Annotated in this window: 50 protein-coding genes; 18 read left to right on the top strand and 32 right to left on the bottom strand. The window is 71.7% G+C overall.

Translation table 11 applies throughout. The features are described from left to right. Positions 1 to 58 precede the first annotated feature (58 nt). A complete protein-coding gene (locus Q0283_RS08325) occupies positions 59 to 562 on the top strand; it encodes a MarR family winged helix-turn-helix transcriptional regulator (protein WP_183529063.1) in 504 nt (167 codons plus the stop codon). 91 nt (positions 563 to 653) lie between these two features. Here Q0283_RS08325 and Q0283_RS08320 read toward each other — a convergent pair whose 3' ends face one another. The 17 genes from Q0283_RS08320 to Q0283_RS08240 form a co-directional block, all read right to left on the bottom strand. Then, the gene (locus Q0283_RS08320) at positions 654 to 1,904 is read right to left on the bottom strand and encodes a glycerophosphodiester phosphodiesterase family protein (RefSeq protein WP_183529065.1); all 1,251 of its coding nucleotides are present in this window, start codon (positions 1,902 to 1,904) and stop codon (positions 654 to 656) included. A gap of 388 nt (positions 1,905 to 2,292) precedes the next feature. Beyond that, on the bottom strand, positions 2,293 to 3,417 hold the full coding sequence (locus tag Q0283_RS08315) for a hypothetical protein (RefSeq protein WP_298044182.1): 1,125 nt from the start codon (positions 3,415 to 3,417) through the stop codon (positions 2,293 to 2,295). 303 nt (positions 3,418 to 3,720) lie between these two features. Continuing rightward, positions 3,721 to 4,419 (bottom strand): 3-oxoacid CoA-transferase subunit B, encoded by a 699-nt coding sequence (locus Q0283_RS08310; protein WP_183529069.1) that lies wholly within the window; start codon positions 4,417 to 4,419, stop codon positions 3,721 to 3,723. Between the two features lie 14 nt (positions 4,420 to 4,433). After that, positions 4,434 to 5,195: a 3-oxoacid CoA-transferase subunit A gene (locus Q0283_RS08305; protein WP_183529070.1), complete on the bottom strand. Its 762-nt coding sequence runs from the start codon at positions 5,193 to 5,195 to the stop codon at positions 4,434 to 4,436. Between the two features lie 106 nt (positions 5,196 to 5,301). Then, positions 5,302 to 6,552: a thiolase family protein gene (locus Q0283_RS08300; protein WP_298044179.1), complete on the bottom strand. Its 1,251-nt coding sequence runs from the start codon at positions 6,550 to 6,552 to the stop codon at positions 5,302 to 5,304. Positions 6,553 to 6,693: 141 nt separating this feature from the next. Further along, positions 6,694 to 7,149, bottom strand: coding sequence for a 4-carboxymuconolactone decarboxylase (gene pcaC, locus Q0283_RS08295; protein WP_298044178.1), 456 nt, complete (start codon positions 7,147 to 7,149; stop codon positions 6,694 to 6,696). 118 nt (positions 7,150 to 7,267) lie between these two features. Continuing rightward, a complete protein-coding gene (locus tag Q0283_RS08290; RefSeq protein WP_298044177.1) occupies positions 7,268 to 8,089 on the bottom strand; it encodes an alpha/beta fold hydrolase in 822 nt (273 codons plus the stop codon). Positions 8,090 to 8,242: 153 nt separating this feature from the next. Next, entirely contained in the window at positions 8,243 to 9,805 is a 1,563-nt protein-coding gene (locus Q0283_RS08285) for a lyase family protein (RefSeq protein WP_298044175.1), read from the bottom strand. Positions 9,806 to 10,103: 298 nt separating this feature from the next. Continuing rightward, positions 10,104 to 10,745 carry a protocatechuate 3,4-dioxygenase subunit alpha gene (pcaG, locus tag Q0283_RS08280; protein WP_298044174.1) on the bottom strand — a complete coding sequence of 214 codons (642 nt, stop codon included), beginning with the start codon at positions 10,743 to 10,745 and terminating at the stop codon, positions 10,104 to 10,106. Further along, complete coding sequence (gene pcaH, locus Q0283_RS08275) at positions 10,735 to 11,448, bottom strand: protocatechuate 3,4-dioxygenase subunit beta (RefSeq protein ID WP_221243794.1); 714 nt, start codon at positions 11,446 to 11,448, stop codon at positions 10,735 to 10,737. The genes pcaG and pcaH overlap by 11 nt, the downstream gene beginning before the upstream one ends. Positions 11,449 to 11,617: 169 nt before the next feature. Further along, positions 11,618 to 12,832, bottom strand: a complete 1,215-nt coding sequence (locus Q0283_RS08270) for a 4-hydroxybenzoate 3-monooxygenase (RefSeq protein WP_298044173.1) — start codon at positions 12,830 to 12,832, stop codon at positions 11,618 to 11,620. A gap of 147 nt (positions 12,833 to 12,979) precedes the next feature. Further along, positions 12,980 to 13,888, bottom strand: a complete 909-nt coding sequence (locus Q0283_RS08265) for an IclR family transcriptional regulator (protein WP_298044171.1) — start codon at positions 13,886 to 13,888, stop codon at positions 12,980 to 12,982. Continuing rightward, the gene (locus tag Q0283_RS08260) at positions 13,875 to 14,105 is read right to left on the bottom strand and encodes a hypothetical protein (RefSeq protein ID WP_298044170.1); all 231 of its coding nucleotides are present in this window, start codon (positions 14,103 to 14,105) and stop codon (positions 13,875 to 13,877) included. Before Q0283_RS08260 ends, Q0283_RS08265 begins: the two co-directional genes overlap by 14 nt. Positions 14,106 to 14,208: 103 nt before the next feature. Then, entirely contained in the window at positions 14,209 to 15,336 is a 1,128-nt protein-coding gene (dapA, locus tag Q0283_RS08255; RefSeq protein ID WP_298044168.1) for a 4-hydroxy-tetrahydrodipicolinate synthase, read from the bottom strand. 584 nt (positions 15,337 to 15,920) lie between these two features. Next, positions 15,921 to 16,715 (bottom strand): ABC transporter ATP-binding protein, encoded by a 795-nt coding sequence (locus Q0283_RS08250; protein ID WP_040385852.1) that lies wholly within the window; start codon positions 16,713 to 16,715, stop codon positions 15,921 to 15,923. Between the two features lie 196 nt (positions 16,716 to 16,911). Further along, positions 16,912 to 17,688: an ABC transporter permease gene (locus Q0283_RS08245; RefSeq protein WP_010143773.1), complete on the bottom strand. Its 777-nt coding sequence runs from the start codon at positions 17,686 to 17,688 to the stop codon at positions 16,912 to 16,914. After that, positions 17,685 to 18,743, bottom strand: a complete 1,059-nt coding sequence (locus Q0283_RS08240; protein WP_183529087.1) for an ABC transporter permease — start codon at positions 18,741 to 18,743, stop codon at positions 17,685 to 17,687. The genes Q0283_RS08245 and Q0283_RS08240 overlap by 4 nt, the downstream gene beginning before the upstream one ends. 294 nt (positions 18,744 to 19,037) lie before the next feature. Between Q0283_RS08240 and Q0283_RS08235 the strand changes: the two genes are divergently transcribed. The 3 genes from Q0283_RS08235 (at position 19,038) to Q0283_RS08225 (ending at position 22,898) form a co-directional block, all read left to right on the top strand. Continuing rightward, complete coding sequence (locus tag Q0283_RS08235; RefSeq protein ID WP_183529089.1) at positions 19,038 to 19,943, top strand: LysR family transcriptional regulator; 906 nt, start codon at positions 19,038 to 19,040, stop codon at positions 19,941 to 19,943. 95 nt (positions 19,944 to 20,038) lie between these two features. Continuing rightward, entirely contained in the window at positions 20,039 to 21,097 is a 1,059-nt protein-coding gene (locus Q0283_RS08230; protein ID WP_255459702.1) for an ABC transporter substrate-binding protein, read from the top strand. Positions 21,098 to 21,167: 70 nt separating this feature from the next. Continuing rightward, positions 21,168 to 22,898, top strand: a complete 1,731-nt coding sequence (locus Q0283_RS08225) for a thiamine pyrophosphate-binding protein (protein ID WP_183529093.1) — start codon at positions 21,168 to 21,170, stop codon at positions 22,896 to 22,898. Between the two features lie 4 nt (positions 22,899 to 22,902). On the opposite strand, the gene Q0283_RS08220 is transcribed toward Q0283_RS08225, so the two are convergent. From Q0283_RS08220 to Q0283_RS08205, 4 genes are all read right to left on the bottom strand, one after another. Then, positions 22,903 to 24,552: a dihydrolipoamide acetyltransferase family protein gene (locus tag Q0283_RS08220; protein ID WP_298044166.1), complete on the bottom strand. Its 1,650-nt coding sequence runs from the start codon at positions 24,550 to 24,552 to the stop codon at positions 22,903 to 22,905. Between the two features lie 99 nt (positions 24,553 to 24,651). After that, positions 24,652 to 25,719: an alpha-ketoacid dehydrogenase subunit beta gene (locus tag Q0283_RS08215; protein WP_255459703.1), complete on the bottom strand. Its 1,068-nt coding sequence runs from the start codon at positions 25,717 to 25,719 to the stop codon at positions 24,652 to 24,654. After that, on the bottom strand, positions 25,716 to 26,897 hold the full coding sequence (locus Q0283_RS08210; protein WP_183529098.1) for a thiamine pyrophosphate-dependent enzyme: 1,182 nt from the start codon (positions 26,895 to 26,897) through the stop codon (positions 25,716 to 25,718). Before Q0283_RS08210 ends, Q0283_RS08215 begins: the two co-directional genes overlap by 4 nt. A 90-nt stretch (positions 26,898 to 26,987) precedes the next feature. Beyond that, complete coding sequence (locus Q0283_RS08205) at positions 26,988 to 28,094, bottom strand: histidinol-phosphate transaminase (protein WP_183529100.1); 1,107 nt, start codon at positions 28,092 to 28,094, stop codon at positions 26,988 to 26,990. 177 nt (positions 28,095 to 28,271) lie between these two features. On the opposite strand from Q0283_RS08205, the gene Q0283_RS08200 reads away from it, so the two are divergent. Beyond that, on the top strand, positions 28,272 to 28,694 hold the full coding sequence (locus Q0283_RS08200) for a phage holin family protein (protein WP_183529102.1): 423 nt from the start codon (positions 28,272 to 28,274) through the stop codon (positions 28,692 to 28,694). Positions 28,695 to 28,698: 4 nt separating this feature from the next. On the opposite strand, the gene Q0283_RS08195 is transcribed toward Q0283_RS08200, so the two are convergent. Together Q0283_RS08195 and Q0283_RS08190 are read right to left on the bottom strand one after the other, a co-directional pair. Next, positions 28,699 to 30,345 (bottom strand): hypothetical protein, encoded by a 1,647-nt coding sequence (locus tag Q0283_RS08195; protein WP_298044164.1) that lies wholly within the window; start codon positions 30,343 to 30,345, stop codon positions 28,699 to 28,701. Continuing rightward, complete coding sequence (locus Q0283_RS08190) at positions 30,345 to 30,836, bottom strand: hypothetical protein (protein ID WP_298044163.1); 492 nt, start codon at positions 30,834 to 30,836, stop codon at positions 30,345 to 30,347. The genes Q0283_RS08195 and Q0283_RS08190 overlap by 1 nt, the downstream gene beginning before the upstream one ends. 211 nt (positions 30,837 to 31,047) lie before the next feature. Here Q0283_RS08190 and Q0283_RS08185 point away from each other — a divergent pair, with 211 nt between their 5' ends. Next, positions 31,048 to 31,746: a flavin reductase family protein gene (locus Q0283_RS08185; RefSeq protein ID WP_298044162.1), complete on the top strand. Its 699-nt coding sequence runs from the start codon at positions 31,048 to 31,050 to the stop codon at positions 31,744 to 31,746. Between the two features lie 160 nt (positions 31,747 to 31,906). Further along, positions 31,907 to 33,388, top strand: a complete 1,482-nt coding sequence (locus Q0283_RS08180; RefSeq protein WP_298044197.1) for a DUF1846 domain-containing protein — start codon at positions 31,907 to 31,909, stop codon at positions 33,386 to 33,388. A gap of 122 nt (positions 33,389 to 33,510) precedes the next feature. Here the strand turns inward: Q0283_RS08180 and Q0283_RS08175 are convergent, their stop codons facing one another. The 4 genes from Q0283_RS08175 to Q0283_RS08160 all read right to left on the bottom strand — a co-directional run bounded on the left by Q0283_RS08175 (position 33,511) and on the right by Q0283_RS08160 (position 38,594). Next, positions 33,511 to 34,920 (bottom strand): aldehyde dehydrogenase family protein, encoded by a 1,410-nt coding sequence (locus tag Q0283_RS08175; RefSeq protein WP_183529485.1) that lies wholly within the window; start codon positions 34,918 to 34,920, stop codon positions 33,511 to 33,513. 99 nt (positions 34,921 to 35,019) lie between these two features. After that, positions 35,020 to 36,531: an APC family permease gene (locus tag Q0283_RS08170; RefSeq protein WP_183529108.1), complete on the bottom strand. Its 1,512-nt coding sequence runs from the start codon at positions 36,529 to 36,531 to the stop codon at positions 35,020 to 35,022. Positions 36,532 to 36,802: 271 nt separating this feature from the next. Next, positions 36,803 to 37,735: a helix-turn-helix domain-containing protein gene (locus Q0283_RS08165; protein WP_183529110.1), complete on the bottom strand. Its 933-nt coding sequence runs from the start codon at positions 37,733 to 37,735 to the stop codon at positions 36,803 to 36,805. Positions 37,736 to 37,997: 262 nt separating this feature from the next. After that, positions 37,998 to 38,594, bottom strand: coding sequence for a TetR/AcrR family transcriptional regulator (locus Q0283_RS08160; RefSeq protein WP_183529112.1), 597 nt, complete (start codon positions 38,592 to 38,594; stop codon positions 37,998 to 38,000). 223 nt (positions 38,595 to 38,817) lie between these two features. Here Q0283_RS08160 and Q0283_RS08155 point away from each other — a divergent pair, with 223 nt between their 5' ends. The 3 genes from Q0283_RS08155 to Q0283_RS08145 all read left to right on the top strand — a co-directional run bounded on the left by Q0283_RS08155 (position 38,818) and on the right by Q0283_RS08145 (position 43,369). Further along, positions 38,818 to 40,821 carry a primary-amine oxidase gene (locus Q0283_RS08155; RefSeq protein ID WP_298044161.1) on the top strand — a complete coding sequence of 668 codons (2,004 nt, stop codon included), beginning with the start codon at positions 38,818 to 38,820 and terminating at the stop codon, positions 40,819 to 40,821. Between the two features lie 55 nt (positions 40,822 to 40,876). Further along, positions 40,877 to 41,479 carry a hypothetical protein gene (locus tag Q0283_RS08150; RefSeq protein WP_183529116.1) on the top strand — a complete coding sequence of 201 codons (603 nt, stop codon included), beginning with the start codon at positions 40,877 to 40,879 and terminating at the stop codon, positions 41,477 to 41,479. A gap of 105 nt (positions 41,480 to 41,584) precedes the next feature. Beyond that, the gene (locus Q0283_RS08145) at positions 41,585 to 43,369 is read left to right on the top strand and encodes an amidohydrolase (RefSeq protein WP_298044160.1); all 1,785 of its coding nucleotides are present in this window, start codon (positions 41,585 to 41,587) and stop codon (positions 43,367 to 43,369) included. 153 nt (positions 43,370 to 43,522) lie between these two features. Here Q0283_RS08145 and Q0283_RS08140 read toward each other — a convergent pair whose 3' ends face one another. The 3 genes from Q0283_RS08140 to Q0283_RS08130 all read right to left on the bottom strand — a co-directional run bounded on the left by Q0283_RS08140 (position 43,523) and on the right by Q0283_RS08130 (position 47,828). Then, a complete protein-coding gene (locus Q0283_RS08140; protein ID WP_298044159.1) occupies positions 43,523 to 45,073 on the bottom strand; it encodes a GMC family oxidoreductase in 1,551 nt (516 codons plus the stop codon). 343 nt (positions 45,074 to 45,416) lie between these two features. Beyond that, positions 45,417 to 46,892: an aldehyde dehydrogenase family protein gene (locus Q0283_RS08135; protein ID WP_183529122.1), complete on the bottom strand. Its 1,476-nt coding sequence runs from the start codon at positions 46,890 to 46,892 to the stop codon at positions 45,417 to 45,419. Positions 46,893 to 46,994: 102 nt separating this feature from the next. Further along, positions 46,995 to 47,828, bottom strand: coding sequence for an alpha/beta fold hydrolase (locus Q0283_RS08130; RefSeq protein WP_298044158.1), 834 nt, complete (start codon positions 47,826 to 47,828; stop codon positions 46,995 to 46,997). Positions 47,829 to 47,974: 146 nt separating this feature from the next. Here Q0283_RS08130 and purB point away from each other — a divergent pair, with 146 nt between their 5' ends. The 4 genes from purB to Q0283_RS08110 all read left to right on the top strand — a co-directional run bounded on the left by purB (position 47,975) and on the right by Q0283_RS08110 (position 51,896). Continuing rightward, positions 47,975 to 49,468: an adenylosuccinate lyase gene (purB, locus tag Q0283_RS08125; protein WP_298044157.1), complete on the top strand. Its 1,494-nt coding sequence runs from the start codon at positions 47,975 to 47,977 to the stop codon at positions 49,466 to 49,468. A 19-nt stretch (positions 49,469 to 49,487) separates the two neighbouring features. Continuing rightward, positions 49,488 to 50,213: a trimeric intracellular cation channel family protein gene (locus Q0283_RS08120; RefSeq protein ID WP_255459705.1), complete on the top strand. Its 726-nt coding sequence runs from the start codon at positions 49,488 to 49,490 to the stop codon at positions 50,211 to 50,213. 119 nt (positions 50,214 to 50,332) lie between these two features. Next, entirely contained in the window at positions 50,333 to 51,193 is an 861-nt protein-coding gene (locus tag Q0283_RS08115; RefSeq protein ID WP_183529126.1) for a methylenetetrahydrofolate reductase, read from the top strand. Between the two features lie 193 nt (positions 51,194 to 51,386). Further along, a complete protein-coding gene (locus tag Q0283_RS08110; protein ID WP_183529128.1) occupies positions 51,387 to 51,896 on the top strand; it encodes a septum formation family protein in 510 nt (169 codons plus the stop codon). Between the two features lie 169 nt (positions 51,897 to 52,065). Here the strand turns inward: Q0283_RS08110 and Q0283_RS08105 are convergent, their stop codons facing one another. Next, a complete protein-coding gene (locus Q0283_RS08105; RefSeq protein ID WP_298044156.1) occupies positions 52,066 to 53,163 on the bottom strand; it encodes a hypothetical protein in 1,098 nt (365 codons plus the stop codon). 368 nt (positions 53,164 to 53,531) lie between these two features. Beyond that, positions 53,532 to 54,959, bottom strand: a complete 1,428-nt coding sequence (locus tag Q0283_RS08100) for an aminomethyl transferase family protein (protein WP_298044155.1) — start codon at positions 54,957 to 54,959, stop codon at positions 53,532 to 53,534. A gap of 157 nt (positions 54,960 to 55,116) precedes the next feature. Between Q0283_RS08100 and Q0283_RS08095 the strand changes: the two genes are divergently transcribed. The 4 genes from Q0283_RS08095 to Q0283_RS08080 form a co-directional block, all read left to right on the top strand. Beyond that, complete coding sequence (locus tag Q0283_RS08095) at positions 55,117 to 55,611, top strand: acyl-CoA thioesterase (RefSeq protein WP_298044154.1); 495 nt, start codon at positions 55,117 to 55,119, stop codon at positions 55,609 to 55,611. Between the two features lie 91 nt (positions 55,612 to 55,702). Continuing rightward, positions 55,703 to 55,909 (top strand): hypothetical protein, encoded by a 207-nt coding sequence (locus Q0283_RS08090; RefSeq protein ID WP_298044153.1) that lies wholly within the window; start codon positions 55,703 to 55,705, stop codon positions 55,907 to 55,909. A 222-nt stretch (positions 55,910 to 56,131) separates the two neighbouring features. Next, a complete protein-coding gene (locus Q0283_RS08085; protein ID WP_183529134.1) occupies positions 56,132 to 56,365 on the top strand; it encodes a heavy-metal-associated domain-containing protein in 234 nt (77 codons plus the stop codon). 133 nt (positions 56,366 to 56,498) lie between these two features. After that, a partial coding sequence (locus tag Q0283_RS08080; RefSeq protein ID WP_298044152.1) for an HAD-IC family P-type ATPase occupies positions 56,499 to 57,308 on the top strand: 810 nt, incomplete at its 3' end.

The following is a 57,308-nucleotide window of genomic DNA, read 5'->3' as shown; positions in this document are numbered from 1 at the left end:
GGGCGCACCGTACCGGCCATCGGCGGCACTGACCGCCCCGACCACGACGGATACCACCATGACCACCACGACACCCACCGGCCTGGACCACACCGGTACCGGCGCTGACACGACCACCGAGGCTGCCGGCGTCGACCGGCTCCGGTCCACCCGCCTGGCGCACCAGATCCAGTTCCTCACCGCGCGCGCACGATCCCGGGGCACCGGTCACGCCAACACCCTGCTCAAGGCGGAGCTCGGGCTGAAGGTGAGCCACTTCTCGGTGCTGTCCGTGGCGGCGCACGGGACCAACCCGACCCAGCGGGAGCTCAGCGAGTTCCTCGACCTCGACCCGAGCCAGGTGGTGGCACTCGTGGACGTGCTCGAGCAGCGCGGCCTCGTGGAGCGGCTGACCGACCCGAAGGACCGCCGCTCGCGCATGATCGCCGTCACCGACGAGGGCCACCGGGTCGAACAGCTCGGCTATGAACTGACCGAGGCCTCCGACCAGGAGGTCCTGGCCAATCTCTCCGCGGCCGAACGCGAGCAGCTGCGCGAGCTGCTGACCCGGATCGCGTTCTGACCGCCCGGCCCGCGGACCACCACGTGGGGGTGGCCCTCCCCGGTCCCGGGTACCAGGACCCGGGAGGATCGCCCCCGACGCGGTGTGCGGATCAGTTCGCGTAGGTGTCCTGCAGCGTGCCCTCGTCCGTCCACAGCGCCACGGAATCGCCGCCGTTGTTCAGGACGTTGGCGGCGCCGCCGTTGTAGTAGTCGTCCGGGGCGTTCGTCCCGGGACCGGTGTAGACGCGCAGCTGTTCGCCGGCCTCCAGCTCGTAGCCCTCACCGACCTCGAGCACGTTGTTGGCGGCGTCGCGGAGGAGCCAGCCGGAGACGTCCACGGTGTGGTTGCCGGTGTTCTCCAGCACCACGTGCTCGCCGGTCTCGGCCTGCAGGTCCTCACCGGGGACGTCGTTGACGGAGTCGGCGATCCGCACGCCGGTGTTCTGGGGGAACGCCTTCAGGCCACGCTCGTAGCGGGAGAACTGGATGGGGAAGTCACCGGTGATCCGGTCCACGCCCAGGGCCGCGGCCTCGTCGTAGGCCTCGGTGGAGTTCACGGTGTAGACGCCCAGGCCCAGCCCGGCGTCCTTGACCCGCTGGGCCCCGTCCTCGTCCAGGGTGCGGTAGTTCGTGCCGAAGGAGTCGGCGAAGGTGGCGTAGCGCTCCAGGGTGGCCGCGTCCGGCACGGTGCCCACCAGCTGCTGCAGCGGCACGTCCGGGGCGATCTCGGCGAAGCGCTGGTTGGAGGCCTCGTCGAAGCCGAGCACCTCGATCTTGTCCGCCTCCAGCAGCTCGTTCCACTCCTCGTCCTCGGCGAGGGCCTCGGCCACGACCTTCTCGATGCCCGGGGAGTTCACCGGGGACTTGATCTCGATGAACACGCCGGTGTTGCGGGTGGCGATCTCGGCGGCGGCGTCGAAGTGCGGGATCCTCTCCCCCGTGTACTCCTCCGAGAAGTAGGAGCCGGCGTCCAGCTGCTGCAGCTCGGCCCAGGTGAAGGACGTGATGGGGTCGTCCTCGCGACCGGGGAAGACCTCCTCCACGTTCGTGGTGCGGGCCGGGGTGTTGTCGTGGAAGAGGAACGGCACACCGTCCGCGGAGAGCTGCACGTCGATCTCGAAGAAGTCCGCTCCGGACGCGCGGCCGTCCTCGAAGGCCGCCACCGTGTTCTCCGGTGCGGTCCCGGCGGCTCCACGATGCCCGATGAGCACGGGGGCGTCCTGAGGGGCCGGGGCCGCCGCGGCGGGACCGGACAGCGCGCCGCCGGTGAGGACCGCGGCGGACAGGGTCACGGCCAGGGTGGCCGCGGACGAACGGCGCCGGGTGCCCGGGCGGCGGTTCTGGGTCGGGTTGGGGGTCACGAGGATGCCTTCCTGTCGTGGCCCGTGCCGGTCCCCGCGTCATCCCGTCGCGGCCGGCCGGGCCCATGCCCGTCCACCCTTCTCGTCCCGGTTGACGATCCGGGGCCCTCGAGGTGACGTCCGGGTGAAGCCCCTCCGACGTCGACGGCCATTCCAGGTCGCCTCGACTCCGCGGGGCGGGTCGGGGCGAGGCGGGGTGGGGCGAGGCAGGGGCAGTGCTGGGTGGGGCGGCCCATCATGGTCGAGAGGACATGTCACCCCGGGGGACCCCACGGACATGTCCTCCGAGTCCGGATGAACGGCCGCCAAGGGCACCGGGGGATCAGGATGAACGGCCGCCAAGGACGCCGGGGGATCAGGATGAACGGCTGCCGGGGGTGCCGGTGGATCACCCTCGCCGCCGAGGGACGCCGTGCTGTTCCAGAATGGCCTCGAACCGGCACCGGGTGAACAGGTCGGGCCAGATCCACCGTGCCATGCCATACCCCTGCCGGCGGATCGCGTCCTCGCGGTGCTTCTCCCGGATCAGGGCGTCCTGCCCCACGGGGCCACCGGCCCCGGGACGCGCCAGCCGCCCCGTGTACTTCACCAGTCCGTCGAACTCGGCGGTCAGGCGGATGTCCTCCCAGTAGAAGTCGGTCCGGGCGATCAACGTCCCCGCCGTGTCCAGCACCGCGTACTGGAGCTCAGGCACTACGAAACCCGCCTCGTGGATGACGGCCCGGCTCAAGGACTCCCCCACCGACTCGGACCGGGCGTCGGCGAACGCCCACTGGGCATCGAACCGGGTGCGCTGGGCGGCGGAGGGCAGGAGCTCCCGCGCACGACCGGCCATCAGGTCGGCAGCGGCGTGGTCGCGCATAATCGCATCGGCCGCGGCGGTCCCCGTGCTCAGCGGTTCGCTGCCGAAGACCAGGGCCATCGCCGCCGGCAGTGGATCCACCCGCACCCGGCCCAGCACCGTACCGTCCTCCAGGCACACGCTGACCCGGGTGTGGGCCGGCGGTGGCGATCCGTCCGTCGCCGCGCCGGCACCGGCCCCTGCTGCCTCCCCGCCCGGTGCGTTCCAGTGCCGGTGCACGCGAGGAAGCACGGGGACCCGGCCGTCCCCGTTCATCAGGCCCTGCGTACTGAGCTCGGCGACGGTCTTCAGGACCTCGTGCTCGTTGACGTAGGGCGACACCTGCCGCCGCGTCCCGGAGTCACCGCGGTGCACCGCCCGAACGTGGAGAGTGGGGACCTGCTCGACCACCGGGTACCCCAGGAGCCCGAGCGCCGTGGCCCCGCAGAAGGTGACCGGCCGGCGTCGGGAGTCCGCGAAGGCCACGGCACCCACCCGGTGACGGTCCTGCCGGGACAGCAGCAGCCACCGCCGCGTGGACGCGTACGTGCCGGGAGCCAGACGGACCAGCTCTCCCCGCTGGGCCCGGCGGGCCAGCATCCGGGCGGAGCGGCCCCCGTCGCTCTCGGTAGGGCGGATCAGCAGGGGCTCGGCGTTCGCAGGGGACGTCACCCGCCCATGCTGACTGGTCCGAGGTGCCCGCGGGGACGCTGTCCACAGCGTGTGGACAGTGATGATCCGGGTTCAGGAGACGCGTCACGCGCCGTGCCCCGCCGGATGAGTCCTCTCGATGATGACGGACGCCGGGAACCGGCCCCCGGGAACCCGGCGCCGGCCCGCGCACGGACATCGGCCTGCGCACGGGTGCCGGACGCCGGGGGCTGGAGGACGGACGACGACGGCCGGCCACCTCGGGAGGTGACCGGCCGTCGTCGGGAGGGCACGCGGCCAGGGCCGCGAGGCGGGCTCAGCGGCTCAGGCGCCGGCCTTCTCGAAGCGCACGTCCGGGTGCCTCTCCTGCAGCTCCTCGAAGGTGAGGCCGTGCAGCTCGCGCACGGTCACCACGCCGGAGGGGTCCAGCAGCAGCACGGCCCGGTCCGAGTAGATCCGGGACACGCAGCCCACGCCGGTGAGCGGGAAGGTGCACTCGGCCATCAGCTTGCGGTCGCCCTTCTTCGTGAACAGGTCCATCATCACGTAGGTGTCCTTGGCGCCGATCGCCAGGTCCATGGCACCGCCCACGGCGGGGATGGCCCCGGGCTTGCCGGTGGACCAGTTGGCCAGGTCACCGGTGGCGGAGACCTGGTAGGCGCCCAGCACGCAGACGTCCAGGTGGCCGCCGCGCATCATGGCGAAGGAGTCGGCGTGGTGGAAGTAGGAGGCACCCGGCAGCTCGGTCACCGGGATCTTGCCGGCGTTGATCAGGTCCTCGTCGACCTGGTCACCGGTGGCCTCCGGGCCGAAGCCCAGCATGCCGTTCTCGGTGTGCAGCGTGACCTTCTTCTCCGGGGAGAGGTAGTTGGACACGGTGGTCGGCTGGCCGATGCCCAGGTTCACGAAGGAGCCCGGCGCGATGTCCTCGGCGATGACCCGGGCCAGTTCGTCCTGGGTCAGCGGGGTGTCGGTGCTGCGGAACGCCTGGACGTCCGCGGCCTCGGTGGTCTGCTCGCTCATCTCGCTCGTCCCCTTCACTTCTGGGCGGCCAGCTCGGCCGCGGTCTTGGTGGCCATGCAGGGCTTGGACCGCCCGGCGGCCAGGGCCTCGCGCTCCTCGCGCTCCTTCACGCCGGAACCGGTCGGGATCCCCACGACGGTGTCCACGTAGATCCCCGGGGTCACCACGTGCTCCGGGTTCAGCGGCTCGTCCAGGACCTCGTCCACCTGCACGATGGTGTGCGCGGCGGCGGTGGCCATGACGGGCCCGAAGTTGCGGGCGGTCTTGCGGTAGACCAGGTTGCCGTACGGGTCGGCGGCGTAGGCCTTGATCAGGGCGAAGTCGCCGCGGATCGGGGACTCCAGCACGTAGTGCTTGCCGTCGATCTCGCGGACCTCCTTGCCCTCAGCCAGCTGGGTGCCGTACCCGGTGGGGCTGAAGAAGCCGCCGATGCCGGCACCGGCGGCGCGCATGCGCTCGGCCAGGTTGCCCTGCGGCACGAGCTCCAGCTCGATCTCGCCGGCGCGGTACGCCTCGTCGAAGTGCCAGGAGTCGGACTGGCGCGGGAACGAGCAGATGATCTTGGCCACCCGCCGCTCCTTGATCAGCAGGGCCAGGCCGGCGTCGGCCTGCCCGGCGTTGTTGTTCACCACGGTCAGGCCGGTGGCACCGGAATCCATCAGCGCGTCGATCAGCTCCATCGGCTGGCCGGCGTTGCCGAATCCACCGATCAGCACCGTGGCGCCGTCGGTGATCCGGGAGACGGCCTCGGCAGCCGTGTCCACGAACTCAAGCATCGTTCCTCCTTGGGAAGGGTTGGTCTGTCAGGTCGGGTCTGGCCCACGACGCCGGCCGGCGCCCCGCGCTGCGAACGCGCCGGCCGGCGTCGGGGACCGGACGGGGTCAGCGGGCGTTGACGTTCTCCAGCACCACGGCGATGCCCTGGCCGACGCCGATGCACAGCGCGGCCACGCCCCAGCGGTCGCCGGACTCCTCGAGGCGGCGCGCCAGGGTGCCGAGCACGCGGGTGCCCGAGGCGCCGAGCGGGTGGCCGATGGCGATGGCCCCGCCCCAGGCGTTGACGATGGACAGGTCCACGCCCCAGGCGTCGGTGCAGGCCAGGGACTGGGCGGCGAAGGCCTCGTTGAGCTCCACCGCGGAGACGTCGTCCCAGGTGATGCCGGCCCGCTCCAGGGCCTTGTTGGCCGCGTCCACCGGCGCGTAGCCGAAGTACTGCGGCTCGTTGGCGGCGGTCGCGCGGCCGGCGATCCGGGCCAGCGGCTGCAGGCCCAGGATGTCGGCGGCCTTGTCCGAGCCGAGCCAGGCGGCGGAGGCGCCGTCGTTCATGGGCGAGGAGTTGCCGGCGGTGATCATGCCGTTCTCCTTGCGGAACACGGTGCGCAGCCCGGCCAGGGACTCGGCGGTGGAGTCCGGGCGGATGGTCTCGTCCCGGGCCAGGTCCACGTCCGGCACGGCGACGGTCAGGTTGTCGTACTTGCCCTCGTCCCAGGCCTTGGCGGAGAGCTGGTGCGAGTTCGCGGCGAACGCGTCCATCCGCTCACGGTCGATGCCGTACTTCTCCCGCAGCTGCTCGGTGGCCTCGCCCAGGGAGACGGTCCACTCCTTGGGCATGTTGCGGTTGACCAGGCGCCAGCCGAGGGTGGTGTTGGCCAGCTCCAGGTTGTGCATCGGGAAGGGACGCTCGGTCTTGGGCAGGACCCACGGGGCACGGGACATCGACTCGACGCCGCCGATGAGCATGAGGTCGGCCTCGCCGGTGTTGATCTGGCGGGAGGCGATGATGGCGGCGTCCAGCGAGGAGCCGCACAGCCGGTTCACGGTGGTGCCGGGGATGGAGGTGGGCAGCCCGGCCAACAGGGTGGCCATGCGGGCCACGTTGCGGTTCTCCTCGCCGGCGCCGTTGGCGTTGCCGAAGACGACCTCGTCGATCCGCGCCAGGTCGCTGCCGGCTCCCGTGCCCTGGGTGTCCGGGGCGTCGGGCAGCAGGCCGGCCAGCTTGGGGGCGCGCTTGACGGACTCGCGCACGACGACGGTGGCCAGGTCGTCCGGGCGGGTCTTGGCCAGCGCGCCGCCGACCTTGCCGAAGGGGGTGCGGACGGCGTCGTAGATGTAGGCGTCAGTCTGGGCAGTCATGGGATGACCTTCTCTCTGTTCGAACGACAGGCTACTGCGGTGGGCCGGGGACGGTCTGGGAGCCCGGGGAGGGCGACCGGCCCGGCGACGGTGGTGGGCTGCGGTGGGAGGTCGGGGTGCGGGTGGGGGCCCGGCCCGCCCCTAGAGCTCCTTGCCGGCGGCGAGGTCCTCGTCCACCTGGGTGAAGACCTCCTGGGCCAGCTTGAAGGCGATGTTGGCGGCGGGCACGGAGGAGTAGATGGCGGTCTGCAGCAGGATCTCCTTGATCTCCTCGCGGCTCAGGCCGTTGCGCAGCGCCGCCCGGATGTGCATGGCGGCCTCCTCCCAGTACCCGCCCGAGACCATCGCGGAGATGGTGACGGCCGAGCGCATCCGCCGGTCCAGGCCCGGGCGGGTCCAGATGGTCCCCCACGCGTACCGGGTGATGAGGTTCTGGAAGTCCTCGGTGGTCTCGTCCTTGTTCGACTCCGCGCGGTCCACGTGGGCGTTGCCCAGGACCTCGCGGCGCACGGCCATGCCGGCGTCGAGGACGTCCTGGCTCGTGGCGGACATGTCGTGCCCGATGGGCTGGGCGGTCTGCTGGATGTTCTCGCTCATGGAAGCTCCTGCTCTGTGAGGTCTCGTGCCGCGGGGGAATCGGGGTCGGGCGACGCGCGGGCCCGCACCTGCGGGGGCGGCGTCCCGCGGTGCGCGGGGGTGGCGTCCCGGGTGGGGCTCAGCCGGCGCGGACGGCCCCGAAGTGCTCCCGGAGGATGCGGGCGGTGTTCTCCGGGTCCTCGGTGGGCCCCTGGTGCGCCACGCCGTCCAGCACCACGGCGGTGCCGTGCTGGACCCCGGCGGCGATCTGCTCGGCGTCCGCCGGCGGGCAGACCCCGTCCACCGCGCCGTTGACGGCCAGGATCGGCGTGGTGATCTCGCCCAGGCGCTCGCGCACGTCGAACTGCGCCAGCGCCTCGCAGATCCGGGCGTAGGAGAACCGGTCGGCCTCCTGCAGGGTGTGCAGCAGGCGGGTCGAGCGGGCGGGGTGCTTCTCGATGAAGCCCGGGGCGAACCACTTCTCCGCCGAACCGGCGACCATGGACGGGGTGCCGGCCTTCTCGACGAACGCCGCGCGCTCGCGCCAGGCCTCCGGCACGCCGATCTTCGCGGCCGAGCAGATCACGGCGATGCCGTCGAACAGGTCACCGTGGTCCAGGCCCAGCTGCAGGGCCACCTCGCCGTTGACCGAGACGCCGGCGTAGTAGACCTTGGCGCCGGCCGGGATCGTGCCGCTGGCGTGCTGGGCCCGGACCAGGTCCGCCACGGCGTTGGCCAGGTCGGCGATGGAGGTCGGCTCGTTGTGCGCCGGGGACTCACCGTGACCGGGCAGGTCCCAGCCGATGACCTGGAAGCGCTCCTCCAGCAGGTTCGCGGTGTCCTGCCACAGGGCATGCACCCCGGTGCCCAGGCCGGCGCCCACGAACAGGACGTCCTGGGGCTCTCCGAACGAGTCGACCTCGTTGGTCAGACGGCTCGCGGTGATCTCTGGTGTCGTCACTGGTGCTCCATTCCTTGTTCCTTGGGCTGCTGACGTCGTCGTCAGTCGTCGGGGTTCGTCGGTTCTCGTCGGCCGCCACCGGGCCTGCACACGCGGATCCGGCTGGGCGGGGGTGGTCGGTGGTCGGTCGCTGCTCGTGGTCCTCGGAGAGGCTCAGTCCTGGCCGGCCGCCAGGAACCCGCCGGCCGCGGCCACGAACCGGTCCACCAGGACCCCTGCCTCCCCGGTGTACTCCGCCGGGTCGAGCAGGCCGTCGAGCTGCGCGTCGGAGACGGACGGCGGCAGCTCGGCGCGCAGCAGGGTGCGGAAGTCGGGTTCGTCCGGGCCGCCGCCCAGGCTGCGGTCCACGATCGCCTGGAGCCGGGCCTTGCCGGATCCGGGCTCCCCACCGGCCTGCTCCTGCAGCACCGGGGCGAGCTCGGCCATGAGTCGTTCGGAGACCAGCAGCGGGCCCACGCGGTTCAGGTTCTCCGCCATCCGCGCGGTGTTCACCCGCAGTCCCGAGACCAGCTCCGCGGTCCGCTCGGCCGCGCCCCCGGCCTGGCGCATCAGGTGGCGCAGGGCCGGCCACTCGGCGTGCCAGCCCCCGTCCGGGCGTTCCTCGTTCGCGGCGCCGGCGGCGGTGAGCACCTGGGCCAGTGAGCCCGGTGCGGACAGGGCGCCGGAGTGGATCATCACGGAGAGCACGGGGTTCTGCTTGTGCGGCATCGCCGAGGACCCGCCGCGACCGGCGGCCAGCGGTTCACCGAGCTCCCCGTTCTCGATCCGGGCGGAGACCAGCACGTCATTGGCGAGCTTCCCGCAGGCGGCCACCACCTCGGCCAGGGCCGCGGCGATCCCGGTGACCGCCATCCGGTTGGTGTGCCAGGGCCCGGCCGGTGCGGCCAGCCCGAGCCGGTCCGCGAGGCGCTCGACGAGTTCGAAGGGGCCGAGGCCGGCGTCGAGGGTCCCCTGGCGGTGCGCCGAGGCCACGCGGCCGGACAGGGCCGCCATGGTGCCGGCGGCGCCGCCCCACTGGATCGGCAGCGCGGTGGTGGCGGCCTCCAGTCGCCGGCCGGCCTGGGTGAGCGCGGTCAGCCAGCCGGCGGCGCGCAGCCCGAAGGTCGAGGGCAACGAGTGCTGGGCCAGGGATCGGGCCACCATCGGGGTGTCCCGGTGCGTCCGCGCCAGGTCCACGAGGGCGGCGACGGCGGCGCGCAGGTCCGCCAGGATCGTCGCCGCGACGCGGGCGGACATCCGCATCATGGCGGTGTCCATGATGTCCTGGCTGGTGGCGCCGACGTGCAGGGCCCCGGTGACGCCCGCGTCCTGCGGGGCGGCCTCGGCGGCGCGGGCCCGCATGGCCTTGAGCACGGGGATCAGCGGGTTGCCGCCGTCCTGGCCGGCGTGGGCCAGCGCGGCGAGGTCGTACTGGGCGGGGTCCGCGCAGGCCTGGGCGGCGCGGGCGTGGGCGGCGGAGGTCATCCCCGCCTCGGCGAGCACCGCGGTCCAGGCGGCCTCGACCTCGAGCAGGTGACGCAGGTAGGCGGTGTCCGAGGACTGCGCGGCCACCATGGTCCCGGCGGAGAGCGGATCCAGCAGGCCGACGTCGGACTCCGGGTCCCGGACCGGGCGCGCCTCCGCGGCGTCCCGGACGGACTGCGACGCCGGCACGGCCCGGTCACTCGGACCCGGCTCGGCGGTGGAGGTCTCCGTCAACGCTGCTGGATCGGTCATCGGGTGGCGGGCTCCTGGGTCTGGCGGGTGTCTGGCGACGGGTCTGGCGGAGGGTGCGGACGGGCGTCCGGCGCGAGTCCGGACGGCGTCCTGGGGGTCGGCCGGAACGGGCCGGCCCCTCCTAGGCTATCGGCAACGATGGCCCGGTGGCCCGGATGCGTCCGCAGAATACCTGGAGCGCATCCGGGCCACCGGGCCCGTCGTCAGCGGGGCTGTGCGGTACGTCTCAGCGTCCGGCACCCCGGTGCGGGGGGATGCCGGACGCCGCCGCCCAGCCGGGCGCCGAGCACGGGGGTGCTCAGGCGTGGTCCGGGTACTCGATGCCCGGGAACTGCAGGAACACGGTCTCCTTCTCGCCCTGCAGGTGCACGTCGAACAGCAGGCTGCCGTCGGCCCGGCGCTCGGCGATCAGGGTGCTGCGGCGGTCCGCGTCCAGGGAGGACAGCAGGGCGTCCTTCTCCAGGGCGGCGGTGTCCTCCGGCAGGTAGATCCGGGTGTGCAGCTTGTTCAGCAGGCCGCGGGCGAAGACCACGAGGTGGATGAAGGGGGCCTTGCCCTCCTCGGTGGGTCCCGGGTTCACGGTGGAGAAGGTGTAGGTGCCCACGTTGTCCACGGTGGCCCGGCCCCAGCCGGTGAAGGTCCAGCCGTCACGGACCAGCGAACCGGTCTCCTGCGGGATCTGCCCCTCGGCGTCGGCCTGCCAGATCTCCAGCATGGCGTCCGGGATCGGGTCGCCGTTGCCGTCGTACACGGTGCCGGTCAGGCGCACGGCGTCCGGGCGGGCGGGGTTGACCAGGTGGTTGCCGTCGCGGAAGGGCAGGTGGACCTGCTCGAAGCCGTCGGCGTAGCCGAAGAACGGGCCGATGGTCTGGCCCGGGGTCGGCACGAGCCTCTCGTCGCCCGAGCGTGCCGCGTCCAGCTGGTTCTGATCAATGCGCATCGGTGTCGCCCTCCATCCAGGTTCGGTTGCTGCCGCTGAGCACGATGTCCCAGTAGTAGCCGGTGTTCCACTCGTGGGTGGAGACGTTGTGGTCGTAGGTGGCGACCAGCCGGTCGCGGGCCTTCTGGTCGGTGATCGACTGGTAGATCGGGTCCAGGCTGAACAGCGGGTCGCCCGGGAAGTACATCTGGGTGATCATCCGCTGGGTGAAGTCCGTGCCGAACAGCGAGAAGTGGATGTGGGCCGGGCGCCAGGCGTTGTGGTGGTTCTTCCACGGGTACGGGGCCGGCTTGATGGTGGTGAACTCATAGGAGCCGTCGTCACCGGTGATGGTGCGGCCCACGCCGGTGAAGTTCGGGTCCAGCGGAGCCGGGTGCTGGTCGCGCTTGTGCACGTAGCGGCCGGAGGCGTTGGCCTGCCAGATCTCCACGAGCTGGTTGCGCACCGGGCGGCCGTCGCCGTCCAGGATCTTGCCGCGCACGACGATCCGCTCGCCCAGCGGTTCACCCTGGCCCTGGACGGTCAGGTCCGACTCCAGGGTGTGCACGTCGCGGTTGCCGAACGCCGGGGACCACAGCTCGATGGTCTCCGGGTCCGCGTGGTGCATGGACTTGGTGGGGTGGCGGTACAGCGAGCTGCGGTACGGCGGGAAGTTCACGCGCGGCTGGGTCTCCCCCGAGGCCGCGTCGTGGATCTCCTGCATCTCCGCGTTGATGGTCTCCTGGGAGTCCTGGGTCGCAGCGGGGTCGAGCACGTGGCTGTTGCTGAAGCTCTCCTCAGCAGGATCATGCTGGTCCTGGCTCACGGGCTGCTCCTTTCGGGTGGGGTTGGTGGAGGTGGGGTGGTTCAGGGGGCCGGTCCGGGGGCGCCGGTCAGGCGTGGGGCCAGCCGGTGTAGGACTCGGCGAGGTACTGCTGACCGTAACGGGACGAGGTGATCGTCTCCAGCTCCCCGAGCGCGCGCTTGGCCTCGAACGGGTTGGCGTCGGCGCGGGTGTGCAGCATGGAGGTCATCCAGTAGGAGAAGTTCTGCGCCTTCCAGACCCGCTTCAGGGCGGTGCCCGCGTAGGCGTCCAGCAGCTCGCGGGAACCGGAGGAGTAGAAGGACTCCAGCGCGTTGAACAGCACCTGCACGTCCGCGAACGCCAGGTTCAGGCCCTTGGCGCCGGTCGGCGGGACGGTGTGCGCGGCGTCGCCGGCCAGGAACATGTTGCCGTGGCGCATGGGCTCGCGGACGAAGGAGCGGAAGTTCAGCACGGTCTTGTCGAAGATCGGGCCGGTCTTCAGCTGCAGGCCGTCCGGGCCGTCCACGCGCTTCTGCAGTTCGGACCAGATGCGGTCGTCCGACCAGTCGTCCACGTTCTCGTCCGGGGCGCACTGGAAGTACATCCGCTGCACGGTCTCGGAACGCTGGGAGATGAGGGCGAAGCCGTCCGGGGAGTTCGCGTAGATCAGCTCCGGGGAGGACTTCGGGGCCTCGGTGAGGATGCCGAACCAGGCGAAGGGGTACTCGATCTTGAAGTCCTTGTGTCCCTGGGCCTCCCCCACCGCGCGGCGGCAGAAGGAGCGGGAGCCGTCCGCGCCCACGAGGACGTCGCACTGGACCTCGAACACCTCGTCCGGGTTCGCGCCCTCGGAGATGTCCTTGTAGCGGAACTTCGGGGTGTCCGTCTCCAGGTCGAGGACCTCGATGACCTCGGCCTCGAACCGGACTTCGCCGCCGTCGCGCTTCCGCGCCGCGGCCAGGTCCACGAAGACCTCGTTCTGGGCGTACAGGGTGACGGTGGCGTCCACCAGGTCCGGGAAGTTCAGCAGGTGGGACTCGCCGTTGAACCGCAGGTCGATGCCCTCGTGCTCGTCGCCGACGGTGAGGACGCGGCCGTCCACGCCGGTGTCCGTCAGCATCCGCACCGCCTGCTGCTCGAGGATGCCGGCGCGGTGGGTGTTCTTGATGGTCTCGTGGTCCCGCTTCTCCACGACGACGTTGTCGATGCCCTGCTGGGACAGCAGGTGGGAGAGCAGCAGGCCGGCCGGGCCGCCGCCGACGATACCGACCTGGGTGCGGGTGACTGTGGGGGTTTCTGCCATGCCAACTCCTTCGTTGTGCGGACGTTCGGGTCTGGCTCCAGTGTGATGGAGCGAACACCACCGCGCCGCGTCGATTCTCACTCGGTGAGAATGACGTCGGCGGCCGGTCCCCTCGCGTCCGTCCGCGAGCGCCCCGGACAGGCCCCGCTACTCGCGGGGCACCTCGACGGGGGGATGGTTCGGGTGGATCCGCTCCGCCCGGGGCAGGTCGTCCTGTGGACCCAGCGCCCTGCTGATGCCGCGGGCGGCCGCCAGCAGCATGGGGGCCAGCCCGGGCCGGAACTCCGAGCTCCGGGGCACCACCACGCCCAGGGCGGCGATCGTCTGGCCCTCCGGGGAGAGCACCGGCACGGCCACGCCGGTGGCCTCCGAGTCGATCTGCCCGTCCACCGACGCCCAGCCCTGGCGGCGGACCTCGGCCAGCAGGGCCCGCAACTCCTGCTCCGTGGGGTTGACGACGCCCCGGGCGGACCCGCGCAGCGTCCCGCCGGCGGGGCCGGGCCGGCCCGCGGAGGAGGCGCCGCCGTCGTGCCACGTCTCCGCCAGGGGCAGGCCGAGCTCCGCGGCGTGCTCGGCCAGGAACGACTCGGCGACGTGCCGGCGGGCGAAGGCCAGCAGCACCAACCCCAGCGCCGTGGTGAAGGTGGGCAGCCGGCCGGCGATGGTGGCCTGGTTCGGCACCGCACCGCGGGCGGAGAGCCGTTCCAGGACGAGCACCCCGGCGGGGTCCAGGACGGCGATCTGGGTGTGCTGGCGCAGCACCGCCTGGACGTCGTCCATGTAGGGCATCGCGGCCCGGCGCAGCGAGGTGCCCGGGGAGGACCGGGAGGCCAGCTCCCACAGCCTCATCCCGGGTCCGACGGCGCCGCCCTCCCCGCGCTCCAGCAGTCCCGCCGCGATGAGCCGGTCCACCCACCGGTAGGCGGTGGGCAGCGGGATGTCCGACCGGCGGGCCAGGGCGGCGACGGAGAGGGTGGGACGGTCGGCGTCGAAGGCACCGAGGATCCGGATCAGCCGGTCCAGGGTGCTGTCCCGCGGCGTCTCAGCGCTGGACACGGCGGGAGGCCCGGGCCTGGCCCCGGTCGCGGGGACCTCCGGAGGCGTCCGGGAGCGGGACGGACTCCCCGGCCAGGCGGCGCCGGCGTTCGCGGACGGGTTCCTCGAGGCCGGTCCCGGGCGGCGCCGGGGGGTGTCCGAGGCCGGGCAGGAGCCTCGAGCGCTCGGTGTAGAGCGCTCGGCCAGCCTCGTCGCGGGTCACCGGGTCGTGCGTCACAGCTCAATTATGGACCCGGGCGGCGCGGGGCCGGGCGGCGCGGGGCCGGGCGGGGCGGCCGGGGTGGGTCACGACGTCCCCCCTCGGGGGTCCGCCGTGGGCGTCAGCGCGCTGCCAGGCGGGCCGGGGAGGCCTTCCGGGCGCCGGCGGCCCTCGCCGCACGGGCGGGCCGGGGCGTGTCCTTCGGAGCGCGTGGCGCCGGGACGCCGAGCTCCGTGACCGTGGCCACCAGGTCCAGCCGGATGTCCCGGTACTGCTCCTCCGTCAGGTCCACCAGGGGCAACCGGACCGAGCCGCCCGGCAGGCCCAGCGCGCGCAGGGCCGCCTTGGCCGAGGCCGCGGCCGGGGCGCGGAACATCCCGGCGCAGATCGGCACCAGCTGGCGGTGCAGGGCGAGAGCCTCGGCGTTCCGGCCCTCGTCGTGCAGGCGCAGCAGCGTCTGCAACCGGTCGCCCACCACGTGCCCGGCCACGGACACGAAGCCGGTGGCGCCCACGGACAGCCAGGGCAGGTTGAGCATGTCGTCCCCGGAGTAGAAGGCCAGCCCGGAGGTGCGCATGATCGAGGACGCCGCGCCGAGGTCCCCCGTGGCGTCCATGACGGCGATGATCTGCGGGTGCTGGGCGGCGTCCCGGAGGGTCTCCGGTTCGAGGTCCACCCCCACGCGTCCCGGGTTGTCGTAGAGCATCACCGGCAGCGGGGTGGCATCGGCGATCGCCCGGAAGTGCTCGAGCAGCCCGGACTGGCTGGGGCGCGAGTAGTAGGGCGCCGCGACGAGCAGTCCGTCGGCCCCCGCCTCGTACGCCGCGACCGCCAGCCGGACGCTGTGGGCGGTGTTGCCGGAGCCGACCCCGGCGATGACCTTCCGGCCGGTCCCGGACACGGCCCGGCGGGCCGCCACGATCATGCGCCGCTTCTCAGCGTCATCCGTGGCACTGGACTCGCCGGTCGCGCCGTTGACCAGCACGCCGTCGTTCCAGCCGTCGCGGGTCAACCGGCCCACCAGTTGCTCGGCGGCCGTCGCGTCCATCTTCCCGGCCGCGTCGAAGGGGGTGACCATCGTGGTGATGACGCGGCCGAAGGCGGCGACGGCGGCGCTGCCGGCCGGCGTGCAACCGGGGTGCGGCCCGGGGTGGGACGTGCCCCCGTGCCGGCCGGCGGGCTGGGCCGCGGCCGGGAGGATGGCCGGGATGCCGGGGACGGCGTGGTCTGGACGGTCGGTTGCGCTCACGGATGGTCTTCCTGCTCTGCCCCCCGTGGCCCCCCGGAGGCCCGGAGGATGTTTCCGGCACCGGGGGGCTGAGACAGGACGGCTGCACTCGGATGGCAGATCACGTCGGCGCGACCGGGACCTTCGGATAGGTCGCGCTGCTGAGATCCTTGAGATCACGCTAAGGTCTCCGTCCGGCCTCCGGTACACCCGGTTACCACCAGTCCCCGGGGGCCCCAGGGTGCGCCGACTCTCAGGCCCTACTCGGTCCCGGTGGAGCGAGGGCCCGGACCGCCTCCCGGGACGGCCCTCCTGCCCTGTCAGTAGGGACCGTACCGATCGAGTATTGACTTGTGGGGATGCTCTGCTAGGTGCGCACGCCGTCGTGATCTGCCGTACCAGTTCACCCAGTGTTCACCTGAAATATCCTGCGGCGGCGGTTATGGTGCCCCCGTCACCGTGGACGGCATGAACCTCCCCCCGGCCGGCCGCCGCCCCGTCCGCGCCGCCTGCCCCGGAGACGACCGTGCGGGCAGCCTCCCCCAGGCCGCGACCGGCGGCACGAGGGGGGCTGCCCGCACGGCGACGGGAGCGGCGGGGTCCGGCTACTTGGCGAGGGCGTCCTCGGGGCGGAAGCCCTTCTTCGCCAGCTGGATCTGCTCGTAGACGTGGTGGCGCAGTTCGGAGAAGCGCTGCGAGGACCGGGTCTCGAGCTGGTCACGCTCCTCCGGCAGGTCGATCAGCACGTCCTGCTGGATCACGGTCGGCGAGGAGGACAGGATGATGACGCGCTCGCCCAGGTAGACGGACTCGTCGATGTCGTGGGTGACGAACAGGACCGAGACGCCCAGCTGCTTCCACACGCTGCGGACCAGGTCCTCGAGGTCGGCACGCGTCTGGGCGTCGACGGCGGCGAACGGCTCGTCCATCAGCAGCACCTCGGGCTGGTAGGCCACGGCGCGGGCGATGGCCACGCGCTGCTGCATGCCGCCGGAGAGCTGCCACGGGTAGGACTTCGGCACGTGGGCCAGGCCCACCGCCTCCAGTGCGTTGTCCACGAGCTCGTCCCGCTTGGCCTTGTCCACGCCCTGGTTCTTCAGCGGCAGCTCCACGTTGTCCCGCACCCGCATCCACGGGAACAGGGACCGGCCGTACTCCTGGAACACCACGGCCATGGACTTCGGCGGGCCGGTGACCTTCTTGCCGTGCAGGGTGACCTCCCCGGCGGTGGGGGCCAGCAGGCCGGAGATGCACTTGAGCAGCGTGGTCTTGCCGGATCCGGAGGGGCCGACCAGGCAGGCCAGCTGGCCCTGGGGCAGGTCGAAGGTGAGGTTCCGGACGGCCTCGATGTCACCACCGTCGGTGTGGTAGACCTTCTTCAGGTTGCGTACGGCCAGCATGGCCTCGCCGTCCGGCAGGGTCTTGCCCACGGTGAGCAGGCCGTCGGGGGTCTCGGCCACGCCACCCTGCGAGGAGACGGTGCCTTCGGTGGAGATCTGGTCCGGGGTCATGTCCTCGGTCCCTTCCTGGGTGGGGATGGTCGGTTCGGAAGCGGGGATGCCGGCAGCGCGGTGATCACCGGCGGCGGAGTGCGGATCAGGCTGCATTCTCGATCTCCCTCAGGCCGTGGTACCAGCGCAGCACGACGCGCTCGACGAGCTGGAAGACGAAGGACAGCAGCACGCCGATGATGCCCAGCAGCACGATGCCGGACCACATCTCCGGGATCGCGAAGGACCGCTGGAACTGCACGATGGTGAAGCCCAGGCCGGAGGACGCGGCGAACATCTCGGAGATGACCATCAGGATCAGCGCGATGGACAGCGACTGGCGGATGCCGGCCATGATCTGCGGCATCGCCGAGGGCAGGATCAGGTAGCGGACCCGGTTGAAGCCCTTGATGCCGTAGGTGTGCGTGGTGTCCGAGAGGACCTCGTCCATGGCGCGCACGCCCTCGATCGTGTTCAGCAGGATCGGCCAGACGGCGCCGGCGATGATCACCGCGACCTTCATGTCGTCACCGATGCCGATCAGCAGCATCAGGACGGGGATCAGGACCGTGGGCGGGATGGCCCGGAAGAACTCCATGGTCGGCTCGAGCAGCGCCCGCAGCCAGCGGACCGAGCCGATGAGCAGTCCGCCGACCATGCCGATGACGATCGAGCCGAGGATGCCCCAGAACAGCCGGACCAGGGACGGGAAGACGTCGGTGGTCATCCGGTCCCAGGTCCAGGTCTCCACGAAGGTCTCGGCCAGCAGGGCCGGGGTGGGGACGAAGAAGTTCTTCTCGCCGAACGCGGTGGCGAGATACCAGAGGACCAGCAGGATGACCGGCAGGCCGACGATGTACAGGAGGGACTTGAGGGTTTTCACTTGACGACCTCCGTACGCACCGAGGAGTGCCAGGACAGCACGCGCCGCTCGATCACGCGCATGACGATGTTGATGAGGACGCCGAGCATTCCGGTCGCCAGGATGAGGGCGTACATGGCCACGTAGGAGCCGCCGGACTGGGCCTTGGCGATCTCCGCGCCCAGGCCCGGGGTGCCGATGATCAGCTGGGCGGTGATCGCCAGGATCAGCGCGACGGCGGCGGCCAGGCGGACGCCCGTCATCAGGTACGGCAGGGTGGTCGGGAAGATGACGTACCGCAGGCGGGCCAGCGGGCCCAGGCCGTAGGACCGGGCGGTGTTCATGGCCACGTTGTCCACGTCGGCCACGCCGTAGAGGACCTGGATGAGGACCTGCCAGAAGGAGGCATAGACGATCAGCAGCAGCGCGGACTGGATGCTCACGCCGTAGAGCAGCACCGCCAGCGGGATCAGGGCGACCGACGGCACCGGGCGCAGGAACTCGATGGTCGAGTTCGTGAACCGGCGCAGGAACGTCGAGGAGCCGATGATGAACCCGAGCACCGTGGCGGCCGTGACGGCGATGACCATGCCGAGGAACCACTGCAGCATCGTGTCCCCGACGGCCTCCCAGAAGGCGGCCAGCCCGAAGTTGCGGAACAGGTCCGCGATCGCGGCCGAGGCCGGGGGCAGGTAGGTCGGGTTGACCACGCCGGTCCGGGACAGCAGTTCCCACGTCAGCAGGAAGCCGAGCAGGCCCGCCACGCCGAGCAACCGGGTGCCCCAGCCCCGCCGGGCGCGGCGCCGGGCCCGGCCGGGACCGGAACTCGTCCTGGACCCGGTGGCGCCGGACTGCGCCACGGAGGTGGGCGGTGCGGCCGGATCCGGGCGGGTGGGGATGTCGAGGGCGGCGACGGTGGCCGCGTCGATGTGCCGGCGGGTGTCCCCCCGCCGCTGGTCTGGGCGGGCGGCGGCCTCGAGGCGGTGCAACCGCTCGATCTCCGTCTCCCGCCGGGGGTCCCCGGACGCGTGCGGGCCGCGCGGGCCCGGTGCGCCGGTTGGCGTCTGGTCAGTCATCGCTCGAGGTGCTCCGCTCGTGACAGGGGGTTGTCATGCCGTGGGTCTCCGGGAGGTCGGTGGCCTCCGATGTGATGCGTCCCACAGCCTGTGTCCAGACTAGACACTCGACCTCGGTAGTTCAAGGTGTCAATGGTTTTGACTTCCAACGGATTGGCGCAGTCTGCCGAGGGCTCGCACCGGCCCGGGGCGGGCCCTACGGACGTGACGCGGACCGTGCACGGGCAGTCGGCAGAATGGTCCCATGAACAGGCCCTCCACCACGAGCCGCCGCGGGGCGCGCCCGGACCCGTCATGCTCGACCTGAACCTGGTCCGGGTGCTCGCCGCCGTGATCGAGGAGGGGACCCTCACGGCCGCGGCGGACCGGCTGAACCTCACCCAGCCCTCGATCACCCACGCCGTGAACAGGCTCCGGCGCCTCACGGGCGATGACCTGTTCCGCCGGTCGGGACGCGGTGTCCGGCCCACCCGGGTGGCGCTGCAGCTCTACGCCGAACTGGGGCACCTGCCCCGGGACGCCGACGCCGCCCTCGCCCGGCTCACCGTCTTCGACCCCTCCACCGCCGCGCCCACGTTCCGGGCGGCCATGACCGACCTGGGACAGGCCGCCTTCCTGCCCGCCCTGTCCTCCATGCTGGAGCGGGCGGCCCCGCACGCCCGGCTGGAGGTCCTGCCCCTGGACACGGACACCGCCGCCCGCGACCTGGAGGCCGGGGACATCGACCTGGCGATCGCCTCGATCCCCCTGGAGGGCCGGATCCGCTCGACGCCGATCACCCGGGACCGCTACGTGGGGGTCTCGCGCACCGGGCGGTTCGACGCCGCCCCCACCCTGGACGCACTGGCCCGCCTGCCGCGCATCGTGGTCCGGGGGACGACCGGGCACACGATCGTGGAGTCGCGCCTGCCGCCCCCGCCGCCCGGGTCGCTCACCGTGGACGGGTTCTCCGGCATCCCGGCGGTCGTCTCCGGGACGGGCCTGCTCGCCGTCGTCCCGGGCATCGTGGTCCCCGGGTGGACCTCGCGCTGGCCGCTGCACGCATGGGAGCTGCCCCTGCCGGACGTGGAGACCAGCGTGTTCATCCACGCCACGGCGGGTGGCGCCACGGCCGCCGTGGACTGGTTCGTGGAGCGCGCGGCGGCGGCACTGCAGGGCAGCCGGCCCGACGCCCTCCGCGCGCGGGAGGCGCTCCCATAGACCTGGTCTATGGGACGGGCAGGAAGATATCAGTGGTCCCGCGGGACGCGGTGCGGTTCGATGGGGGCACGTCCACCCGACCGAAGGAGTTCGTCATGGGCACCCCCTCGCACCCCACCCGCACCCCGGACCGGCCCGGGTCGTGGCTGTCCCGCCGCAACCTGCTCCTCACCGGGGCTGCCGCCCTCGTGACCGGCACCGCCGCGGCCTGCGGCCAGGGCGAGCCCGCCGGCGGCGGCGCCACGTCCGGGGCCGCCGCCTCCGGGACGGGGTCCGGGGACGGCGGGCTGCGGGCCGTCTCGGTCGCGGCGATCCCCATCGTGGACGTGGCGCCGCTCCACCTGGCCAAGGAGCAGGGGTTCTTCGAGAAGGCCGGCCTCGACGTCGCCATCGAGGCCACCTCCGGCGGCGCGATCTCGTTCCCCGGCGTCTCCTCCGGACAGTTCGACTTCGCCTTCGGCAACGTGGTCTCGATGATGGTGGCCCGGTCACAGGGCATCGGGCTCAAGTTCTTCTGCTCGGGGTCCACCACCACGGGTGAGCCCGGCAACGACAACGTGGCCCTCATCGCCGCCCCGGACTCCGGGTACACGTCGATGACCGACCTGGCGGGCAAGACGCTCTCCTCCAACCAGCTCGCGAACATCGGTGACACCGCCTGCCGCCAGGTCATGGACAAGGCCGGGGGCGACGGCGGTTCGCTGGAGTTCATCGAGATGGCGTTCCCGGACGTCCAGGCGGCGCTGGAGAACGGGCAGCTCGATGCCGGCATCGTCGTCGAGCCCTTCGTCACCCCGGCGCTGAAGGCGGGGATGGTGGCGGTCAGCTGGCCGTACGCCGAGGCCAACCCCGAGCTGGACACCGGCGGGTACTTCGCCAGCGAGGAGACCCTCGAGAACGACCCGGACCTCGTGCGCTCCTTCCGGGAGGCGCTCGTGAGGGGCCTGGAGTACGCCCAGGACAATCCGGACGAGGTCCGCCGGATCACCGGCACCTACGCGACGATCGAGCCGGAGGTGCTGGCGGAGATCAAGCTGCCGCGATTCCGCGCCGAGTTCGACATGGCCGCCCAGGAGGAGCTGGCCGAGACGGCGCGCCGGTACGGGACCGTCACGGGCGAGCTGTCCGTCCCGGACATGTTCGTCGAGCTCTAGGACCGCCCCGGACCACCCGGACCGGCGCCGGCACCCCGGCGCGGTGACACCTGCAGGAAGGACAGTGGCAATGCGAGTAGACGAGGCAGTGGGGACGGTCATCGGCCGGATGGGGGCCCGCAGGATGTTCGGCGTGGTGGGCAGCGGCAACTTCCGCGTGACCAACGCGATGGTCCGGGCCGGCGTGCGGTTCACCGCCTCCCGGCACGAGATGGGGGCGGCGTGCATGGCCGACGCCTACTCCCGCGCCACCGGCGAACTGGCGGTGCTGACCGTCCACCAGGGCTGCGGCTTCTCCAACGCCCTGACCGGCATCGGCGAGGCGGCCAAGGCCCACACCCCGCTGCTCGTCGTCACCGGTGACATCCCCGGGGACCAGCGGCAGAGCAATTTCTGGATCGACCAGGACAAGGTCGCCGAGGGCATGGGTGCCGTCCCGGAGCGCGTGCACTCAGCGGACTCCGCCGTCCGGGACGTCGTCCGGGCGGTGACGACGGCGGTCGACCAGCGCCGGACGGTCGTGCTCTCCCTGCCCCTGGACCTGCAGAACGCCGAGATCCCGGAGAGGGACGTCGCGCGCGTGGGGCAGGCGGTCCCCGCCTCGGGACCGCTGCGTGCGGCACCGGCCCCGGAGGCCGTCGAGCAGCTCGCCGGGCTGCTGGCCGGGGCCCGGCGCCCGGTCATCGTCGGCGGCCGCGGCGCGCGCGCCGCCGTCGGGCCCATCCGCCGGCTCGCCGAGGCAACCGGTGCCCTGCTGACCACCAGCGCGGTGGGCCGGGGCCTGTTCCACGAGGACGAGTGGCACCTGGACGTGATGGGCGGGTTCGCCACGGAGGGGGCGGCCGAGCTGATCGCCGGCGCCGACGTCCTGGTCGCGTTCGGCGCGGCGCTGAACCGCTGGACCACCCGGGGCGGGGAGCTGCTGAGACAGGCCACGGTCGTCCAGGTCGACGACCGCGTCGAGGCCTTCGGGTTCCACCACCCGGTGGACGTCGCCGTCCTCGGTGACGCCGCGCTGACGGCCGAGGCCACGACGGCGGCCCTGCAGGCACTCCGCAGGGGCGCGGACGGCGCCGGAGCGGGCGGTGACGCGGCCGGGGCGGGACCGGGTGGCGCGGTCGGGTACCGCACGCCCGAGGTGGCCCGGACGGTGGCCGAGTCGCTGAACTGGTCGGACCAGCCCTTCGAGGACACCTCCGAGCCCGTGGTCCCGGGTGAGCCCGGCAGCGGCCGGATCGACCCGCGCGCGCTGACCAACGCCCTGGACCGGATGCTGCCGATGGAACGGGTGGTCGTCCCGGACGGCGGCAACTTCAACGCCTATCCCGCCATGCACTTGCGGGTCCCGGACAACGACGGGTACTGCGTGCCGCTGGCGTTCCAGTCCATCGGCCTGGCCCTGTCCAGTGCCGTCGGAGCCGCCGTCGCCCTGCCGGGCCGGGTGGCGATCGCCGGCGTCGGCGACGGGGGGTTCATGATGTCCCTCGTGGAGCTGGACACGGCCGTGCGCCTGGGCCTGCCGCTGGTGGTGGTGGTCTACAACGACAACGCCTACGGCGCCGAGGTCCACCACTTCGCCCACGAGACCGACGAACTGGACACCGTGGTCTTCCCCGAGACGGACATCGCCGCGATCGCCGCCGGCTACGGCTGCCAGGCCCTGACGGTGCGGCAGGAGTCGGACCTGGATCCGGTGCGGGCCTGGGCCGAGGGACCGCGGGACCGGCCGCTGGTGATCGACGCGAAGATCACGTCCTTCCCGTCCTGGGTGCTCGCGCACTCCTTCGAGGCCGGGGAGTAGGGGCTCACTCCAGCAGCAGCGCCGGCTCCTCCATGATGGCGGCGACGTCCGCCATGAAGCGGGCGGAGAGGTCCCCGTCCACCACGCGGTGGTCGAAGGAACCGCCCAGGGTGGTGATCCAGCGCGGGATGACCTCGCCGGACACCACCCACGGTTTCTGCCGGATGGTCCCGAAGGCCACGATGGCGACCTCGCCGCGGTTGATGATCGGGGTGCCGGTGTCGATGCCCAGGGCTCCGATGTTGGTGATCGAGATGGTCCCGTCGGCCATCTCGGCCGGCTGCGTCTTGCCGTCGCGGGCACGCTTGGCCAGCTCCGTGAGCGCCATCGCCAGTTCCCGCAGGGACAGCTCGTTGGCGTTCTTGATGTTCGGCACCAGCAGCCCGCGCGGGGTGGCGGCGGCGATGCCGAGGTTCATGTAGTGCTTGACGAGGATCTCCTCGTCCGTCCAGGACGCGTTGACGTGCGGGTTGCGCGCCGCGGCCCAGATGACGGCCTTGGCCAGGATCAGCAGCGGCGTGACCTTGATGCCCTCGAACTCACGGCTGGCCTTGAGCCGCTTGACGAACTCCATGGTCCGGCTGGCGTCCACGTCCACGTAGATGGACACGTGCGGGGCGTCCCGGTAGGACTCGGTCACGGCGGCCGCGGTGGCCTTGCGGACGCCCTTGACCCGGATCCGCTCGGTGCGGCGCTCGTTGTCCCCGGAGTCCGGCATCCAGAACGAACCCGAGGTCTCGATGTTCGTCTCGCGTTCGGCCAGGTAGTTCTCCACGTCGGTGCGGGTCACCTCCCCGAACTGGCCGGTCGCGCGCACCTGGGTGAGGTCCACGCCGAGCTCCTTGGCGATCCGGCGCACCGGCGGCTTGGCCAGCACCCGCTCGAACAGCCCGGCGGCCTCGGCCTGGCGCTCCCGGCCGGCGGCCACCCAGTTCCCGACGGCGGCCGGCAGCTTCAGGCCCCGACCCGCCTGGGCGGCGGGCCGCGGGGCCGGGGCGGGCTGCGGGGAGGGTGCGGCCGAGGACGCCGGCAGGGGGGACGGCGCCGGGCGCAGCGGGTGCCCGAGGGCGGCCGGGGTGGTCGGCGCGGTGGCCTGGCCTGCCGCGGCCGGCGTGGCGGTCTGGCCGGACGGGGCCGGCGTCGCGCCCGTCCGGGGGCGGCGCCGCGTGGAGTCGGCCTTGGGGCCGGAACCGGTCAGCGCGGCCCCCGATCCCCCGGCCGGGCCGGCGCCGACCGCGGAACGCGGGACGCCGCCGTCGGCCGGGACCGGGGCCTCCTCGCCGACCCCCGGGCGGGGCGCCGGACCGTCCTCGTCCTCCTCCTGGGTATCCGCCCCGTCACCGGGCGCGGGCATCCGGGCGTCCGGGATCTCCTGCTCCACCACGGCGGAGCCGTCCCCGCCGGACGGGGGCGCCTCGCCGCCGGTGGTGATGCCGATGATCGGGGTGCCGACGGCGACGGTCTCCCCCACGGGGACCATCAGCTCGGCCACCGTGCCGGCGTAGGGGCTGGGCAGCTCCACCAGCGACTTGGCCGTCTCGATCTCGCAGAGGACGTCGTTGACCGCCACGGTGTCCCCGACCGCCACCTTCCACTCGGTGATCTCGGCCTCGGTCAGTCCCTCGCCGACGTCCGGCAGGTTGAAGGTCTCCATGGTGGTCTCCGGCAGTCTCTCGGTTCGGCAGGCGGGGCGGTGCGCGGTGCTGCGCGCGGCCCGGTGGTCGGGTGCGGCGGGCAGGCTCGGTGCGCGGGGTCAGTAGGCGAAGGTGCGGTCCACGGCGTCGAGGATCCGGTCCAGGTCCGGCAGGTACTGCTCCTCGACGCGTGAGGGCGGATAGGGCAGGTGGAACCCGCCCACGCGCAGGATCGGGGCCTCGAGGTGCAGGAAGGACCGTTCCATCAGCCGGGCGGCGATCTCCCCGCCGAGGCCGCCGAAGGTCGGGGCCTCGTGCGTGACGACCATCCGGCCGGTCTTCTCCACCGAGGCCTGCAGGGCGTCGAAGTCCACGGGCGAGAGGGAGCGCAGGTCGATGACCTCGATCGACCGGCCGTCCTCGGCGGCCGCGTTCGCGGCGGCCAGCGCCACGGGCACCAGCGGCCCCCAGGCGGCGATCGTGGCGTCGGTGCCCTCGCGGACCACCTGCGCCTGGAAGGCGGACACCCCGCGGTGGCCGTCCGCGGAGACGTCGACCTCGCCCTTGAGCCAGTACCGGCGCTTGGGCTCGAAGATGATGACCGGGTCCTGGGAGCGGATCCCCTGGCGGGTCATCCAGTAGGCGTCGTGGGCGTTGGACGGGGTGATGACCCGAAGCCCCGCGGTGTGCGCGAACAGCGCCTCGGGCGACTCGGAGTGGTGCTCGATCGAGCCGATGCCGCCGCCGTAGGGGATGCGGATCGTCACCGGGACCGTGGCGGCGCCGCGGGTGCGGGCGTGCATCTTGGCCAGCTGGGTGGTGATCTGGTTGAAGCCCGGGAAGACGAAGCCGTCGAACTGGATCTCCGCCACCGGTCGGTAGCCGCGCAGGGCCAGGCCGATCGAGGTGCCGATGATGCCGGACTCGGCCAGCGGGGAGTCCACCACCCGGTCCGCGCCGAAGCGGGCCTTCAGCCCCTCGGTGACGCGGTAGACCCCGCCGAGCGAGCCGATGTCCTCGCCCATCAGCAGGACCTTCTCGTCCGCGGCCAGTTCATCGGCCAGGGCCCGGTTGATGGCCTTGGCGATGGTCAGGGTCTCGAGGGCGGTCCCGGCCCCGGTGACCGGCGCGGGTCCGGTGGCCGTACCGGGAACCGCCCCGGCCGGCGTCGTGGTGTCCGTGGTCATGAGCGGTCTCCTTCCGCCTCGGTGTCCGCGAAGCCGGCCTGCCACTGCCGGTGCCAGGCCAGCTCCTCCGCCACGAGCGGGTGGGCCTCGGCGTAGACGGTCTCGAAGACGGTGTCCAGGGGGGCGACGGCGTCCCCGGTCATCGCCAGCACGGCCTCGCGGGTGCGCCGCGCCAGCTCCTCGCCCTCCGCGGCCACGTCGGCGAAGAAGCGGTCCGGGTCGGGCCCCGCGGCGCCGGTGGCGCGCAGGTGCGCCTCGAGCCGGGCCAGCGGGTCGACGGCGGCCCAGGCCTCTTCCTCGGCCCGGGTGCGGTACTTCGTGGGGTCGTCCGCGGTGGTGTGGGCGCCGCCGCGGAAGGTGTGCGCCTCGATGAGCACGGGACCGGCCCCGGTGCGGGCCTGCTCGGCGGCCCAGGCGGTCACGGCGTGCATGGCGAGCGGGTCGTTGCCGTCCACCGTGACGCCCTCGAAGCCGTAGCCGGCGGCGCGCTTGGCCAGCGGCACCCGGGTCTGGGTGGCGGCGGGCACTGAGATGGCCCACTGGTTGTTCTGGCAGAAGAACACCACCGGCAGGTCGTAGCTGGCGGCGAAGACCATGGACTCGTGGATGTCGCCCTCGGAGGAGGCGCCGTCCCCGTAGCAGGCGAGCACGACCTGCCCCTCGGCCCGGCGGCGCTCGGCGTCCCAGCCGGCCTGGTCCCGGGAGATGCCCCAGGCGTAGCCGGTGGCGTGCAGGGCCTGGGCCGCCAGCACGAGCGTGTAGGGCTGCATCCGGTGGTCCTCGGCGGCCCAGCCGGCGTGGGCGACGCCGCGGAAGAGGGCGAGGAGCTGGCCCGGGGTGACGCCGCGGCCCAGGGCGAAGAGGTGCTCGCGGTAGGTGGGGAAGATCCAGTCGTCCTCGCGCAGTGCGGTCAGCGCCCCGGCCTGGGCACCCTCCTGGCCGACGGCGGGGACCCACAGGGCCAGCTGCCCCTGGCGCTGCAGGGAGGTGCCCTCCTGGTCCACGCGGCGCTCGGTGGCCATCAACCGGTACATGCGCTGCAGCGTGTCCCCGGTCAGGTCCGCCAGGTAGGGCGTGAACCGGGCGTCCTCGTGCAGGGTCCCGTCAGCGTCCAGCAGGCGGACGGCTCCTTCCGGCAGCTCGGTCGCCGGAGCCGGTGACGTCGGCGTATGGTGCACGGAGAACTCCTTCCATGCCGACGCACCCGGCGTCGGTCCCGGTCCAGCCTAGACCCGGACCGACATATGCGCGCGTTCTGCGAAGGTCCGCTACTGCCCGTTCGTGGGCGCCCCGAACTCCCGGCACAGCTGCAGGAACCGTGCGTTGGCCTCCCGCTCGCCGACGGAGACACGCACGCCCTCGGTGCCGAAGCCCCGCACGGACAGCGCCTGGCGGGCGGCCGCCTCCACGAACCCGGGGGTCCGGTCCCCCAGGTCCAGCCAGACGAAGTTGGCCTGGGTCTCCGGCACGCTCCAGCCGGCCTCGACCAGCCCGGCCACCATCCTCTGCCGCTCGGCGACCACGATGTCCACGCGTTCCATGACGTCCTCGAGGTGGTCCAGCGAGGCGATCGCGGCCTGCTCGGCCAGCGACGAGACCGCGAACGGGGTGGCCAGCACCCGCAGGTACTGGGTGACGTGGGGGTGGGTCACGGAGTAGCCCACGCGCAGGTTCGCCAGGCCGTGGGCCTTGGAGAAGGTCCGCAGCACGGCCACGTTCGAGTGCCGGGAGAACACGTCGAGGCCATCGACGGCGTCCGGCTCGCGGACGAACTCCTGGTACGCCTCGTCGATGACCACGAGCACGTGCCTGGGCACCTTCGCCAGGAAGTCCTCGACCTCACGGGTGGTCAGCACCGGGCCGGTCGGGTTGTTGGGCGTGCACAGCAGGACCACGCGGGTGTGCTCGGTGATGGCCGCGGCCATGGCCTCGAGGTCGTGGCGGAAGTCCGCGGTCAGCGGCACCTGGACGTCCCGCGCCCCGGAGGAGCGGACCACGATCGGGTAGGCCTCGAAGGAGCGCCAGGCGAAGATCACCTCGTCCGGGGTGCCGTCCTCACCGGTCCCCGCGAAGGTGGTGATGATCTGGGTCAGCGCGCCGAGGGAACCGGCGCCCGTGACGATGTCCTGGGCGGCCACGCCGAGGTGGCCGGACAACCGCTCCCGCAACGCGGTGGACAGCGGGTCCGGATAGCGGGCGATCGCGTCGAACCGCTCGACGGCCCGGCGCACCGCGGGAACGGGCCCGTAGGGGTTCTCGTTGGAGGCGAGCTTGTAGGAGACCAGCCCCTCCACCGGTGCGGGAGGCTTCCCGGCGGCGTAGGCGGGGAGCCTGCCCAGGACCGGACGCGGGCGGATCGGATGCGGTTCGTTCATGGATCACCAGACTAGTCCCGGCGCGGACGAATGGACCTCGGATGATCCCGAAGTCCCGACAGATCGCCTGATCGTTCCGTTGCGCCCGGACAGATTGCCCTCGGGTGAGGGCATCACGGCCCGATCGGCCCCCAGGACGCGGGCGCATATCCGGGCCATGGGGTGGCATGGGACGATGTGGGCATGAGGTTCTTGCTCCGCGTCATCGTCAACGCGCTGGCCCTGTGGGTGGCCACCTGGCTCCTGCCCGGCATGGAGGTCATCCCCGGTGGGACCCTCGCCGACACCGGTGACCCCACCCTGAACCTGGTGATCGCCTACCTGGTGATCGGCCTGGTCTTCGGGGCCGTGAACGCGGTGGTCAAGCCGGTCATCTCGTTCCTGTCGATCCCGATCACCTGCCTGACGCTGGGGCTGTTCACGATCATCATCAACGCCGGCATGCTGATGCTGACGGTCTGGCTCACCTCCTACATGCCGATGCAGGTCACCGTGGACTCCTTCTGGTGGACCGCGGTCTTCGCCGCGATCATCATCTCGGTGGTCTCGATGCTGGCCAACGGCGTCCTGGGGATGCTCACGCCGGGCAGCCGGGACTGAGGCCCTAACCGTTCCGTCCCACGGCGCCGCGGGCTGGATCCGTGGCACGGAACTGATGGCCCAGCCCGGCTCCCAGCGGGTTGCGGGGCTGGCCGGGTCTCGTCCGCTCCAGGGTCACCGTCCGCGAGACGGCCGTGCCGGTCGTGAGCCTGGCCAGGTGCTCCTGCGCGGGGGCCAGTCGGGCTGCCCCGGTGACCGGTGGGCTTCCATCCGTCTCGGCAGTCCCGCCCTGGTGAGCAATCCCGTCCTGGCCGGTCAGCAGGCCGTCCGGATGCCCCTCGAGGCGAGTGACGTGGGCGCGGTAGTTCTCGAAGCCGTGGGCCCTGACCAGGGTGACGCCCTCCGGTTCGGCCCCCTCCACGTCACCGGCGAAGGTCACCGTGGTGCGGTTGACCCCCTGCGGGTTGCCGCGACCGTCGACGGCGGGCACCGGGTCCTCGAGGTGTTCCAGGTGCAGGGCCTCCACGTGCGGGTCCAGCGCGATCTCCCCCGTCGGCGAGCCGACGGTGAACACCCCCTGCACGTCGAAGTCTGCGGCGATCCGGGGATCGGCGGCAGTCCGTGCGGCGTGGATCCCGCCCTGGCTGTAACCGGCCAGCACCACCGGGTCTCCCGGGTCCGCGCCCGCGGCCTCCAGCGCCTCGTGGACCGCCGCGGCCACGTGCTGGGAATCCAGGGCGACGGCCTCGCCGTTCCCGCTGACGTCGAAGGGGTTGGTCGACCAGCCGTCGTCCTCCGGGTGGTGCGCTGCCTGGGTTCCGGGGAGGGCGACCACCCAGACCCGGTCAGGAGCGTCCTCGGCATCCGGGGAGACGCGGGTGACCCGGATGGCACCGGGCCCGGCCACGCCCTCCCGGGTCCCGTCCAGTTGCTCCATGAGACCGCCAAGGGACCCGTCCATCCTGTACTCGGCCGTCTCCGGGCCCAGGGAGCGGACCGTCACTGGGCCGATCTGTACCAGCCCGGTGATGATCCCCGCGCTCGTGATCAGCGGATAGAGGCGCTCGGGCGCGGTGAGGGGCCCCGCCCCGCCGTCGTCGCGCGCCACCGAACCGGTGACGTCCGAGACGATCCGGAGTCCCACGGCCGCCCCGGGGCTCATCACCCCGAGCACGGCCATGCTGAGCTCCGTGAGCCCGTGCAGCGCCAGTTCCGTCACGGGGACCGGGACCGGCCTGCCGTGGGAGACCAGGACCACGGCCGCGAGCAGGGCCGGCACGCCCACGACACCCTGGAGCGTCCGCAGCGCCCGCTCCTCCGCCTCCCGGTAGGACCGCACCGAGAATCCGACCGCGTGTTCCAGCACCTCCGCCTCCGCGCCGACGGCCAGCAGCCCGGACGACAGTTCGGCCGTGCGTGCCCCCAGGGCACCGGCCAGGGGGCTCTGCTGGGCGGCGACCGTCAGCAGCGATCCCCACCCGGCGGCCCGGATGGCCAGTGCCGTGGATTCTGCAGCCACCGCGGCCAGCAGCATGCTGCCCCGCTCCAGTTCGTCCAGGTTCGCGTGGATGCTCGTGGGGCCGCCCCGGACGGAGAACGAGGGTCCTGCAGGGGTTCGCGCGGGGACTTGGCCCGTGCGCTCCTCCACGGCCCCGTCCCGCACGCCCTCCAGGAGCCCGGGCCGGCCCACTCCGGAGGAGTGCCGCTCCATCAGCACACCCCCAGCGCCGTGGCGGTGGCGAGCACGGCGCGTGCCGCGGCGAGCTCGGACCGGAGCCTGCCGATCCGCTGGTGCAGGTCATCGATCGCCGTGCGCCCCAGGACGACCTGTTCCTCGGCGGTGGCGGCGAGGTGCTCGGCGCGGACACGCAGCCGTCGGCTGCGCGCGGCGAAGGCGGCGCCGGCCGGGGACTCCCAGTCGATGGCCTCCAGCGCCTGGACCCGGTCGGCGACCTGACGGGTGCCGGCCCCGACCCGGCCCAGCTCCTCCACCACCTGGTGCAACTGGGCCACCGCCGTCTCCAGCAACCAGATCAGGGACTCGTCCGGGACGATGGACCCGGCCGCCCGCACCGCATGGTGGCAGAGCGCCTCCTGGTTCGGCACGGGCACCGGCAGCGTGACCGCGCCGCCGGGCAGCACCGGCACCGGCGTCTGGACGATCTCGATGAGCGGCGGCGGGGCACCGTGACCGGTCTTCATGCCTGTCCTCCTGGACGAACGGGATGGTGACGTCTCCGACGCTAGGGAACCGGGCGGCGTCGGCGGTGGGCGGAACCGGGGCGTGGGGACGGGCCCGGCACACCGGCCCGCTGTGGAGTGCGGGCCGGTGCACCGGCCGACCGCCACCAGCCGTCCACAGCCCCTCCCCGCCGGGTCCCGTGGCCCCCCGGGAGTGCGGCAGACTGGGCCCATGAGCACCGAGCCGAACCCCGGACCGAACGCCGGACCGAACAACGCCCCGGGCACTGAACCGAGCGGCGACTCGAGCCCCGTCCCCGCCCCGCGGCGCACCGAGTTCGACCCCGCGGCCCTGGGTGACCGGGAGACGACCCTGCTGGTGAAGTCGATCCTCATCCCGCGGCCGATCGCCTGGGTCGGGTCGCTGTCCGCCGACGGCATCCCCAACCTGGCCCCGCACTCGTTCTTCACGATGGCCTCGGAGCAGCCGCCCATCGTGCTGTTCTCCTCGACCACGCGCAAAGACTCGCTGAACAACATCGAGGCCACCGGCCAGTTCACGATCTCCCTGGTCTCCCGGGCCCAGTTCGAGCAGGCGAACCAGACCTCGGCTCCCTACGGCCCCGAGGTCAGCGAGTTCGAGGCGGCGGGCATCGGGCGGGAGGACTCCGTGGTGGTGGACCCGCCGCGGGTGGCCGGTTCCCCGGCGGTCATGGAGTGCACCCTGGACAGGGTGATCCCCGTGGGCGGGAACTTCCTGGTGCTGGGCAACGTCGTCCACGTCTCGGTGGACACGGACACGCTCAGCACGGATGCCCGGGGCCGCAGCCTGCCGCTGGCCGGCAGGCTGGACCCGCTGACCCGGTTGGGGCGCAACGAGTGGGGCACCCTGGGCGAGGTGCTCGCGATCGACCGGCCCAGGGCCGGCTGAGCCCGCCGCCCCTCCACGCGCACCCGCCCGGTGCTAGCGTGTCCGCGTGACCGCCTCGTCCTCCAGCCCCGCCCCGCACCCCTCCGATCCGGCTGCCAGGGCCGGGAACGACGCCGCCCCGTCCCGGCCCGCGGTACCCGGCACCGGCCCGGCCCGCCCCGTGGGCTTCGACCGCGAGAAGTACATCGAACTGCAGTCCCACCACATCCACGAGCGACGCCAGCAGATCGGCGGCAAGCTCTACCTGGAGATGGGCGGCAAGCTCTTCGACGACCTGCACGCCTCCCGCGTGCTGCCCGGTTTCACCCCGGACAACAAGATCGCGATGCTGGAGCGGCTGCGGGACGAGGTCGAGATCCTCATCTGCATCAACGCCAAAGACCTGCAGCGGCAGAAGGTCCGGGCCGACCTCGGCATCCCCTACGAGGACGACGTGCTGCGGCTGATCGACGTGTTCCGCGAGCGCGGATTCCTGGTGGAGCACGTGGTGATGACCCAGTTGGAGGAGTCGAACCACATCGCCCACGCGTTCCGGGAACGGCTCGAGCGCCTCGGCCTGAAGGTCGCCCGGCACGGCATCATCCCCGGGTATCCGCAGGACACCCGCCGGATCGTCTCCGAGCAGGGCTTCGGTGCCAACGAGTACTCCGAGACCTCGCGGGACCTGATCGTGGTCACCGCGCCGGGCCCGGGCTCCGGCAAGCTCGCCACGTGCCTGTCGCAGGTGTACCACGACCACGCCCGGGGCATCTCCTCGGGCTACGCCAAGTTCGAGACCTTCCCCATCTGGAACCTGCCGCTGGAACACCCCGTGAACCTGGCGTACGAGGCCGCCACGGCCGACCTGGACGACGTCAACCTGATCGACCCCTACCACCTGGCCGCCTACGGCGAGCAGGTCACCAGCTACAACCGGGACGTCGAGGTCTTCCCGCTGATGAAGACCCTGCTGGAGGAGCTCACCGGGGCCTCCCCCTATGCCTCCCCCACGGACATGGGCGTGAACCTGGCCGGGGAGTGCATCGTGGACGATGCCGTGTGCCGCGAGGCCTCCCGCCAGGAGGTCATCCGCCGCTACTACAAGGCCCTCGTGGACGAGCGGATCAACGACCTGGACGACACCGTCTCCCAGCGCGTGGCCATGGTGATGTCCAAGGCGGGGTGCAAGACCGAGGACCGGGCCGTCGTCGGGCCCGCCCTGGCCGTGGAGGAACGCACCGGCGAGCCCGCCTCGGCGATCGAGCTGGCCGACGGCACCATCATCACCGGCAAGACCTCCGACCTGCTGGGCTGCTCGGCGGCCATGCTGCTCAACGCGCTGAAGCACCTGGCCGGGATCGACGACGCGGTGCACCTGCTCTCCCCCCAGGCGATCGAGCCGATCCAGACGCTCAAGACCCAGCACCTGGGCTCGCGCAACCCGCGCCTGCACACGGACGAGGTGCTGATCGCGCTGTCCGTCTCCGCGGCCGATGACGACAACGCCCGGCGCGCGGTGGCCGAGCTGCGCAACCTCGCCAGCTGCAACGTGCACACCACCACGATCCTGGGCACCGTGGACGAGGACATCTTCCGCTCCCTCGGCGCGCTCGTCACCTCGGAACCGAGGTTCCAGCGCAAGGCGCTGTACCGCAAGCGGTAGGGCGGTCGCGGCCTGCGGACACGCATCAGGAGTGGGAATCGTCGGCACAAAGCACTCCTGTTCACCGACGAATCCCACTCCTGGTGTCGCCCGGCCGGGTTGCCCAGCCGGCGGGACTCAGCTCACCAGCTGGTGACCTTGGGAAGGGCCACGGACTTCAGGCCCTCGAGGCCGAACTCCAGGCCGTACCCGGACCTCTTCACCCCGCCGAAGGGCACCCGCGGGTCGATCGCGCCGTGCTTGTTGATCCACGTGGTGCCGGCCTGCAGCCGGGCGGCCACCGCACGGGCCGCCTCCAGGTCGGTGCCCCAGACCGAGGAGCCCAGCCCGACCTCCAGGGCGTTGGCCCAGTCGATGACCTCGTCCAGGTCCGAGTACTTCACGATCGGCAGCGCCGGGCCGAACTGCTCCTGGGCCACCAGGGGGTTGTCGTTGTCGATGTCCGCCACCAGCGTCGTGGGGTAGAAGTACCCGGCCTGGTCCGCCTCCGGGTCCCCGCCGGTCAGGATCCGCGCCCCGGACGCCCGGGCCTGGTCGACCAGCGAGGTGACGATGTCGAACTGGGCCTTGTTCTGCAGCGGGCCGAGCACGTTCTGCTCGTCCATGCCCACGCCCATCGGCATCTTCTGGGCCACGTCCACCAGCGCCTCGCACACCGCCTCGTACTGCGACTCGTGCACGTACAGGCGCTTGAGCGCCGCGCAGGTCTGGCCGGTGTTGATGAACGCCCCCCAGAACAGGCCCTCGGCGATCGCCTCGGGGTCGGCGTCGGGCAGCACGATCCCGGCGTCGTTGCCGCCGAGCTCCAGGGTCAGCCGCTTCAGGGTGTCCGCCGCCGAGCGCATGATCGCCTGGCCGGTGGAGGTCGATCCGGTGAACATCAGCTTGTCGATGTCCTGGTGCGCGGTCAGCGCCGCCCCGAGCTCACCGCCGCCGGGCACCACCTGCAGCACGCCCTCGGGCAGCACCTGGTTCAGCACCGCGGCCAGGCCCAGCACGGACAGCGGGGTGTACTCGCTGGGCTTGAGCACCACGGTGTTGCCCATCCGCAGCGACGGGGCGATCTGCCAGATCGAGATCATCATCGGCCAGTTCCACGGCCCGATCGCCCCGACCACGCCCACCGGTACGTACTCCAGCACCGCCGTGCCGGACTCGTCCTCCACCAGCACCTCGGGCTCGATCTCGAACCCGGCGTTGGCGCGCAGCCACCCGGCGCAGGCCCCGACCTCGAACCGGGCGTTGGGGCCGTTGAGCGGCTTGCCCTGCTCACGGGAGAGCAGCTCGGCCAGTGCCTCCGCGCAGGCCTCCACGGCGTCGGCGGCGCGGTTCAGGTACTCCGAGCGCTCGGCGTGGGACCTCGCCGCCCACTCCGGCTGGGCCTGGCGGGCGATCTCCACGGCGGCGTCCAGGTCCGCCTCGGCATGCTGCGGGGCGCGCCCGACGACGGCCCCGGTGGCCGGGTCCTTCATCGGGACCCCCTGCCCCTCGGGTGCGGAGATGGCGGACAGCAGGTTCTCGTAGGTCGTCAGGTCGGCGGCGGTGGTGGTCTCGGTGGTCATGGGAGGTCCTTTCCTCGGGAGTTCAGGGTCGGTATGCGATGGTGCGGTTCAGGCTGTTGCGGGGTCAGGTCAGTCCAGCTCACCGCCCTGCCCGATGCCGCGGTAGGTCGCCGGCCGCTCGGACCGCAGCCACCAGGCCCACAGGGTGCCGAAGAGGCCGGGCACCAGCACGATGGCCGGCAGCAGCCAGCTCAGGACCGTGACGCCCTCGGCGCCGATCAGGACGTTGAAGTTCACCACGATCAGCACGAAGAGGACGACGAGGCCGATCGCGGCCAGGCCCGGGGCGATGAGCCGGGTCCACACGGAGTACTCACCGGTCAGGCGCCGCAGGTACCCGACCACGGCCATCGAGGCCAGGGCCATCAGCAGCACCAGTCCGAAGGCGCCCATGTTGGTCAGCCAGGTGAACAGGGTCAGCACGGGGAACAGTGGGTCGTCGGAGCCGGCACCGGCCAGACCGAAGACGAGGATGACCACGAGGGCCAGCGCCGACTGGGTCAGGGAGCCGGCCACGGGCGCCCCGGAACGGGCACCGGTGTGCTCCAGCGCGCCGGGCAGGACGCGCTCGCGGCCGAGGGCGAAGAAGTACCGGGCCACGATGTTGTGGAAGGCCACGAGGGCCGCGAACAGGCTGGTGATGAACATCAGGTTGGCCAGCGTCACGAACCACTCCCCCGCGTGCTCGGCCAGGAACACGAACATCAGGTCCGGTCCGAACTCCTGGGAGCGGGCGATGACATTCGAGGCTCCCTCGCCCACCACCATCGCCCACGCGGAGAAGCCGTAGAACAGGGCGATGACCGAGATGGCGATCAGCGTGGCGATCCCGGCGGTGCGCTTGGGGTCCTTGACCTCCTCGTTGTAGATCGCCCCGGACTCGAAGCCCATGAAGGCGGCGATCGAGAACGCCAGGGCGGCGCCGACGCCGGAGGCGAACAGCTGGTCCGGGACCAGTCCGTCGGCGGTGACGCCCTCGGGAGCCGTGCCGAGGGCCAGCACGTCGTAGACGATGACCACGAGGAATTCGGCGGCCACCACGATGCCCAGGACCTTGGCGGAGAGGTCCACCCGGTTGACGCCCATCACGCCCACGACCACCCAGGCGGCCAGGGCGCACACCCACCACGGTAGCGAGATCCCGGCCGTGCCCTCCAGGAAGGAGGACAGGGCGAAGCCGAACAACCCGGCGATGCCGATCTGCATGCAGTTGTAGGCGACCACCGCCACCAGCGAGGCCCCCACGCCCACGGGCTTGCCCAGGCCCTTGGCGATGTAGGCGTAGAAGGCACCGGCGTTGTGCACGTGGCTGCTCATCGCGGCGTAACCGATGGAGAACAGCACCAGCACGACGCCGAGCACCAGGAAGGACAACGGGATCCCGACCAGCGAGGTGACCGCGAAGTTGCTGGGCACGCCGCCGGCCATGACCGTCAGCGGCGCCGAGGCGGCGATGATCATGAAGACCAGCGCCGGGATGCCGATCCGGCGGGCGCCGAGGCGGCCGTCGTCGGCCGGCTGCGTCTCGGGACCGGGGTGCACGGAGTCCCCGTGCTTCCGGGTGGTGGTGGACTGGGACATGTCGTCTCCTGGGGTCATCCGGGGGGATCCGGAACGGGTGCCGGGGCTGATGAGACATCAGCGAGGATGGTCACCCAGCATGCCGTGCCGCACGCGCCGGGTCTTGGCCGTGGGGGCAGGACACTTGACGATTCGTGCACGGCGCGGCCGTGGTGAGGGTCCCGACGGCGGCCCGGCCGCGGGCGCGACAGGCACCGGTCGCGGGCTTGGCCGTCACCGGCTGCGGGCCGGACGGCACTGGTTGCGGTCGTCAGGGTCGACTCCGGCCGGTTCAGAGGTGGTCGCGGCGGTACTGGGCCGGGGACTGGCCGAACTCGGCGCGGAACACCCGCGAGAAGTGCGCCGGGTCCGCGAGGCCCCAGCGGGCGCCGACGGCTGCCACGGGCACGTCCCGGTGCAGCGGGTCCTGCAGGTCCCGGCGGCACTGTTCCAGCCGCCGTTCCCTGATCCACCGGGCCACCGTGTGGTCGGTGGTGGCGAAGAGCTGATGCAGGGCCCGGGTGGAGATGTAGTGCGCCGCCGCGATCATGTCCGGTCCCAGGTCCGGGTTGGCCAGCTGGGACTCGATGAAGTGGTGGATCCGGCGCAGCAGTCGCGACTGCTGGGTGCTGTCCGCCTCCTGACGCGAGTAGAGCTCGTCCGCCATCACGGTGGCCAGCAGGTCCACGACGTTGAGGGCCAGCCGGTGACCGATCGGCCCGTCCAGGGTCGGCAGCATCGCACCGATCTGCGTGATGAAGGGGGCGACGGCCTGCCCGAGCCGGTGGCCGGCGCCCATCGTGGTCGCCGTGAGCTCCCGGACGTCATCGGTGGACAGGCCGGCGAGCTGGCGGGGGAACATCAGCACGAGGGTCGAGAACTCCTCGTCGAACGACAGCGAGTAGGGACGCTCGGTGTCGTAGATCGCCAGGTCCCCCGGCTGCAGCAGGGTCTCGCGCCCGTCCTGGACCAGAAGCCCGTGACCGCTGACCTGTAGGTTGAGCTTGTAGTACCCCGGCCCGGCCTGGCCGATCAGGTCCGGAGTGCGGAGTACGGCATGGGACCCGGCCTGGACGCGCATGATCGCCAGTTCCCGCAGGTGCCTGCCGGCGAGGTGCCCCGTGAACGGGCCCGGGCGCACCTGTTCGGCGGCGAGCGGCACGAACGACTCGGAGACGAGCCGGCGCCACTGGACGAAGTCCGAGGCGGTGTCCTGCTGGTACATGGTGATCCTCCTGGAGAGACGAGCGGGGCACCCGGGCGGGCCGGGGCCGGCTCCGGTGGCTGACCACGCCATCGGGGGTGTGGCGCAGGTCACCGTGAGGACCACTGTAGGCGGCAGGACGGCGCCCGTCACGGTTTTCTCTCCACTGGGAGGAAAACCTCAGGCGCCGGTGCACCCGGGGCGCTGCGGTGACAACCGGAGATCAGTGCCGGGAGCGTGGAGTCAGCGCCGGGCGCGTGGAGTCAGCGCCGGGCGCGTGGGGTCAGCGCCGCGCGCGCAACCGCTCCAGCTGGGCCGCCAGTTGCCGCTCGAGGTCGGCGGGCGCGGTCGCCGACCGGTCGATGACGGCGGAGATCTGGCTACCGAGGAGGAAGTTCAGCAGCACGTCGCCGACCCCGGGGATGTCCACGCCCGGCTCCAGCTCGCCGGTTGCGCGCGCCTGCTCCATCCAGCCGGTCATGGACCGCCGCCACTGCGCCATCGAGGCGTTGTTGAGGTCCGCTCCGCGCGGATCGTGGGCGGCCTCCTGCCAGAAGGAGATCACCACGCGGGCCTCGTCCAGCCGCTCGGCGTCCAGGGGCAGCACCTCGCGACAGAAGGCCTCCAGCGCCGCCAGCCCGCCCAGGTCGCGGGTCGCCACCTCGACGCGACGGTTCGTCCGGTCGAAGACGAAGGCGTAGGTCGCCTCGATCAGCTCGCCCTTGGTGGGGAAGTAGGGCTTGAGGGCGCCGTTGGCGAAACCGGCCTCGGCCGCGATCTGGCGCATGGTGGCCCCGGAGAGGCCATGCCGGGCGATGATCCGCCACGTGGCCTCGACCAGCTCCTGCCGGCGCTGCCCGTGGTCTACCACCTTCGGCATCGCCATCCCCCTCTCCCGCGCCCCGCAGCGCGCCGCGGGACCGGCCCGCCGTCGTCGGGATCATTGTGCCACCGCGCCGCTCCCGCCCGGGGCGCGATCTCGGCGACGACACACCCCTTGCCCTCGGGGCCATCCCGAGCTTATTCTCTACAACTGTAGATGGAAACGTGACGCACTTCACTGTGACGTCGACCCCAGGCTCTCCTCCCCGAAAGGTCCGGACATGACCACCACCAATTCCGGTACTCGCGACGACACCGTGCTCTCCGCGGACTCCGCCCCCGGCGCCTACGCCCTGCAGACGCCCGAGGAGATCGCGATCGTGCGCGAGGTCCTCGCCGAGGCCGGGCTCTTCTCCGAGTCCATGCGCATGGGGTACCTCGGCCTCCTCGACCCGGCCCGCGGCACTCCCGCCGACGCCCCGGTCGACCGCCGCTTCCGCGTCTTCCTGCTGAACACCGAGCACGGCCGTTCCCACGACGTCGTCGTCTCCGCCACGCACCGCCGGGTGGAGTCGGACACGGTGCTGGACACCGAGGCCAGTGGCGAGCTGCCCGTGCTGGAGGAGGAGTTCGAGGTCGTGGAGTCGGTGCTCGCCGAGGACCCGCGGTGGCTCGAGGCGCTGGACAAGCGCGGGATCCCGGTCGAGGAGGTCCGCGTGGCCCCGCTGTCCGCCGGCGTGTTCGAGTACCCGGAGGAGAGGGGCCGGCGCATCCTGCGCGGGCTGGCCTTCCACCAGCAGCACGAGACCGATTCCGCCTGGGCCCACCCGATCGACGGCCTGGTCGCCTACGTGGACGTGGCCGCCCGGAGCGTCGACCAGGTGATCGACCTCGGCGTGATGCCGGTGCCGGCCGAGCACGGAAACTACACCGACCCGGAGCTGACCGGTCCGATCCGCACCACCCAGAAGCCGATCGAGATCACCCAGCCCGAGGGCCCGTCCTTCACCGTGACCGGGGGCAACCACGTGGAGTGGGAGAAGTGGTCCCTGGACGTCGGCTTCGACATGCGCGAGGGCCTGGTGCTGCACAACATCTCCTTCCAGGACGGCGAGCGCACCCGCCGGATCCTGGACCGGGCCGTGATCGCGGAGATGGTGGTGCCCTACGGCGATCCCTCCCCCGTGCGGTCCTGGCAGAACTACTTCGACACCGGCGAGTACCTCGTGGGCCAGTGGGCCAACTCGCTGGAGCTGGGCTGCGACTGCCTGGGCGACATCACCTACCTCTCCCCCTGGGTCGTCAACAACGTGGGTGAGCCGCGGCAGGTGAAGAACGGCATCTGCATGCACGAGGAGGACTGGTCCATCCTGTCCAAGCACACCGACCTGTGGTCCGGGATCGCCTACACGCGGCGCAACCGGCGCCTGGTGATCTCGTTCTTCACCACGGTCGGCAACTACGACTACGGCTTCTACTGGTACCTCTACCTGGACGGCACCATCGAGTTCGAGGCCAAGGCCACCGGCATCGTCTTCACCTCCGCGGTGCCGGACGGGCCCACCGACTTCGCCTCGGAGATGGCCCCTGGTCTCGGTGCCCCCTTCCACCAGCACCTGTTCTCCGCCCGCCTCGACTTCGCCCTCGACGGCGGCGCCTGCCGGGTCGAGGAGGAGGACGCGGTGCGCCTGCCGATCTCGGAGGACAACCCCCGCGGCAACGCCTTCACCCGCAAGCGCACCGTGCTGGCGACCGAGCAGCAGGCCCAGCGGGACGCCGACCAGTCCGTGGGCCGCACCTGGGTGGTCTCCAGCACCGAGTCCACCAACCGGCTCGGCCAGCCGGTGGCGTACAAGCTGCACCCCGAGGGGACGCCCACGCTGCTGGCGGCGGAGGGGTCCTCCATCCACCGCCGGGCCACCTTCGCCTCCAAGGCCCTGTGGGTCTCCCCGTACCACCAGGACGAGCGCTACCCCACCGGTGACTTCCCGAACCAGCACGCTGGCGACGGCGGCCTGCCGGACTGGACGCAGGCCGACCGGACCGTGGACGGCGAGGAGCTGGTCGTGTGGCACACCTTCGGGCTGACCCACTTCCCGCGCCCGGAGGACTGGCCGATCATGCCCGTGGACCACGTCGGTTTCCGTCTGCGGCCCGAGGGGTTCTTCGACCGCTCCCCCGTCCTGGACGTCCCTGCTCCTCGATCCGGCCACTGCTGCACCCCGGGTGAGGGCGGCACCGAGGCCCCGGCCGGAGAAGGTCATGGCTGCTGTAGCGGCCACTGAGACCACCGCATCCGGCCGGGCCGGCGGACCGGGGCGGCGGCACCGCACTCCCGCGATGCCGCACCGAAGGGTCCATACACCGGGTCCCGCCGGGGTCGCCCTGCCGCCGGGCGCGGACCGGACCGGTGTCCCCTCGCGCCTGGCGGGGCCGGTGACCCTGGCGGGCCCGGCCACCCTGGTGGCGGCCGGCCTGGCCGCGGCCTCCGTGCCGCTGCACGGCTGGATGCTGGTGGCCCACTCCCACGGCGTGGTCCTGTCCCTGCTGATGGGCGCCATGGCCCTGTGGTGCCTGTGGTGCGCGGTCGGCGCGGTCCGCCGGGGTGACACCCGGACGGCGGGCACGGCCTGTCACCGGATCCGGGCGCTGCGGCACCTCTGGGTGATGGCCGGGGTGATGGCCCTGCTGCACGTGGTGCTGCTGACCGGGGCGCTCGGTGGCGGCCACCACGGAGCCCACGGAGCGGGCGCCGGCACCGCGACGCCCGCCACGACGGGTTTCACGGCGACGGCGGTCGTCGAGCCTGGGGCCGGCGCGGGAACGTCGCTCATGCTGGCCATCGTCGCCCTGGAGGTCGCGGTCTGCTTCGCCTGCGCCCTGGCCCTGCGGACCCGCCGCCCGGGCGGCCCCCGTCCCGGCACCGCCGCAACCCGGCCGTGAGCCGACAGTGGCCCGAGCGTGACCCGCTGAGCGTCACCCGAGAGTCACCCGCCGACCGTCACCTCACCTGCTGACTCCATGAACCACACGATGAAGGGAACGCACATGTCCTCACCCTCACCCTCCCCCTTCCCCTCCCCCTCCGGCGATTCGACGCCGGGTGGCGCGCCCGCCCGGGAACCGGCCGGGCCGGCGTCGGGCTCCGACGGACCGCTGGTGCTGACCGGATCCCGCATCTTCACCGCCGACCGCGACCACCCCTGGGTGGAGGCCCTGGCCGTGGCCGGGGGGCGCATCCTCGTGGCCGGCTCGCTGGCCGAGGCCCGGCAAGCGGCGGGACCGGACGCCGAACTCGTCGACCTGCAGGGCGCGCTCGTGATGCCGGGCTTCTGCGACGTGCACATCCACCTCGGCCTCGGCGGCCGCCAGCTCGCCTGGGAACTGCCGGTGCTTCCGACGGACACCGTCGAGGGGATCCTCGCCAAGGTGCGGGAGTGGAGCACCGCCCTGCAGCCGGACGACTGGGTCGTCGGTGGGATCGTGGGGTCCACCGTGATGGACACCCTCACCGACGTCGGGATGCTGGCGGCCCTGGACGAGGCCTCGGGCGGGCGCCCGGTGATGCTGCGGGACGACTCCATGCACAACCGGTGGGTGAACTCGCGGGCCTTGGAGCTGATGGGGGTCGGCCCGGACACGCCCGATCCCCAGGACGGCACCTATGTCCGTGACCACGAGGGCCGGCTGACCGGTGTGCTGTGGGAGATGGCCTCCCAGGTGGCCGAGGCGACGGTGGCCGACAGCATCCAGGACCTGGACGCCTACCTCCGCCGCGCCCTGCAGGAGGGCCTGCGCGCGGCGCACTCCTTCGGCATCACCTCGGTGCAGGAGGCGGCCACGATGGAACCCACCCTCCGGGCGCTGCACCAGATGGACACCGCAGGTGAACTGACCGCGTGGGTGGTGGCCTCCATGCCGGCCCAGCAGTTCCTGGAACCCGGAGCCGTGGGACCGGAGCTGTTCGAGGCCGCCGAGCAGTACCGCAGCACCCACGTCCGTCCCGACTTCGCCAAGTACGTCCTGGACGGGGTCCCGATGACCCGCACCTCGGCCATGCTGGGCCCCTACCGCTGCTGCGCCGACCATCACTCCCCCGAGGACCGCGGGCACCTGATCTGGGATCCCGAGGAGCTCCGCGCTTCGCTGGCGGACACCGTCGGGCGGGGCCTCAGCGCCAAGCTGCACGCCACCGGCGACGCCGCCGTGCGGATCGTCCTCGACGCCGTGGAGCACGTCCGCCGCACCCACGGCGGGCAGCCGCGGTTCCACGTGGCGCACGCCGAGTACATCGCGCACGAGGACCTGCCCCGGTTCGCCGAGCTGGACGTCGTGGCGGACGCGTCCCCCTACATCTGGTACCCCTCGGTCATCCAGTCCTCCATCTCCCAGCAGGTCAGCGAGGAGGTGTTCGAGCAGAGCTGGCCGATGCGGGATCTCGTGGATTCCGGGGCCGTGGTGGCGGCCGGTTCGGACTGGCCGTGTGCCCTGCCCAGCCCGGACCCCTGGGTGGGGCTGCAGACCATGGTCACACGCCGCAGCCCGGACGGGTCCATGCCCGGTGCCCTGAACGCCGACCAGGCCCTGACAGTGGAGGAGGCCGTGGCCGCGTTCACCCGGGAACCGGCCCGCGCCATGGGCCTCGGTGACGTGACGGGCCGACTCGCCCGGGGTCTGGCGGCCGACTTCATCGTGGTGGACCAGGACGTGTTCACGGTGGATCCGGAGGACATCCACCGGACCCGGGTGCTGCAGACCTGGTTCGCGGGGCGTCCCGTCCACACCGCCGCGCAGGACGAGGAGCCCGTCGCGGCCGGCGCACCCCGCGACTGAGACTCACCGGGACCAGCCCGGTGGCTGGTCCTGTCCCCCTGAACGGTGCTGGGAGGGACGATTCCAGCCACCGGACGATGACGGCGCCGCACCTGCGCAGGGTGCGGCGCCGCCGTCGTGGGTGGGCCGAAGAGGTGACCCGGAAGCGCCGGCTCAGAACGGGGTGACGCCGGTGATCGCCGCGGCGGCCTTCTCCCCGATCAGCACGGAGGGGGCGTTGGTGTTGCCGGTCGTCACCCGGGGCATGATCGAGGCGTCCGCCACCCGCAGCCCCCGCAGGCCGTGCACCCGGAAGGTCTCGGGATCCACCACGGACTGTGCCCCGGTGCCCATCGCGCACGTGCCGACCTGGTGGTGGTAGGTCGTGGTGGTGTTGCGGATGTACGCGATCAGCTCATCGTCCGAGTCACCCACGGCCGGGCCGGGGAAGACCTCCTGCGCGCCGAGCTCCTGCAGGGCGGGCCGGGCCGCGATGGACCGGCACTGGCGCAGCGAGAACAGCATCGCTTCCAGGTCCTCGGGTGCGGTGTACGCGCCCAGGTCGATGCGCACCGGGTCCTCCGCCTCGGGCCCGGACAGCGTCAGGCTGCCCCGGGAGGCCGGCCGCACGATCCCCGCCAGCAGGGAGAACCCCTCCTCGGGCCCCTCCATGAGCTCGCCGGCGGTGTTGGTGTACATGGGCACCGAGAAGAAGATCGGCTGGGTGTCCGGCACGTCCATCACCGGTGAGGACTTGGCCCAGTAGTGCACCTGGGCCACCGCCACCTCGGGCGCCGGCTGGGGCTGTTCGGTGGTGCAGACCACCGGCACCAGCAGGTGGTCGTGCAGGTTGCGCCCGACGCCGGGCAGGTCCAGCACCACGTCCACACCCACCTCGCGCAGGTGCTCGGCGGGGCCCACGCCCGAGCGCAGGAGCAGTTCCGGCGAACCGATCGCCCCGCCGGTGAGGACCACCTCCCCCGCCTCGACCGTGAACCGCTCCTGCCCGCGCGCGAACTCCGCACCCGTCACCGCGCCGTCCTGGATGAGCAGTCGCCGGGCGTGAGCGCCCGTGACGAGGGTGAGCCTCGGATGGTCGGCGATCGGCTTGAGGTAGGCCCGCCAGGTGTTGAAGCGCTTGTGGTCCCGCAGGTTCAGCTGCATCCACCCCACGCCCTCCACCGAGCCGGCGTTGTAGTCGGCGTTCCGGGGCACGCCCTCCTGGACGGTGGCGTCGTGCATGGCCTGCTGGACGGGGTGGCGCGGGTAGTCCGTGGTGACGTCCAGCGGGCCGTCCTGGCCGCGGACCCCGGGCTCGCCGTCCGCGTAGGCCTCGATGGCCCGGAAGTACGGGAGCACCTCGTCCCAGGACCAGCCGGTGCAGCCGTCCTGGGCCCAGCCGTCGAAGTCGGCCCGGTCGCCCCGGACCCAGATGGTCGCGTTCAGGGCGTGCGAACCGCCGAGCACCTTGCCCCGGGGGAGGTGGACGCGGCGATCGTTGAGTTCGGGCTGGGGCTCGGTGAAGTAGTTCCAGTCCACGTCCGAGCCCCACAGGTAGCCCAGCCGGGAGACGTCGTCGATGTCCGGGTTGATGTCGTGGTCTCCCGCCTCCGCGAGGGTGACCGTGTGCCCGGCGTCCAGGAGCCGGCGGGCGATGACGCAACCGGCGGAACCGGCTCCGATCACCAGGAAGTCAGTGGGTTCTGTGGGGGTGGTCTCGGGCATCGAGGCGCTCCGTTCCGGGTCGGTCAGTGCTCTTGGCCGTGCCCCGGGCAGGCCACTGCGGCACCGCCCGGGACACGGTGATAGGCGTCACCGTAGGCAGGCCCGGGGCCACGTCGATTGCCTTTCCGCGCGTAGTCCATGACGATCCGCGCACGAACGACGGCGGCGTCGCACCGGGATGGTGCGACGCCGCCGCCGGAGGGGATGACGCCGGGGGCCGGAAGGCCTCGGACGCATCAGGTGTGGGATTCGTCGGCCAAGGATGCCCTCATGGCCGACGAATCCCACTCCTGATGTCAGGCGGCGGGGTTCAGGGACGATCCCCCGCGGCCGGTCCGGCCATTCAGAGGCGCTTGACGCCGATGGTGTGGGCGGTGGTGAACTCCTCGATGGCCCATTCACCGTTGAACCGGCCCAGCCCGGAGTTGCGCTCGCCGCCGAAGGCCACGTGGGCCTCGTCCTGGACGGTCATCTCGTTGACGAACGTCATCCCGGCCTTGACCCGCTGGGCGAACCGCACCCCGCGGTCCAGGTCCTGGGTGAACACCGCCGAGGACAACCCGTAGACGTGGTCATTGGCCAGCTGAAGGGCGTGGTCCTCGTCCTCGGCCTTGAGCACCGCGACCATGGGGCCGAAGATCTCCTCGCGGGCGATCTCCATCTCCGGGCTCACGTCGGTGAACACGTGCGGGGGCACGACGCGGCCGGTGATCTCGCCCTCGACCGCGACCGTCGCCCCCGCCGCACGGGCCCCGTCGATCTTCTTCTTGAGTCCCTCGAGCTGGGAGTCGTTGACCACCGGGCCGACCAGGGTGCCCTCGGCGGCCGGGTCCCCGAACTTCACCGACTGGGCCGCGGCGGTGAACTTGGCCACGAACTCGTCATAGACCGGGGCCTGGACGATGATCCGGTTCACGGACATGCAGATCTGGCCCGAGTGCAGGAAAGTACCAGGAATGGCCTGGCCGACGGCGGCGTCCAGGTCCGCGTCGTCCAGCACCACCAGCGGGGCGTTGCCACCCAGTTCCAGGGAGACCTTCTTCAGGTGCTCCCCACTGGTGGCCACGGTGCCCACGTTCTGGCCCACCGGGGTGGACCCGGTGAAGGAGATCAACCGCGGCACCGGGTGCGCCACGAACGCGTCCCCGATCTCCGAACCGGCACCCACCACCACCGAGAGCACTCCGGCCGGCAGCCCGGCCTCCTCGAAGACCCTGGCCAGCAGCAACCCGCCGGTCACCGGGGTGTCCGAGGCCGGCTTGATCACCACGGCGTTGCCCACCGCCAGGGCCGGGGCCACCGAGCGCTGGGACAGGTGCAGCGGGAAGTTCCACGGGCTGATCACCCCCACCACCCCCACGGGCTTGCGGTAGACCCGCATCTCCCGGTCCGGGGTGTTCGAGGGATGAATGGTCCCGTGCACCCGGGTCGGGAACGAGGCGGACTCGGCCGTGATGCCCGCGGCCAGGGACACCTCGATGTTGGCCTTGAGCATGGTCGCCCCGCCCTCGGCGACCAGCCAGGACACGATCTCCTCGCGGCGCTCCTCCAGGATCTCCCCGGCCCGGCGGATGATCCTGGCCCGCTCGCCCGGGGCCATCGCGGCCCAGCCGGGCTGGGCGGCCTCGGCCGCACGGTAGGCCTCGTCCAGGTCCTCTCCCGAGGCCTGCCGGATCCGCGCCACCACCTGGTCGTTGAACGGGTTGGTGTCCGTGTTCACCTTCTCCGAATGCCCCGCCCGCCACTCACCGGCGATGAACTGGGTGTCCACCGGCTGCCCGGCGAACGTGGCGGTCGTGGTCTCTGCAGTCACAGTCATGAAACTCTCTCCTTCGAGGAAACGCCGACGCCGGGGGAAGACGCCGTGATTGATGGTCTATCAGAGAACGCTGGCGGGAACCTGCATATCGACGACCACCACTCAGTCCCCGGCCAGGTAGTCCAACACGGCCCGCGCCACCCCCTCGGGGTTCTCGAGCGCGAGATCGTGGCCGGCGCCGGCGATCGTGCCCAGCCGGGCGTCCCCGAGGCGCCGCGCCATCTCCCCGGACAGTTCCGGTGACAGCTCGAGGCTGTGCTCACCGCGCAGCAGCAGCACCGGGCAGGAGATCGCGTCGATGGCGTCCCACAGCACGGCCGGGTCCACGCTGTCGAGCGAGCCGACCAGCCCCCGGGCGTCGAAGCGCCAGCGGTACCGGCCGTCGTCGCCTCGCACCAGGCTCTGCTCGACCGACCGGCGGACGAGGTCGGGACGGGCCCGGGGACCACCGGAGCGCAGGGCGAGCGCCTCGGCCACGGTGCCGTGGGACGCGGCTCCGAGCTCCTGCAGGTACTCGCGCAACCAGGCCTGGAGCTGGCCGTCGGCGGTCTTCGGCGCGGTGTCGGCGATGACCAGCCTCCCGAACAGGTCGGGCCGCCGCGCCGCGGCCAGCAGGGCCACGGTGGCTCCCATCGAGTGCCCGATCACGACGGGGCGGTCCAGGCCGACCGCCTCCAGCCACGCGATCAGGTCCTCGGCCATGGTGGACCGTGCGTAGTCCCCGGCCCAGTCGCTCAGTCCGTGCCCGCGCTGGTCCAGCACCCAGACCTGGTGGGTCACCGCCAGTTCCGCCACGGCCGGGTCCCACTCCCGGGCATGGCCCAGGAGTCCGTGGAGCATCACGAGCGGAGTGCCGCCGGGGCGGCCGACCACGCGGTAGTGCAGCCTCAGCCCCCGCACCTCGGCCCAGCGCGACCCGTCCGGGAACTCGTCCACAGGCTCCGTCCCAGCCGTCCCGCTCCCAGCCGTGCGCCTCCACGGCCACCCGAACCTCGATCTCTTCGCCATGTCCACAGCATGGCCGATCCCACGCGTGAAGCAGTCAGCATGTCGGCGTCGCGGCGCGTGGGAGAATATGGGCCATGCCTGAGTCCTCCACGCCGCAGTCCGCCTCCGCCACCGGTTCCGCCGCGGGTTCGCCCGCAGCGTCGGCCGCCGCCCCCGCGTCGCAGGGCCCGACGCCGGCCCGCCAGTCCCTGGCCGACGCCGGCATCCCGCTGGGCCCGCTCGACGGACGGTACCGCGCCGCCGTCGCGCCGCTGGCGGACCACCTGTCCGAGGCCGCGCTGAACCGCAACCGCATCCACGTGGAGGTGGAGTGGTTCATCCACCTGGCCAACCGCCAGGTCCTGCCCGGACTGTCCCCGCTGACGCCGGAGCAGGAGGCGGGACTGCGGGCCGTCGTCACGGACTTCGGCCCCGAGGGCGTGGACGAGCTGGGCTCGATCGAGGCCAAGACCGTGCACGACGTCAAGGCCGTGGAGTACTACATCGGCCGCCGGCTCGAGGGCCTCAGGCTGGCCCATCTGACGCCGCTGGTGCACTTCGCCTGCACCTCCGAGGACATCAACAACCTCTCCTACGCCGTGGGCGTGCGCGACGCGGTGCTGGACGTCTGGCTCCCGGGTGCCCGCACCGCCGTCGGGACCATCCGCGAGCTGGCCGCGAGCGCGGCGGGCGTGCCCATGCTCTCCCGCACCCACGGCCAGCCGGCCACGCCCACCACGCTGGGCAAGGAGATGGCCGTGTTCGTGTTCCGGCTGGAGCGGCAGCTGCGGCGGATCGAGCAGCAGGAGTACCTGGGCAAGATCAACGGCGCCACCGGCACCTACGCCGCACACCTGGCCGCCGCGCCGGGCGCCGACTGGCAGGAGGTCTCCCGCACGTTCGTGGAGCACCTCGGACTGACCTGGAACCCGCTGACCACCCAGATCGAGTCGCACGACTGGCAGGCGGAACTGTACGCGGACGTCGCCCGGTTCAACCGGATCCTGCACGGGTTCTGCGTGGACGTGTGGAGCTACATCTCGATCGGCTACTTCGCCCAGATCCCGGTGGCCGGCGCCACCGGTTCCTCGACGATGCCGCACAAGGTCAACCCGATCCGCTTCGAGAACGCCGAGGCCAATCTCGAGCTCTCCAACGCGCTGCTGGACTCCCTGGGCGCGACCCTGGTGGAGTCCCGCTGGCAGCGCGACCTCACCGACTCCACCTCGCAGCGCAACATCGGGGTGGCCCTGGGCCACTCGGTGCTGGCCCTGTCCAACGTCACCAAGGGCATGAAGCAGCTCAAGGTCGCCGAGCAGGTGCTCGCCGGGGACCTGGACGAGAACTGGGAGGTGCTCGGCGAGGCCGTGCAGACCGTGATGCGCGCCCAGGCGATCGCCGGTGTCGAGGGCATGGACAACCCCTACGAGCGGCTCAAGGACCTCACCCGCGGCCAGCGGGTGGACGGGGCGCGGATGCGCGAGTTCGTGGCCGGCCTGGGCCTGGGGCCCGACGCCGAGGCCCGCCTGATGGCGCTCACCCCCGCCTCCTACACCGGGCTGGCCGAGGAGCTGGCGCAGGGCGTCTGAGCCCGCGCCGGGGACAGCGATGATCACGCTGACGCTGTGGCGGGCGGGCGTGGAACCGGAGATCCCGTCACCCTCGAACGAGCTGGACCCGCTGGTCGAGCAGCTGGAGTCCGCGCTGCCCACCCTGCTGCTGGTCCTGGACCTGCTCGGGGTGTTCTTCTTCGCGGTGTCCGGGTCCCTGCTGGCGGCCCGGCGCCACTTCGACATCATCGGGTCGGTGTTCCTGGCGTTCTTCGCCGGCCTGGGCGGCGGCGTGGTGCGGGACCTCATCATCAACGAGGGCGTGCCGAACTCCTTCTCCAACCCGCTCTACCTGCTCCCGCCGCTGCTCGCCGCGGGCCTGGTCTACGTCCGCTTCATCCGGCAGGACCGGATGCGCCGCGGCCTGCTGGTGTTCGACGCCGCCGGACTCGCCCTGTTCTGCGTCACCGGCACCCGGACCGCGCTGGCGGCCGGGATCACCCCGGTCATGGCGATCGTGCTGGGCGTGACCACCGCCGTGGTCGGTGGGTTGCTGCGCGACGTCACGGCCAACGAGGTGCCCGAGATCTTCAACCCGCGGGGTCTCTACGCGGTGCCTGCGCTGTTCGGGGCCGCGCTGACCGCGCTGCTGTGGTGGCTGCATTGGTTCAACTGGCTGTCGCTGGCCCTGATCATGGTCGCCGTGTTCGCCGTCCGGGTCGCGTCCCTGCGCCGCCGATGGAGTGCGCCCTATGCGGACCGGGGCATCAAGGCCGCCGACTGAGCCCCACCTCTATACCTATCGCCATAGTTATATTAGTGTCGGTTCCAGCAGTGTGATCGAGACCACCGTCGGGGCGCCACCATCGGGCCCGCCGACCCGAGAACCGCCGAGGAAATGCCATGAACGCCACCCCCGCCACCGGCCGCCAGACCGTCATGACCGAGCCCTCGCTGGAGATGACCGGCAAGGACAAGGACATCGAGTCCCTGCGCGATGCCGCCTCCGTCATCCCGCAGGGCACCCGCATCAACGTCACCTTCCTCGGCAACGAGGACCTGTCCATGCGCGTCAAGGCCTCCACCGCCGCCCGGGACCTCGGCTTCGTCCCGGTCCCCCACATCTCGGCCCGCCGGCTGACCTCGCAGACGGAGCTCGTCGAGTTCCTCACCGCGCTGCGGGAGCAGGTCGGCACCACCCACGCCTTCGCCGTCGGCGGGGACCCGTCCGAGCCGATGGGGCCGTACGCCTCCTCGCTCGAGGTCATCGAGTCCGGCCTGTTCAAGGAGCACGGGTTCACGGACATCTCGATCGCCGGCTACCCCGAGGGCCACCCGGACATCACCGACGCCCAGCTCTGGGACGCCCTCGAGCGCAAGAACGCCTCCCTGCAGGAGCAGGGCCTCAACGGCACGATCCTCACCCAGTTCGGCTTCGACGTGGACCCGATCGTGCACTGGATCGAGGAGGTCCGCCGCCGCGGCATCCAGCTGCCGATCCGCGTGGGCGTGCCCGGCCCCGCCGGCATCAAGCGCCTGCTGACCTACGCCAGCCGCTTCGGTGTCTCCACCTCCGCCGGCATCGCCAAGAAGTACGGCTTCTCCCTGACCAACCTGCTCGGCACCGCCGGTCCCGACAAGCTGATCTCCGCCCTGGACGCGGCCATGACCGAGGACCACGGCGACGTGAAGCTGCACTTCTACACCTTCGGTGGCATGCGCGCGACCGCCGAGTGGATCGAGGAGTACCAGCGCAAGCACTGACCCCCTCCCCATCGCCGCCAAACCGCGCTGCCGTCGTCGGGATCCCGGCGGCGGCAGCCCTGCGTGGCGAGGGACTTCGGCAGCGCTGTGTGGCGGGGGGGTGCGGGGCCAGGGGTCGCAGCCACTCCGTGAGGACTGCGGTGGCGGCCGCGAGGACACAGACACGCGCGGTCGCCTCCGTAGAGTGGAGGACATGAGTCGTCCCCGGCCTGCGCGCGCCCTGTCCGCCCCGACGGCGGCACTCGCCCTCGCGGCCCTGCTCACCGGGTGCGGCGGTCCGGGAGCCACGGAGGAGGTGGTCGGGACGTCCACCCCGACGCCCGCCGTCTCCGCGGTGGAGACGAGCATCTTCGAACTGTCCCCGGGCCAGTGCTACGACCGGCCGACCGCGGACGGCCTCTACGCGGTCGCGGTGGTGCCCTGCACCGTGGCCCATGACCTCGAGGCCTACGCCCTGTTCCAGCTCGACGAGCCGTCCTGGCCGGGCGACGAGCGGGTGCACGGGCTTGCCGACGCCGGCTGCCGCGCGGAGTTCACCGCCTTCACGGGCACGGCCCCGGAGGACTCCGATCTCGGGTACACCATGTACACCCCGTCCTCGGGGTCCTGGTCCGAGGGCGACCGCCAGGTGCTGTGCGCCCTCCAGCTCAACAGCGGTGGCCGGTTGATCGGCTCCCAGGCCGGTGACAACGCTCGAGGCTGAGGCCCAAACGCCCCGCGTCACGGGCAGCGGTCATCACGTGCGCCAATCATCACGACCGCTAATAATCCCAGGCGCTAATCATCCTCGGATGGACGAATCAGGCCGGGAGGACCTCGGGAGATGTCCATTCTGGCCTGACATTTCGGTAGCCCATCACCTGACATTCCGGTCACCTCCGCCGAGGCACACCCGCTCGCCGCAACTTCGCCTCCAGTCTGGCCGGGTTGCGCAGGTCTTCCGCCAACCACCGCACCATGCGCAGCCCCCGGTCGCAGATGGCATCCTCACGGCGCCTCTCTTCGGCGATGACCTGCTCCGCGGAGAGCCCGGAGTAACTGCGCCGGCCCAGATACTTCGCCAGGCCGTCGAACTCCCCCACCGTGCCGGCGCCCTCCCACCAGAAGTCCGTGATGCCCAGCAGCGCGCCGTTCTCGTCGTGCACCCGATGCTGCATGTCCGGCAGGGCGAATCCGAGGTCGCGGATCACCACTCGGCTGACGGATTCTCCCGGCGACTCGGTCTCACCCGTGGCGAATCGTGCGCGAGTCAACATCCGCTCCCTCGCGGCCGCCGAGGTGCAGAGCTCCTGCAGGCCCAGGATTTCCTCCCTGGACCAGGGCGTCGGCGTGGACGCCCTCGTGTTCTTGAGTCCGGCAGGCCGGCCGGCCAGGAGGGCGTCCAGCACCGTGGCGGCCTCCGCGGGGTCCATGCGGGGGACGGTGTCGGCCAGCGCCCGGTCCAGGGACTCGACCCGGAGGGAGACTCCGGCCAGCACCAGCTTCTCGGAGGGTGTGCCACCCCGGTCCACGTCCCGGAGTGATCGCCACGCCTGCGGCCACATCCGGTGCCGCTCCGCGAACGGCGCGTGCTGGGCGCCGGGCATGCGAGCCGGCCTCCTGGCTCCCGTCGATCCGGCGCGGGCCGTCCGGACACTGACCTCTCGCGGTAACGACCACAGGCTGATCCCGTGGAGGGCCAGCGCCGTCTCCCGGCAGAACACCGCGTCACCCGCCCGCCGGGAGGCGGCGATGGCGAGCACGGTGGCCATGTACCGGCTCATCGGAAAGGCGTCGTTCCATCCCGCGCGCTCGGCGTAGGCACCCGGACGGATCCGGATGAGGTCACCACGCTCCACGGCCCTCGACAGTCGTCGGGGGTCCTGCGCAGAGGCGCCCGATGGGTCCGCCAGGATCATCGGGATGGTCCAGGCGCGCAGGGTTCCGTCCGCCTGCATGAGCACGGGATGGTGCGCGTAGAGTCCTGGCACACCTGCACGGGATGGGGATGTCGTGAGCGTCATCGGTCCAGCACATCGCGGAACGCGGTCGCCGTGCTGCCCCGGTGGCCGAGCGTGTGGACAACCCGGCCGGATGACTCCGGGAGGCGAGCTGTGGAATGACCCGCCGCCGGTCAACCATGCTCCAATGGACCATTCAGTCCGGCAGGAACCGGGGATCTGTCCGCCCCGGCATGATTCCCGGCCGACTCACCCACGACGACGGCGCCCCACCTCCGAGGAGATGGGGCGCCGCGCGCTCGGGCCGGGTCAAGATGGGGCCAGCGACCCGTCACGGGCCGCCCGCGAGGGACTACCCATCACGGGCCACCCGTCCGGATCCGGACAGCGGGCCGGACTCAGGCCTTGTAGCCGGTGCGCCAGCCTTCCTGGTAGGACTCACGCGCCACGGCGGAGTACGGCACCGGGGAGACGGTGGCGTTGACCTCGGTCTGCTGGTGCGGCTCGACGGTGGTCTTCTTCGTACCACCGTCCTCCTCGCCCCAGACGACCTTCAGCCGGGCGCCCTCGGGCACGTCCGGGTTGATGGTGGCCAGGGACAGCGCGCGCTTCTCGTTCGCCGAGTAGCCGGTGAACATGGACACGCCCACCACGGTGCCGTCGTCGTCGATCACCTTGTCGAAGTTGGACGAGCCATAGTTGGCCAGCGGCAGGTCGAAGTACTTGAAGGGGGTGCCCTCCGTGTCGTACAGCGAGGCCTGGATGCGCTGGATGTCCTCGGCGTCCCACGCCAGGGTGACCTTCTTGCGCTGGGCGGCGGGGTCCATCTTCTCCAGGGCGTCGCGGCCGATGAAGTCGTGGTCGAACTTCACGAAGGACCCGTAACCGAGCTCCCAGGGGGTGTGGTAGTAGTCCTCGATGTTGTCCGAGACGAACGATCCGGCCACGGCGTTGTTGGCCTCGTAGGAGTCGGCGCCCAGCCACTGGCGGTACTCGGCCAGCAGGCCCTCGCCGGTGTAGATGGCCGGCAGCGGGGACGGGATCCAGCCGGACTCCAGGGTGTTGGAGGGGTAGGCCCGGGAGCCCACGGCAAGCATGCCGAACTCCTCACCGGCGGCCAGGATGGCGTCGCGCATGCGGTCGTAGTCGGCGTAGGGGCCCCAGATCTCCAGGCCCGGGGCGCCGGACATGCCGTGGCGCAGGGTGCGGACCTGGGTGCCCTCGATGTTCATCCAGGACATGTTGAAGAACTTCAGCTTCTCGAGGGAGCCGCCGTGCAGCTTCTCGATGATCTCCCAGGCGCGCGGGCCCTGGATCTGGAAACGGTAGTACTCGCGCTGCACCGGCTTGCCCATGGGGCGGGAGGGCGAGCGGCGGTCCTCGACGATCTCCAGGTTCTGGTAGCCGTTCTTCTCGGCATTGAACAGCAGCCAGTTGGTGGACGGAGCGCGGCCGACGTAGACGATCTCCTCCTCGGCCTGGCGGAACATGATGCCGTCACCGATGACGTGACCGGCCGGGGTGACCGGGACATACTGCTTGGCCTTGTCCACGGCGAAGTTGGCCACGGAGTTGATGGCGGTGTCCGAGATGAGGTTGATGGCGTCCGGGCCGCGCAGGATCAGGTTGTCCATGTGGTGGGACTGGTCGAAGAGCACCGCGGAGTCCCGCCAGGCGCGCTGCTCGGAGCGCCAGTTCGAGAACTCGGGGGCCACGACGGGGTAGATGTACGCGCCGATCTGCGCATTGCGCAGGCGCTCGACGACGTTGCCGGACTCGTCCAGCACGTCCTGCAGGGACTTGGTGGTCACAACGGTTTCAGACATCGGTTCGGTCCTCTCGGATGGTCCTGCGGAGGGGGTTCTGCGAGCAGGGAGTGATCTGCCCCACACCTGCTTCGTCACCGACCATATACCTATACGCATAGGTATGTCGATACCCTCCACCCTGCCCCGCAGCCACGCCCCGGGTTACGCTCCCCCCATGACCATCCAGCCCCCGAACGAGCCCGCCGACCGCACCTCCGCCCTGCCCGTCCCCGGACCGGACGGCACCGCGCGGGCCGGCGCTGACCCCGTCAGCTTCCACACCCGCAAGTGGGTCAAGCCCGAGGACCTCAACGCCAACGGCACGCTCTTCGGCGGGTCGCTGCTGCTCTGGATCGACGAGCAGGCCGCCATCTACGCGAGCATCCAGCTGGGCACCCACCGCGTGGTCACCAAGTTCATCTCCGAGATCAACTTCGTGTCCTCGGCCCGCCAAGGGGACATGATCGAGATGGGCCTGAAGGCCACCCACTTCGGCCGCACCTCCCTCACCATGCGCGCGGAGGTCCGCAACATGATCACCCGCCACGTCATCCTGACGATCGAGAGGATGGTGTTCGTCTCGCTCGGCGAGGACGGCAAGCCCGCCCCGCACGGTTACACGGACATCACCGACGACCGGGACCGGTTGCCGATCGAGCTCCGGGACTGAACAACACCGCGATTGAACATCCCCAGGGCCGGTGTAACCGTGCATTGACACGGGAGGAAGCCGATAATGGAGACAACCGAGAGGAGACGTCATGAGCGAAGCCACCCACGAGCCGCAGACGACGACCGAGACGGTGACGGTCACGAAGACGGTGACCACCACGGACGCCGCCGACCTGGCACAGCAGCTCGTCCACGACGCCACCCAGCAGCAGGTCAGGTACGAGCACGACGACGCCAAGGCCGATGACTGGGGCAAGGCCTCCTTCCCCGCCTCGGATCCGCCGCAGAACTACTGACCACCCCGCAAGGCCCGACGGCGCCGCCGTCGCCTTCCAGCCCCGGCCCGGCCCCGGACACCCTCCGGCGCCGGGTCGTCCTGCGTCCTGCGCCACTGCCTCCTGCCTCCTGACCTGCGCGAAGACAGTTCGTCGAACTTGACCCAGGTCAAGGATCGGCCCGCCATTCCCTCGTACGTTGACGGTGTCAGCACCAGACACGACGAACGAAGGGAGTCTCAGATGACCACCGCGACCACCGCCCACACCATCTTCCGCGCCGAGGGCTTCTCCTGCCCGTCCTGCGTGGGCAAGATCGAGAAGCAGGTCGGCCGGCTCCAGGGCGTGCAGAACGTGACGGTCCACTTCGCCTCCGCCCGCATCGAGGTCGACCACGACGCGACCACGACCTCCGTCGAGGACATCGTCGCCGCCATCGCCAAGGCCGGTTACACGGCCACCCCCTCGGCCTTCTGATCCGGCCTCCCGCCCGTGACCCGCGGCGGTCACGGGCAGTGGGGGGTCGTCGCCGTCACCGCACGGACCAGCCCCCTCGCCTTAGCCCCCTCACACGCACCCCTCGCATCCACCCGGAAAGGTCGCACTCGCCGTGAACAGGCTCCAGACATGGCTCCACAGCAGCTGGTCCGTCCCCATCATCTCGGGCCTGCTCATCCTCCTCTCCTTCGGCATCGAACAGCTCGGCGGCGGCGCATGGAACGCCGCCATCGGGCCGCAGTGGTGGATCGACACCGGCGAGCACGCGCACGGCTCCGGCACAGTCTTCACCCTCGCCACCCTCGTGATGCTGGCCGCGGCCCTCGTCGCCGGTTACGGGATCGTGCGCACTGCGGTCCGCGCGCTGAGGGTCAGGGTCATCGGGATCGACCTGCTGGTGTCGATCGCGGCCCTCGGCGCCGTCCTCATCGGCAACTTCTGGGAGGCCGCGGCCGTCACCTTCCTGTTCGCCGTCGGCCACGCCCTCGAGGCGGCCACGCTGAACAAGACGCGTTCGGCGCTGACCGAACTGATCGCCGTCGCCCCGGACACGGCGATCGTGATGCGGGACGGTGAACAGGTCGAGGTCCCGGCCCACCAGGTGAGGATGGGCGAGATCGTGCTGGTGAAGAACGGGGCGAAGGTCCCGGTGGACGGCCAGGTCGTCTCCGGCACGGGCGCCATCGACGAGGCCTCCATCACCGGTGAGTCGATCCCCGTGGAGAAGGCCAAGGCGGACCAGGTCTTCGCGGGCACCGTCTCCCGCGGCGGCTTCCTGCAGGTGCTGGCCACGGGCATCGGCGCGGACACCACCCTGGCCCGTATCATCCACCGCGTGGAGGAGGCCCAGGACGCCAAGGCGAGGACCCAGGCCTTCATCGACCGCTTCTCGAGGTGGTACACGCCGGCCGTGATCGTGCTG

It is taken from the genome of uncultured Citricoccus sp. (assembly GCF_937871995.1).
Lineage (GTDB): Bacteria > Actinomycetota > Actinomycetes > Actinomycetales > Micrococcaceae > Citricoccus.
Note: the sequence above shows the minus strand (reverse complement) of the source record. Positions and strands in the feature narration are given on the sequence as shown.

Coding starts and splice junctions, on each gene's coding strand:
- Q0283_RS08160 (WP_183529112.1), bottom strand. CDS start 38,594: ATGCCGAAGGTGGTAGACCACGGGCAGCGCCGGCAGGAGCTGGTCGAG.
- Q0283_RS08300 (WP_298044179.1), bottom strand. CDS start 6,552: ATGACTGCCCAGACTGACGCCTACATCTACGACGCCGTCCGCACCCCC.
- Q0283_RS08085 (WP_183529134.1), top strand. CDS start 56,132: ATGACCACCGCGACCACCGCCCACACCATCTTCCGCGCCGAGGGCTTC.
- Q0283_RS08135 (WP_183529122.1), bottom strand. CDS start 46,892: ATGACTGTGACTGCAGAGACCACGACCGCCACGTTCGCCGGGCAGCCG.
- Q0283_RS08115 (WP_183529126.1), top strand. CDS start 50,333: ATGAACGCCACCCCCGCCACCGGCCGCCAGACCGTCATGACCGAGCCC.
- Q0283_RS08095 (WP_298044154.1), top strand. CDS start 55,117: ATGACCATCCAGCCCCCGAACGAGCCCGCCGACCGCACCTCCGCCCTG.
- Q0283_RS08190 (WP_298044163.1), bottom strand. CDS start 30,836: ATGAAGACCGGTCACGGTGCCCCGCCGCCGCTCATCGAGATCGTCCAG.
- Q0283_RS08240 (WP_183529087.1), bottom strand. CDS start 18,743: ATGACTGACCAGACGCCAACCGGCGCACCGGGCCCGCGCGGCCCGCAC.
- Q0283_RS08305 (WP_183529070.1), bottom strand. CDS start 5,195: ATGCTTGAGTTCGTGGACACGGCTGCCGAGGCCGTCTCCCGGATCACC.
- Q0283_RS08235 (WP_183529089.1), top strand. CDS start 19,038: ATGCTCGACCTGAACCTGGTCCGGGTGCTCGCCGCCGTGATCGAGGAG.
- Q0283_RS08090 (WP_298044153.1), top strand. CDS start 55,703: ATGAGCGAAGCCACCCACGAGCCGCAGACGACGACCGAGACGGTGACG.
- Q0283_RS08310 (WP_183529069.1), bottom strand. CDS start 4,419: ATGAGCGAGCAGACCACCGAGGCCGCGGACGTCCAGGCGTTCCGCAGC.
- Q0283_RS08325 (WP_183529063.1), top strand. CDS start 59: ATGACCACCACGACACCCACCGGCCTGGACCACACCGGTACCGGCGCT.
- Q0283_RS08250 (WP_040385852.1), bottom strand. CDS start 16,715: ATGCTGGCCGTACGCAACCTGAAGAAGGTCTACCACACCGACGGTGGT.
- Q0283_RS08225 (WP_183529093.1), top strand. CDS start 21,168: ATGCGAGTAGACGAGGCAGTGGGGACGGTCATCGGCCGGATGGGGGCC.
- purB (WP_298044157.1), top strand. CDS start 47,975: ATGCCTGAGTCCTCCACGCCGCAGTCCGCCTCCGCCACCGGTTCCGCC.
- Q0283_RS08140 (WP_298044159.1), bottom strand. CDS start 45,073: ATGCCCGAGACCACCCCCACAGAACCCACTGACTTCCTGGTGATCGGA.
- Q0283_RS08150 (WP_183529116.1), top strand. CDS start 40,877: ATGCCGCACCGAAGGGTCCATACACCGGGTCCCGCCGGGGTCGCCCTG.
- Q0283_RS08100 (WP_298044155.1), bottom strand. CDS start 54,959: ATGTCTGAAACCGTTGTGACCACCAAGTCCCTGCAGGACGTGCTGGAC.
- Q0283_RS08215 (WP_255459703.1), bottom strand. CDS start 25,719: ATGACCACGGACACCACGACGCCGGCCGGGGCGGTTCCCGGTACGGCC.
- Q0283_RS08230 (WP_255459702.1), top strand. CDS start 20,039: ATGGGCACCCCCTCGCACCCCACCCGCACCCCGGACCGGCCCGGGTCG.
- Q0283_RS08185 (WP_298044162.1), top strand. CDS start 31,048: ATGAGCACCGAGCCGAACCCCGGACCGAACGCCGGACCGAACAACGCC.
- Q0283_RS08145 (WP_298044160.1), top strand. CDS start 41,585: ATGTCCTCACCCTCACCCTCCCCCTTCCCCTCCCCCTCCGGCGATTCG.
- Q0283_RS08120 (WP_255459705.1), top strand. CDS start 49,488: ATGATCACGCTGACGCTGTGGCGGGCGGGCGTGGAACCGGAGATCCCG.
- Q0283_RS08165 (WP_183529110.1), bottom strand. CDS start 37,735: ATGTACCAGCAGGACACCGCCTCGGACTTCGTCCAGTGGCGCCGGCTC.
- Q0283_RS08110 (WP_183529128.1), top strand. CDS start 51,387: ATGAGTCGTCCCCGGCCTGCGCGCGCCCTGTCCGCCCCGACGGCGGCA.
- Q0283_RS08195 (WP_298044164.1), bottom strand. CDS start 30,345: ATGGAGCGGCACTCCTCCGGAGTGGGCCGGCCCGGGCTCCTGGAGGGC.
- pcaH (WP_221243794.1), bottom strand. CDS start 11,448: ATGCAGGAGATCCACGACGCGGCCTCGGGGGAGACCCAGCCGCGCGTG.
- Q0283_RS08220 (WP_298044166.1), bottom strand. CDS start 24,552: ATGGAGACCTTCAACCTGCCGGACGTCGGCGAGGGACTGACCGAGGCC.
- Q0283_RS08270 (WP_298044173.1), bottom strand. CDS start 12,832: ATGGCAGAAACCCCCACAGTCACCCGCACCCAGGTCGGTATCGTCGGC.
- pcaG (WP_298044174.1), bottom strand. CDS start 10,745: ATGCGCATTGATCAGAACCAGCTGGACGCGGCACGCTCGGGCGACGAG.
- pcaC (WP_298044178.1), bottom strand. CDS start 7,149: ATGAGCGAGAACATCCAGCAGACCGCCCAGCCCATCGGGCACGACATG.
- Q0283_RS08170 (WP_183529108.1), bottom strand. CDS start 36,531: ATGTCCCAGTCCACCACCACCCGGAAGCACGGGGACTCCGTGCACCCC.
- Q0283_RS08155 (WP_298044161.1), top strand. CDS start 38,818: ATGACCACCACCAATTCCGGTACTCGCGACGACACCGTGCTCTCCGCG.
- Q0283_RS08285 (WP_298044175.1), bottom strand. CDS start 9,805: ATGACCGATCCAGCAGCGTTGACGGAGACCTCCACCGCCGAGCCGGGT.
- Q0283_RS08205 (WP_183529100.1), bottom strand. CDS start 28,094: ATGAACGAACCGCATCCGATCCGCCCGCGTCCGGTCCTGGGCAGGCTC.